Origin of the sequence: Burkholderia arboris (assembly GCF_902499125.1) — a bacterium.
Taxonomy (GTDB): Bacteria; Pseudomonadota; Gammaproteobacteria; order Burkholderiales; family Burkholderiaceae; genus Burkholderia; species Burkholderia arboris.
In genome coordinates this window covers 112,957-168,227 of record NZ_CABVPX010000013.1, presented here as the reverse complement: position 1 = coordinate 168,227, position 55,271 = coordinate 112,957, and the positions used below count along the sequence as shown (strand labels likewise).

Below are 55,271 nucleotides of genomic sequence, written 5' to 3'. Positions count from 1 at the left end.
GCCGGCGGCGGCCGGGGCGGCCTTTTTCGGACGCGCCGGCTTGTCGCCTGCCGGCGGCGTAGCGGGACGCACCGCCTTGCGGGCGACGAGGCTGCCGGAGCGGACAGGGGCGCGGGTCGGCGACGCCGGCTTCGGATTCTTGACGGTTAGTTTGGTGCGCATAAACGCTTGAATTCATTCAGACTGCGATCGCACGCAGCAATTCGGTTTCGAGCTGGATCTGCAGGCGGTTGTCGGACAGGCCGGCACCCGCGAGCAGGAAGATGTCCTCGACGCGTTCGCCGAGCGTGTTGATCCGCGCCGCATGGACGCCGATCTGATGCTCGGCGAGTACGCGCGCGATCGAATAGAGAAGGCCCGGCCGGTCGTTGGCCGACACGGACAGGATGTAGTACTGGCCGCGCTCGTCGGCCCGCAGGTCGACGCGCGGCGTGATCGGAAACGTTCGGGACAGCCTCGACAGGCGGCCCTTGGACGGCTCCGGCAGCGGGGCGGTTTCGGCGAGCCGCGTCGCGAGCTGCTGTTCGACGAGATTCGCGATGTCGCGGTACCGCACGTCGCGTTCGGTCTGCGTGACGATGAAGTTGTCGAGCGCATAGCCGTGCCGCGTCGTGCTGACGCGTGCATCGAGCACCGACAGCCCGTTGCGGTCGAAATATGCGCAGATGCCCGCGAACAGGTCGGGGCGGTCCTTCACGTACACGAGCACCTGCAGCGCGTCACCGATCGGCGACGGCCGCGCGCGGACGATCGCGGTTTCGGCGTTCACGTGCCGGTACAGCACGCGCGTCTGCCATGCAATGTCGGCCGCATCGTGACGCAGGAAGAAGCCGACGTCGAGCTGATCCCACAGCGCGCGGTGCGCATCGTCGGGGACGGTCTCGAGGCGCAGCAGCGCGAGCGCCTGTTCCTGCCGCGACTTCAGCTCCGAATGCGCGTCGGGGTTCGCGCCGCCGAGCACCGCGAGCGTGATGCGGTACAGGTCCTCGAGCAGCTTGCCCTTCCACGTGTTCCACACCTTCGGACTCGTGCCGCGGATATCGGCGACGGTCAGCAGGTACAGCGCGGTGAGGTAGCGTTCGTTGCCGACGACTTCGGCGAAGCGCTTGATGACTTCGGGGTCGCTCGTGTCCTGCTTCTGCGCGACCTGGCTCATCGTCAGGTGATGCTGGACGAGCCATACGATCAGCGACGCGTCGTCGCCGACGATGCCGTGCTCGCGGCAGAAGCGTCGCGCATCGGCCATCCCGAGCGTCGAATGGTCGCCGCCGCGGCCCTTCGCGATGTCGTGGAACAGCGCCGCGACATACAGCACCCACGGGCGCTCGAAGTTGCCGATCAGCTGGCTGCAGAACGGGTATTCGTGCGCATGCTCGGCCACCGCGAAGCGGCGGATGTTGCGCAACACCATCAGGATGTGCTGGTCGACCGTGTACACGTGATACAGGTCGTGCTGCATCTGGCCGACGATGCGGCGGAAGTTCAGCAGATAGCGGCCGAGCACGCTCGTCTGGTTCATCAGCCGGAACGCGTGCGTGATGCCTTCGGGCTGCTGCAGGATCTGCATGAACGTGTCGCGGTTCTGCGGATCGCGACGCCACGCGTTGTTCATGATTTCGCGCGAGTTGTACAGCGCGCGCAGCGTGCGGGCGGACAGGCCCTTCACGCCGCGGGTCGTCTCGTACAACAGGAACGCTTCGAGGATCGCGTCGGGATGGCGCTCGAACACGCCGTCGTCGACGATCTCGAGCATGCCCTGCTTCTCGACGAAGCGGTCGGGCGACAGCACGCGCGTGATGCCGCTCGTCGCGGGGAAGAGTTGCGCCTCGATGTTCTGGATCAGGATCGTCGCGAGCTGCGTGACGGCTTTCGCGGCCCAGTAGTAGCGGCGCATCAGCTGCTCGCTCGCGCGCTTGGCCTGCGTCGGCTGGTAGCCGAAGCTCTCGGCGGCCTGCGTCTGCAGGTCGAACACGAGCATGTCCTGGCGGCGGCCGGCGATCACGTGCAGGCGCGCGCGCAGCGTCTTCAGGAATCCTTCGTTGCGGCGCAGTTCGCGCGCTTCGCGATCGGTGATGAGACCGCGCGTATCGAGTTCGCGCCAGCTGCTGCCGAAGCCCGCCGCGCGTGCGATCCACAGGATCGTCTGCAGGTCGCGCAGCCCGCCGGGGCTTTCCTTCACGTTCGGTTCGAGGCTGTACGGCGTGTCCTGGAACTTCGCGTGGCGCTGGCGCATCTCGAGCACCTTCGCGGTGAAGAACGCGCGGGCGTCGAGCGCCTCGTGGTAGTGCACCGTGAAACGCTCGAACAGCGCGGTGCTGCCGACGATGCGGCGCGCTTCCAGCAGCGAGGTCTGCACCGTGACGTCCTGCGATGCCTCCTCGATGCACTGCGCGACCGTGCGCACGCTGCTGCCGATCTCGAGGCCGAGATCCCACGCCATCCCGATGAAGCGCTCGATGCATGCGTCGAGTGCCGGATCGTGCGCGTCGGGCAGCAGCACGAGGATGTCGACGTCGGAATAGGGCGCGAGCTCGCCGCGCCCGTAGCCGCCGACGGCGACGAGCGCGAGCGTCGCGGGCAGCCCGCAGTCGTCCCACACGCGCTTGAGCGCATCGTCGGTGAGTTTCGACAGCGCGTGCATCAGCGACGCGACGTTCGTCGCGCGGCGAAAGCGCTCGAGCATCTCCGTCTTGGCGGCCTTGAATTCGGCGCGCCGCGACAGCGCGTCGGGCGAGGGGGCGGCGTGAGCGCTCATGGGCGGCCGTTCAGGTGCGGGTGGGGCGGGCTGGCGCGACGGCGCTCAGACGGCGGCGGCCGGTTGCGCGAACACGGGGCGCGCCGGCGTGCCGGCCGACACGGTCAGCACGTCGTAGCCGGTCTCGGTGACGAGCACCGTGTGCTCCCACTGCGCGGACAGGCTGCGGTCGCGCGTCTTGACCGTCCACTGGTCGGGCATCGTGCGGATGTCGCGCTTGCCGGCGTTGATCATCGGCTCGATCGTGAAGATCATCCCGGCCTTCAGCTCGATGCCGGTGCCCGGACGGCCGTAGTGGACGACCTGCGGATCCTCGTGGAACACCGTGCCGATGCCGTGGCCGCAGTATTCGCGCACGACGCTGTAGCCCTGCGCTTCCGCGTGCTTCTGGATCGCGTAGCCGATGTCGCCGAGGTGCGCGCCGGGCTTGACCTGGTCGATGCCGAGCCACATGCATTCGTAGGTGGTCTGCACGAGACGCTTCGCGAGGATCGAGCCTTCGCCGACGATGAACATCCGGCTGGTGTCGCCGAAGTAGCCGTTCTTGATCACGGTGATGTCGATGTTCAGCGCATCGCCGTTCTTGATCACCTTCTCGCCGGGAATGCCGTGGCAGATCACGTCGTTGACCGAAATGCAGGTGGCCTTCGGGTACGGCGGATAGCCGGGCGGCTGGTAGTTCAGCGGCGCCGGGATCGTGCCCTGTTCGTTGAGCATGAATTCATGACAGAGGCGATCGAGTTCGGCGGTCGTGATGCCCGCGACGACGTGCGGCGTGATGAAGTCGAGCACTTCGCTGGCGAGACGGCAGGCGACGCGCATCTCCGCGATATCGTGTTCGTTTTTGAGCGTAATAGCCATCGAGGTATGCCTGGAATGCGGTGAATTGACGGATTATCGCACCTTATGGCGGGCCTCGCAGCCCCTGCCGGCCGCGCGGATGCGGGTTTTCGCGGATTGTCCGGCCGGCTGCCGCACGGCTAGCGAAAGTGGCGAGCGACTTGAGAGCGGACAAATCGGCGTGCTATACTCTTTGGCTAAGTCGATATCCAAATGCCGAATTTGCCCCATCTTGGGGCGGCATGGCGATGAAAGGCTTACGGCACGGGCGTTTTGCACGTGCCGAATCGCAAGCCGGCGCAACCAGGGTGCCGGCCGCGTGGAATCGGTGCCCTTCGGGGCGGGTTCGCGCGGCGGTACGGCGGCCGGCTTAAGACCCAACCCTCGTGGAGAATTTACATGGCAGTTACGATGCGCCAAATGCTGGAAGCAGGTGTCCACTTCGGTCACCAGACGCGCTTCTGGAACCCGAAGATGGCTCCGTTCATTTTCGGTCACCGCAACAAGATTCACATCATCAACCTCGAAAAGACGCTGCCGATGTTCACGGACGCACAGAAGTACGTGCGCCAGCTGGCAGCGAACCGCGGCACGATCCTGTTCGTCGGCACGAAGCGTCAATCGCGTGACACGATCGCCCAGGAAGCGCAGCGCGCAGGCATGCCGTTCGTCAACGCACGCTGGCTCGGCGGCATGATGACCAACTTCAAGACGCTGAAGGTATCGATCAAGCGCCTGAAGGACATGGAAGCGGCAGTCGAGGCAGGCGAGCTCGAGAAGATGAGCAAGAAGGAAGCGCTGCTGTTCGAACGCGAAATCGCCAAGCTGCAGAAGTCGATCGGCGGCGTGAAGGACATGGGCGGCATTCCGGACGCAATCTTCGTCGTCGACGTCGGCTACCACAAGATTGCCGTCACGGAAGCGAACAAGCTGGGCGTGCCGGTCATCGCCGTGGTCGATACGAACCACTCGCCGGAAGGTGTGGATTACGTGATCCCGGGTAACGACGACTCGAGCAAGGCAGTCGCGCTGTACGCCGAAGGCGTGGCCGACGCGATCCTCGAAGGCCGTGCGAATGCGGTCAACGAAGTGGTCCAGGCCGCACGCGGCGACGACGAGTACGTCGAGGAAAACGCGTAACTGGCCCCGAGCCGGCGCAAAAAGGGGGCTCTCAACAGGCCCCCTTTTTTTAAGCTTGTGCGCCGGACCTGATCGCGCCGAATCGGCGCGGGTCCGGAAACGAATCTCGGCCGTTCGCGTCCAAGCGGGCGGCGTTGTGAATACAGACTCAAGGAGCGAATGATGGCGGCAATTACCGCAAGCATGGTGGCAGAACTGCGCGCAAAGACCGACGCACCGATGATGGAGTGCAAGAAGGCGCTGACGGAAGCCGACGGCGATCTGGCCAAGGCTGAAGAGCTGCTGCGCGTCAAGCTCGGCAACAAGGCGAGCAAGGCGGCATCGCGCGTGACGGCTGAAGGCGTCGTCGCATCGTTCGTCGGCGGCAATGCAGGCGCGCTGGTCGAACTGAACTGCGAAACCGACTTCGTCGCGAAGAACGACGACTTCCTCGCATTCTCGAAGACGGTTGCAGAACTCGTCGCGACGCAAAACCCGGCCGACGTGGCTGCGCTGTCGGCGCTGCCGCTCGAAGGCTCGACGGTCGACGCAGTGCGCCTGGCACTGATCGGCAAGATCGGCGAGAACGTCTCGATCCGCCGTTTCGTCCGTTTCGAAACCGCGAACAAGATCGCAACGTACCTGCACGGCGCGCGTATCGGCGTGATCGTCGAGTACACGGGCGCGGAAGAGCAGGTCGGCAAGGACGTCGCGATGCACATCGCGGCAATGAAGCCGGTCGCGCTGTCGTCGGCCGACGTGCCGGCAGAACTGATCGAGACGGAACGCCGCGTGGCCGAGCAGAAGGCTGCGGAATCGGGCAAGCCGGCTGAAATCGTCGCGAAGATGGTCGACGGTAGCGTCCAGAAGTACCTGAAGGAAGTGTCGCTGCTGAACCAGACGTTCGTGAAGAACGACAAGCAGACGATCGAGCAGATGCTGAAGGCGGCGGATTCCGCCGTGCAGAAGTTCTCGCTGTTCGTCGTCGGCGAAGGCATCGAGAAGCGCCAGGACGACTTCGCCGCCGAAGTGGCCGCGCAAGTCGCAGCAGCAAAACAGCAGTAAGCAGTCAGGCAGTATCCGCGGCGGGCGTCCGCTCCGCCGCGGCCGGCGGCGCTGCCGGCCGGCCGGGAACCCCGGTCCGGTCGTCGGCGCTTGCCCGAATCAGTATTTCGCCCCTACAGTTCGTGGTTGTCATCCTCTCGTCGCTCGGAAGCCCCTATGTCCAATGCCTATAAACGCGTCCTTCTCAAACTCTCCGGCGAAGCGCTGATGGGCGACGATGCCTTCGGCATCAATCGCGCGACGATCGAACGGATGGTGGCCGATATTGCCGAAGTCGTGCGTCTCGGTACGCAGCTCGCGGTCGTGATCGGTGGCGGTAATATTTTCCGCGGTGTCGCGGGTGGCGCGGCCGGCATGGACCGCGCGACGGCCGACTACATGGGGATGCTCGCGACGATGATGAACGCGCTGGCGCTGCAGGACGCGATGCGCCACGCCGGCATCGAGGCGCGCGTGCAGTCCGCGCTGCGCATGGACCAGGTCGTCGAGCCGTACATCCGGCCCCGCGCGATCCGCCAGCTCGAGGAAGGCCGCGTCGTGATCTTCGCGGCCGGTACGGGCAACCCGTTCTTCACGACGGACACGGCCGCCGCGCTGCGCGGTTCGGAAGTGGGCGCGGAGGTCGTGCTGAAGGCGACCAAGGTCGATGGCGTATATTCTGCCGATCCGAAGAAGGATCCGTCGGCCACGCGTTACACGACGATCACTTTCGACGAGGCGATCAGCCGCAATCTGCAGGTGATGGACGCGACGGCCTTTGCGCTGTGCCGCGACCAGAAGCTGCCGATTCGCGTGTTTTCGATCAACAAGCCGGGCGCGCTCAAGCGCATCGTGCTGGGCGAGGACGAAGGTACGCTCGTCCACGTGTAAACTCCCGCGGATGCGGGTCGTCGGCCGCGGCGTATGTCCTGCGCCGGGCGGGGCCCGCGTTCTTTGAAGGTTTGAAGGTTCGGAGGTTGAAATGAGTGTCGCTGATACCAAGAAGGGCGTCGAGCAAAAGATGCAGCGCTCGATCGATGCATTCAAGAGCGATCTGGCAAAGATCCGTACGGGCCGTGCGCACACCGGCATGCTCGATCACGTGCAGGTTGACTACTACGGGTCGATGGTGCCGATCTCGCAGGTTGCCAACATGACGCTCGTCGACGCACGGACGATCGGTGTGCAGCCGTGGGAAAAGCCGATGGTCGCAAAGGTCGAGAAGGCCATTCGCGAAGCCGATCTCGGCCTGAACCCGGCAACGTCCGGCGATCTGATCCGCGTGCCGATGCCCGCGCTGACGGAAGAGCGCCGCCGCGAGCTGACCAAGGTCGTGAAGAGCGAAGGCGAAACGGCCAAGGTCGCGATCCGCAACCTGCGCCGCGACGCGAACGAAGCGCTCAAGAAGCTCGTGAAGGACAAGGAAATCTCGGAAGACGACGAGCGCCGTGCGAGCGACGACGTGCAGAAGCTGACCGACAAGCACGTTGCCGAAATCGACAAGCTCGTGCAGAGCAAGGAAGCCGAGATCATGACGGTCTGACGACCGTCCTCGCGCGCCGCCTTCTTCCCGCATTACTGTCTCAACGGCCATGACCTATACCAGCTCTACCGTTCGCGTGCCTGACGTCGGCGTCGTGCCGCGTCACATCGCGATCATCATGGACGGCAACGGCCGTTGGGCGACCGAACGCCGCTTGCCGCGCGTCGCGGGGCACACCCGCGGCGTCGATGCCGTCCGGGCGGTGGTCGAAGGTTGCGCGCGCGCCGGCGTCGAATACCTGACGCTGTTCGCGTTCAGTTCGGAAAACTGGCGCCGGCCGAACGACGAAGTGTCGTTCCTGATGCGGCTGTTCATCACTGCGCTCGAGCGCGAGGTCGGCAAGCTGCATGCAAACGGGATCCGCCTGCGTGTCGTCGGCGATCTCGACCGTTTCGAGCCGCGCATCCGCGAACTGATTCGCCGCGCCGAAACCAAGACGGCGCGCAATACGCGCCTGACGCTCACCATCGCGGCCAACTACGGCGGCCGGTGGGACATCCTGCAGGCGACGAAGAAGCTCGTCGAGCAAGCCGTGCGCGAAGGTCGCGAGGTCGAAGTGACCGAGGACGCATTCGCGCCGCACCTGGCGATGGCCTATGCGCCGGAGCCCGATCTCTTCATCCGTACGGGCGGCGAGCAGCGCGTCAGCAACTTTCTGCTGTGGCAGCTCGCGTACGCCGAGTTCTATTTCACCGACAAATACTGGCCGGACTTCGACGGCGCGGCACTGGCCGACGCGATGGCGTCGTATACCGAGCGCGAGCGCCGTTTCGGGCGCACGAGTGCGCAGCTCGAACCGCAATCGCAAAACGCCGACTCCCTTTCATGCTGAAAACCCGTGTGATCACGGCGATCGTGATGCTGGCAGTGCTGCTGCCGGTGACGCTGTTCGCGCCGCTCACGGCGTTCGGCGCGCTGATCGGCGCCGTGCTCGTGTTCGCCGCGTGGGAGTGGGCGCGCCTGCTGAAGCTCGGCGGCGCCGGCCCGGTCGTCTATGCGGTCGTCGCGGCGCTTGCGCTGGCGGCCACCACGCCGCTCGGCGTCGATGCGGCCGGATCTCGCCCTCTTTTCATGGCGGCCGGCGTGTTCTGGCTGCTGGTCGGTCCGTTCGCGCTGCGGCGCAAGCCCGAACTCGCGGGCGGCGTCTGGCGGCCGTTCCTGCTCGCCGCCGGCCTGATCGTGTTCGCGGCCTGCTGGCATGCGCTCGTCGCGGCGCGTGCGCAGGGCGTGCCGTTCGTGCTGTCGCTGCTACTGGTCGTCTGGCTGGCCGATATCGGTGCATACTTCGCGGGCAAGGCCTTCGGAAAGCGTAAACTGGCCATCACGATCAGCCCCGGCAAGAGCTGGGAAGGCGCGATCGGCGGCTGGCTGGCGGTGATGGTCGTCGCCGGTGCCGCGATGGCCGCGCATGCGTTCGAGCCGACCCTGTTTTCTGCATTTGCCGCCCGCTACGGGATGTCCGGCGCGTGGGCTGCGCTGACGCTGCTGGTTGCGTACAGCGTGATCGGCGACCTGTTCGAGTCGCTGCTGAAGCGGCAGGCGGGCGTCAAGGATTCGAGCGGACTGCTGCCCGGCCACGGCGGCGTGCTCGACCGTGTCGACGCGCTGCTGCCGGTGCTGCCGCTCGCGATGCTGCTGCTTGGTTAAACCATTAATTCTGTTATGCAAAAACGTCTGACATTGCTCGGTTCCACGGGCTCGATCGGAGACAGCACGCTCGACGTGGTCGCCCGCCATCCCGAGCGCTTCTCGGTCTACGCGCTGACTGCGCACCGCAACGGCGACAAGCTCGTCGAGCAGTGTCTGCGCTTCGCGCCCGAAGTGGCGGTGGTCGGCGATGCCGCGACGGCCGCACACGTCGAAGCGAAACTGCGCGGGGCAGGCAGCAAGACGGCCGTGCTGTACGGCCCGCAGGCGCTCGTCGACGTGTCGACGAGCGATGGCTGCGATACGGTGGTCGCGGCGATCGTCGGCGCGGCCGGCCTGGCGCCGAGCCTCGCGGCTGCGCGCGCCGGCAAGCGGATCCTGCTCGCGAACAAGGAAGCGCTCGTGATGTCGGGCGCGATCTTCATGGACGCCGTGCGCGACCACGGCGCGATCCTGCTGCCGGTCGACAGCGAACACAACGCGATCTTCCAGTGCATGCCGCGCGACGCGGCCGAGCACGGCGGGATCTCGAAGATCATCCTGACTGCGTCGGGCGGTCCGTTCCGCACGCGCGAGCCGGCCACGCTCGTCGACGTGACGCCGGACGAAGCGTGCAAGCACCCGAACTGGGTGATGGGCCGCAAGATCTCGGTCGATTCGGCGACGATGATGAACAAGGGCCTCGAGGTGATCGAGGCGCACTGGATCTTCGGGCTGCCGGGCGATCGCATCGACGTGCTGATCCATCCGCAGAGCGTGATCCATTCGCTCGTGTCGTACCGTGACGGCTCGGTGCTCGCGCAGCTCGGCAATCCCGACATGCGCACGCCGATCGCGCATGCGCTCGCATTCCCCGAGCGCGTCGACGCGGGCGTCGACCAGCTCGACCTCGCGCAGATCGCGCAGCTGTCATTCGAGAAGCCCGACTACGCGCGCTTCCCGTGCCTCGCGCTCGCGCTGAAGGCACTCGAGGAAGGCGGCATCGCGAGCGCCGCATTGAACGCGGCGAACGAAGTTGCGGTCGAAGCATTTCTCGAGCGCCGGATCGGCTTCATGGCGATCGCGGCGACGGTCGACTCCGTGCTCAACGCACTGCCGAACCGCGCGCCCGACGGGCTCGACGATGTCCTGGCGGCGGATGCCGAGGCACGCCGCCTCGCCGCCGAGATCATTGCGAAAGCGCCTGCGCCACGCGTGGAGCGTACTGTCTGAATGGGGTGCTCATGAACGTGCTGGTCGAACTGGTCGCGTTTGCGGTGGCGATCGGGGTACTGGTCGTCGTGCATGAGTACGGACACTATCGCGTCGCGCGCTGGTGCGGCGTGAAGGTGCTGCGTTTCTCGATCGGCTTCGGCCAGCCCATTGCGCGCTGGGTCAGCCGCCGGACCGGCACCGAGTGGACGCTGTCCGTGCTGCCGCTCGGCGGCTACGTGAAGATGCTCGACGAGCGCGATCCGGGCCCCGGCATCCAGCCCGAGGAGCTCGGGCAGGCGTTCAACCGGCAATCCGTCTACAAGCGGATCGCGATTGTCGCGGCCGGGCCGATTGCGAACTTCCTGTTGGCAATCGCGCTGTTCTCGATCGTGTTTGCTACCGGCGTGACCGAGCCGGCCGCGATCGTCGCGCCGCCGGCCGCCGGCACGGTGGCGGCCCGCGCGGGCTTCGACGGCAGCGAGACGGTCGTGTCGATCCGCAACGCGCAGGGCGGCGAGTCCGAGCCGGTGCGGTCGTGGTCGGACTTGCGCTGGAAGCTGCTGTCGGCCGCGTTCGACCACCGCGAGATCGTGCTCGGCGCGCGCGACGGCAACGCGACGTTCGATTTCCGCGTCGACCTCCGCAACGTTCCCGATAGCCAGCTCGACGACGATTTCATGGCCCATCTGGGCTTCGAGACCGGCGGCGGCACGCTGTCGGTCGCATCCGTGCAGCCGGGCAGCGCGGCGGAGCAGGCCGGGCTGAAGGCGGGCGACAAGCTGGTGGCGCTCGGCGGCAAGCCGATCGGCGGCGCAACGCGTTTCATCGATTCGGTGAAGCACCACGCGGGCCAGGCGCTCGACCTGCAGATCGAGCGCGACGGCGCCACACAGACGGTGTCGATCGTGCCGCAGACGCAGCGCGACGACGAATCGGGGCAGCAGGTCGGCCGGATCGGCGCGGCGCTGTCGATGCACGCGCCGTCCGTCGACGTGCGCTACGGGCCGATCGAGAGCCTGCGGCTCGGCGCGCACCGCACGTGGGACATTTCCGTGTATTCGCTGAAGATGTTCGGGCGGATGATCACCGGCAACGCATCGCTGAAGAACCTGTCCGGCCCGGTGACGATCGCCGACTACGCAGGCAAGAGCGCGCGGCTCGGTCCGTCGGCGTTCCTGTCGTTCCTCGCCCTTGTCAGCATTAGCCTTGGCGTCCTGAACTTGTTGCCGATTCCCGTTTTGGACGGGGGGCATCTGTTATATTATGCGGTTGAAGCCGCGACCGGGAAAGCCGTCTCGGAGCGCTGGCAGCTGATTCTGCAAAGAGCCGGGTTGATCTGCATCGTCGCATTGTCGGCGATCGCGCTGTTCAACGATCTGGCTCGGTTAATCCATTTCTGAAGCGTCAGGCGGCCGCTGCTCGGCAGTCGCCCGATTTGATGCAGCTAAATATTGGGGATGCATGTTGTTCAAACCTCATCGCTTTGTACCTAAGACAGTTGCAGCGGCCGCGCTCGCCGCTCACGGCCTCGCGGCGCATGCAGCGGCACCGTTCGTGGTGCAAGACATCAAGATCGAGGGGCTGCAGCGCGTCGAAGCGGGTTCGGTGTTCGCCTATCTGCCGATCAAGCAGGGCGATACCTTCACGGACGACAAGGCATCCGAAGCAATCCGCGCGTTGTACGCGACGGGCTTTTTCAACGACGTGCGCATCGCGACGCAAGGCAACGTCGTCATCGTGCAGGTGCAGGAGCGTCCGGCCATCGCGTCGATCGACTTCACCGGCACGAAGGAATTCGACAAGGACAACCTGACGAAGGCGCTGCGCGCCGTCGGCCTCGCCGACGGCCGCTACTACGACAAGGCGCTCGTCGACAAGGCGGAGCAGGAGCTCAAGCGCCAGTACCTGACGCGCGGCTTCTATGCGGCCGAGGTCAAGACGACGATCACGCCGGTCGATGCGAACCGCGTGTCGATCCTGTTCGCGGTGGCCGAAGGCCCGAGCGCGAAGATCCGCCAGATCAACTTCATCGGCAACAAGGCGTTCAGCACGAGTAAGCTGCGCGACGAGATGCAGCTGTCGACGCCGAACTGGTTCTCCTGGTACACGAAGAACGACCTGTACTCGAAGGAAAAGCTCACCGGCGACCTCGAGGCCGTGCGCTCGTACTACCTGAACCGCGGCTACCTCGAGTTCAACATCGAGTCGACCCAGGTGTCGATCTCGCCCGACAAGAAGGACATGTACCTGACGGTCACGCTGCACGAAGGCGAGCCGTACACGGTGTCGGGCATCAAGCTGTCGGGCAACCTGCTCGATCGCGAGGCCGAACTCACCAAGCTGATCAAGATCAAGCCGGGCGACCGCTTCTCGGCCGAAAAGCTCCAGCAGACCACCAAGTCGATCGTCGACAAGCTCGGTGAATACGGCTACGCCTTCGCGACCGTCAACGCGCAGCCGGACATCGACCAGGCGAACCACAAGGTGAACCTGAACCTCGTCGTCGATCCGAGCCGCCGCGTGTACGTGCGCCGCATCAACGTCGTCGGCAACACGCGCACGCGCGACGAGGTGGTGCGCCGCGAAATGCGCCAGCTCGAAAGCTCGTGGTTCGATTCGAACCGCCTCGCGCTGTCGAAAGATCGCGTCAACCGTCTCGGCTACTTCACCAACGTCGACGTGACGACGGTGCCGGTCGAAGGCACGAACGACCAGGTCGACGTGAACGTGAAGGTCGACGAAAAGCCGACCGGCGCCATCACGCTGGGCGCGGGCTTCTCATCGACGGACAAGGTCGTGCTGTCGGCCGGCGTGTCGCAGGACAACGTGTTCGGTTCGGGTACCAGCCTGTCGGTGAACGTCAACACCGCGAAGAGCTACCGTACGCTGACCGTCACGCAGGTCGACCCGTACTTCACGGTCGACGGCATCAAGCGGATCACGGACGTCTACTACCGTACGTACCAGCCGCTGTACTATTCGACGAGCTCGAGCTTCCGGATCATCAGCGCGGGCGGCAACCTGAAGTTCGGTATTCCGTTCTCGGAAGTCGACACCGTCTACTTCGGCGCGGGCTTCGAGCAGAACCGCCTCGACGTCGATTCGAACACGCCGCAGAGCTACCAGGATTATGTGAACCAGTTCGGCCGCGTGTCGAACACGGTGCCGCTGACGGTGGCCTGGTCGCGCGACGCGCGTGACAGCGCGCTGATTCCGAGCCGCGGCTACTTCACGCAGGCGAACATGGAGTACGGCGTGCCGGTCGGCAAGATCCAGTACTACAAGGCCGACCTGCAGGCGCAATACTACTATTCGTTCTCGCGCGGCTTCATCCTGGGCATGAACCTGCAGGGTGGCTACGGCAACGGTATCGGCAACCCGTACCCGATCTTCAAGAACTACTACGCGGGCGGTATCGGCTCCGTGCGTGGCTACGAGCCGAGCTCGCTGGGCCCGCGCGACACGAAGACGAACGACCCGATCGGCGGTTCGAAGATGCTCGTCGGCAACATCGAACTGACGTTCCCGCTGCCGGGCACCGGCTACGACCGCACGCTGCGCGTGTTCACGTTCCTTGACGGCGGTAACGTGTGGGGCAACGCACCGGGCGGCACGAGTACGGGCGCGAACGGCCTGCGCTACGGCTACGGTGTGGGTCTCGCGTGGATCTCGCCGATCGGCCCGCTGAAGCTGAGCCTCGGTTTCCCGCTGCAGAAGCACGAAGGCGACCAGTACCAGAAATTCCAGTTCCAGATCGGGACGGCGTTCTGACCGAACGCATGACAACAGCAACGAGAGGGTAATTTTGCTAACCGGTAAGTTTTCGAAACGAGTGATGTGCGCGCTGACCGTTGCGCTGGCCCTGGGCGCGGCAACGGTGCACGCACAGGACGTCGCCCGCATTGCGGCGGTCAATTCGGATCGGATCCTGCGCGAGTCGGTGCCCGCGAAGGCGGCGCAGACGAAGCTCGAAGCCGAGTTCGCGAAGCGTGACAAGGATCTGCAGGACCTGGGCGCGCGCCTGAAGTCGATGTCCGATTCGCTGGACAAGAACGGCGCGTCGCTGTCGGCTGCCGATCGTGCGCAGAAGCAGCGCGATCTCGCCCAGCTCGATACCGACTTCCAGCGCAAGCAGCGCGAGTTCCGCGAAGACCTGAACCAGCGTCGCAACGAGGAACTGGCGGCCGTGCTGGAGCGGGCGAACAAGGTCATCAAGCAGATCGCCGAGCAGCAGAATTACGACCTGATCGTGCAGGAAGCCGTGTACGTCAGCCCGCGCATCGACATCACCGACAAGGTGCTCAAGGCGCTCGCGTCCGGCTCGACGAACTGAACGGAGCAGACGACGAATGGCATTGACGCTTGAGGAACTCGTAAAGCGGTTCGGCGGCGAGATCGCCGGCGACGCACAGTGCAAGGTGGGCGGGCTCGCACCGCTCGACCAGGCAGGCCCTCAGCAACTCGCGTTCCTCGCGAATCCGAAGTACCTGTCGCAGGTCGAGACGACCCGGGCAGGCGCGGTGCTGATCGCACCGAAGGATCTGGAGAAGCTGGGTGCGGCCGCTAGCGGCCGCAATTTCATCGTCACGCCGAATCCGTACGCGTACTTCGCGCGCGTCGCGCAGATGTTCATCGACCTGGCCACGCCGCAGCGCGCCGCCGGCGTGCATCCGAGCGCGACGATCGATCCGGCCGCGAAGATCGCCGCGAGCGCGGTGATCGGCCCGCACGTGACGGTCGAGGCCGGCGCGGTGATCGAGGACGGCGTGCAGCTCGACGCGAACGTCTTCGTCGGCCGCGGCACGACGATCGGCGCCGGTTCGCACTTCTATCCGAACGCATCGGTGTACCACGGCTGCAAGATCGGCCCGCGCGCGATCGTCCATTCGGGCGCCGTGATCGGCTCCGACGGCTTCGGCTTTGCACCGGATTTCGTCGGCGACGGCGACGCGCGCACCGGCAGCTGGGTCAAGATCCCGCAGGTCGGCGGCGTGACGATCGGCCCGGACGTCGAAATCGGCGCGAACACGACGATCGATCGCGGCGCGATGGCGGATACCGTCATCGAGGAATGCGTGAAGATCGACAACCAGGTCCAGATCGGCCACAACTGCCGGATCGGCGCCTATACGGTGATCGCCGGCAGCGCTGGCATCGCGGGCAGCACGACGATCGGCCGCCACTGCATGATCGGCGGCGCGGCCGGGATCGCCGGCCACGTGACGCTCGGCGACTATGTCATCATCACCGCGAAGTCGGGCGTATCGAAGTCGCTGCCGAAGGCCGGCATCTATACCAGCGCGTTTCCGGCCGTCGACCACGGCGAATGGAACAAGAGCGCCGCGCTCGTGCGCAACCTCGACAAGCTGCGCGAGCGCATCAAGGTGCTCGAAGCCGCGCTCGCCGCCCAGGGCGGCACGGACGCCTGAGCGCATCATGCGAGACCACGAACCGGGCACGGCCAGCGCAACCGGCCCGGTTTGCCAGACTGGGCCGCGCGGCGGCCCGCTTCAGCCTTTGCATCACCACCGCGCAGCCCCTGCGTGAGACGAACCATCATGAGCACTGAAAAAATCAATCTCGACATCCACAAGATCCTCACGCTGCTGCCGCATCGCTACCCGATTCTGCTCGTCGATCGCGTGCTCGAACTCGAGCCGCACAAAGGAATCAAAGCGCTGAAGAACGTGTCGATCAACGAGCCGTTCTTCCAGGGGCATTTCCCGAAGCGGCCGGTGATGCCGGGCGTGCTGATCCTCGAGGCGCTCGCGCAGGCGGCCGCACTGCTGACCTTCGCGGAAGAGCAGCCGAAGGATCCGGAGAACACGCTGTACTACTTCGTCGGCATCGACGGCGCGCGCTTCAAGCGCGTGGTCGAACCGGGCGACCAACTGATTCTGAACGTGACGTTCGAACGCTACATCCGCGGCATCTGGAAGTTCAAGGCGGTGGCGGAAGTGGACGGCAAGGTGGCGGCGGAAGCCGAGCTGATGTGCACGGTCAAGACGGCCGACGCGGCGCCCTGAGCGACGCGGCACGCATGGGCAACGCAACGCGACACATCACATCGAGAGGCAACGGCGCATGACCAGGATTCATCCCACCGCGATTGTCGAGCCGGGCGCGCAAATCGACGAATCGGTCGAGATCGGCCCGTACGCAATCGTCGGTCCGCACGTCACGATCGGCGCGCGCACGACGATCGGCTCGCACAGCGTGATCGAAGGCCATACGACGCTCGGCGAGGACAACCGCATCGGCCATTACGCGTCGGTCGGCGGCCGTCCGCAGGACATGAAGTACAAGGACGAGCCGACGAAGCTCGTGATCGGCAACCGCAACACGATCCGCGAATTCACGACGATCCACACAGGCACCGTGCAGGACGTCGGCGTGACGACGCTCGGCGACGACAACTGGATCATGGCCTACGTGCACATCGGCCATGACTGCCGCGTCGGCAACAACGTGATTCTGTCGAGCAACGCGCAGATGGCCGGCCACGTCGAGATCGGCGACTGGGCGATCGTCGGCGGCATGTCGGGTGTCCACCAGTTCGTGCGGATCGGCGCGCATTCGATGCTGGGCGGCGCGTCGGCGCTCGTGCAGGACATCCCGCCGTTCGTGATCGCGGCCGGCAACAAGGCAGAGCCGCACGGGATCAACGTCGAAGGGCTGCGCCGGCGCGGCTTCTCGGCCGATGCGATCTCGGCGCTGCGCAGCGCGTACCGCGTGCTGTACAAGAACGGCCTGTCGTTCGAGGAAGCGAAGGTGCAGTTGCGCGAGCTGGCGGAGGCGGGCGGCGACGGCGATGCGCCGGTGAAGGCGCTCGTCGATTTCATCGACGCGTCGCAACGCGGCATCATCCGCTAAGCGATGCCGCTTCCGACCAATCAGCTCCGGCTCGCGATGGTAGCCGGCGAGCCGTCGGGCGACCTGCTCGGGGCATCGCTGCTCGGCGGGTTGCGCGAGCGGCTGCCCGAATCGGCCCAGTACTACGGGATCGGCGGGCAGCGGATGATCGCGCAGGGCTTCGACTCGCACTGGCAGATGGACAAGCTGACCGTGCGCGGCTATGTCGAGGCGCTGGGCCAGATTCCCGAGATCCTGCGGATTCGCGGCGAACTGAAGCGCCAGCTGCTCGCAGAGCGGCCGGACGCATTCATCGGCGTCGACGCCCCCGATTTCAACTTCAGCGTCGAACAGGCGGCGCGCGACGCAGGCATCCCGTCGATCCACTTCGTGTGCCCGTCGATCTGGGCGTGGCGCGGCGGCCGGATCAAGAAGATCGCGAAGTCCGTCGATCACATGTTGTGCCTGTTCCCGTTCGAACCGGCGATCCTCGACAAGGCGGGCGTCGCATCGACGTATGTCGGCCATCCGCTGGCCGACGAAATCCCGCTCGAACCCGACACGCACGGCGCGCGCATCGCGCTGGGCCTGCCCGCCGACGGCCCCGTGATTGCGGTGCTGCCGGGCAGCAGGCGCTCGGAGATCGCGCTGATCGGCCCGACGTTCTTTGCGGCGATGGCGCTGATGCAACAGCGCGAGCCCGGCGTGCGGTTCGTGATGCCGGCGGCGACGCCCGCGCTGCGCGAACTGCTGCAGCCGCTCGTCGACGCGCATCCGCAGCTCGCGCTGACGATCACCGACGGCCGCTCGCAGGTCGCGATGACGGCCGCCGACGCGATCCTCGTGAAGAGCGGCACCGTGACGCTGGAAGCCGCGCTGCTGAAGAAGCCGATGGTGATCTCGTACAAGGTGCCCTGGCTGACCGGGCAGATCATGCGCCGGCAGGGCTACCTGCCGTACGTCGGCTTGCCGAACATCCTGGCGGGGCGTTTCGTCGTGCCCGAGCTGCTGCAGCATTTCGCGACGCCCGAGGCGCTCGCCGATGCAACGCTCACGCAGCTGCGCGATGACGCGAACCGCCGCACGCTGACCGAAGTGTTTACCGAAATGCATCTTTCGCTGCGGCAGAATACGGCCGTGAAGGCTGCCGAGGCCGTCGTGCGCGTGCTCGAACACCGCAAGGGGCGCGCATGACCGCGGTACGTGCATCACGCCGCCGCGCGTCGAGCGACGAGCAGGGCGGTTTCGACTTCAGCCGTCCTGACGAAATCGTCTGCGGCGTCGACGAAGCCGGCCGCGGCCCGCTTGCGGGGCCGGTGGTGGCCGCCGCAGTGATTCTCGATCCGGCACAGCCGATCGACGGGCTCGACGATTCGAAGGCGCTGTCCGCGAAGAAGCGTGACGCGCTGTACGACCTGATCGTCGCGCGGTCGCGCGCGTATTGCGTCGCGTCGGCGAGCGTCGACGAGATCGATACGCTGAACATCCTGCACGCGACGATGCTTGCGATGAAGCGGGCCGTCGAGGGCCTGTCGGTGCTGCCGACGCTCGCGCAGATCGACGGCAACCGCTGCCCGACGCTGATGGTGCGGGCCGAGGCGATCGTCAGTGGCGACGCGCTGGTGCCGAGCATCTCGGCCGCGTCGATCCTCGCGAAGGTCACGCGCGACCGGATGCTGGTCGACCTGCACGAGCGCTTCCCGGTGTACGGTTTCAACGTGCACGCGGGCTACGGCACCGCGAAACACCTTGCCGCATTGCGCGAGCACGGCCCGTGCGAAGCGCATCGGCGCACGTTCGCGCCCGTCCGTGCGGCACTCGACCTGATTCGATGAAAAGCATTACTTCCCGCGACAACCCGCTGTACAAGCGCCTGAAGGCGCTCGCGGGTTCGACGCCCCATCAGCGCCGCAGCGGCCAGGCGCTGCTCGAAGGATTCCACCTCGCGAGCGCGTACCTCGAGACGGGTGCGACGCCGGAACTGTGCGTGGCGACCGAGGGCGCACTTGGCCACGCCGAGGCGCAGGCGATCGTCGCGCGCATCGATGCGCAGCGGATCGTCACGCTGCCCGACGCGCTGTTCGGGCAGTTGTCGAATGTCGTTAGCGGCGTCGGTTTCCTGCTGCTCGTCGACCGGCCCGAACAACCGCTGCCTGCTCGCGTCACGCATACGTCGGTCGTGCTCGACGGCGTGCAGGATGCCGGCAACGTCGGCTCGATCCTGCGCAGCGCGGCGGCGGCGGGCGTGCGCCACGTGTTCTGTGCGCCGGGCACCGCCTACGCGTGGTCGTCGAAGGTGCTGCGCTCGGGCATGGGGGCGCATTTCCTGCTGTCGATCCACGAGGATATCGACGCCGTCGCGCTCGCCGAACGGCTCGGCGTGCCGGTCGCGCTGACCGACTCGCATGGCGCGCAGGCGGTCTACGACTGCGACCTGTCGGGGCCGGTTGCCTGGGTGTTCGGCAACGAGGGCGCCGGCGTGTCGGCGTTCTGGCGCGACGCGGCCACGCATCGCGTGACGATTCCACAGCCGGGCGGGATGGAGTCGCTGAACGTCGCGGCGGCGGCAGCGGTATGCCTGTTCGAGCAGGTGCGCCAGCAGCGGCCTGCGTGACGCCGCCCCCGCGCATTCGCCGCACCATGAAAAAAGGCCGCGTCAGACGCGGCCTTTTTGTTTCCGGCGGCGGACACGCGGCCGCCCGTGCTCAGTACGACTGCCGGTCGAGACGGATTTCCTGCAGGATCGTCGTCGCGATTTCCTCGATCGACTTGTGCGTCGACGACAGCCACTTGATCCCTTCGCGGCGCATCATCGCTTCGGCCTCGTTGATCTCGTAGCGGCAGTTCTCGGGCGCCGCATACTTGCTGCCCGGCCGGCGCTCGTTACGGATCTCCGACAGGCGCTGCGGGTCGATCGACAGCCCGAACAGCTTCTCGCGGTGTGCGGACAGCGCCGACGGCAGCTTGCCGCGCTCGAAGTCTTCCGGAATCAGCGGATAGTTTGCTGCCTTCACGCCGTACTGCATCGCGAGGTACAGGCTCGTCGGCGTCTTGCCGCTGCGCGACACGCCGACGAGGATCACGTCGGCTTCCGACAGGTTGCGGTTCGACTGGCCGTCGTCGTGCGCGAGCGAGAAGTTGATCGCCTCGATCCGCGTCTTGTATTCCTCGGTGTCGGCGTTCTGGTGGCCGCGGCCCATCGCGTGGCTGGACTTGAGCTCCAGCTCCTGCTCGAGCGGTTCGACGAAGCGCTGGAACATGTCGAGCACGAGCGCGTTCGAGCGCTTGACGATGTCGTTCGACTCGCTGTCGACGAGCGTCGTGAACACGATCGCGCGGCGGCCGTCGTGCACGGCGGCCTCGTTGATCTTCTCGACGGTCGCATAGGCCTTGTCGAGCGAGTCGACGAACGGCACGCGTACGAGACGGAATTTCTGGTCGAACTGGGAGAGGATCGAGTGCGCGAAGGTTTCGGCAGTGATCCCGGTGCCGTCGGAGACGATGAATACGGTAGGCAGCATGAATCTGGGCGTCGAGCGTGAAGGGCGGTTGCGCGGGCGGCTGGAGGTTCGCCTCCAGACGCAGTGACAAGGTCGCGCCACATCCGGCAGCCGGCACGGTAGAATAGCGGCAACCTGTTGGATAAGCAATTGCGGGGGCAGGGCGCGAACGGCGCCCGCGGCCTGACCACTTGATTCCAAAATTCCCGGCAAGTTTGGCGATTTGTCTGCATATATCGCCCTTCTGCCGGGATTTTTGCAAATCGGGTCGGAATATTTTTCGCCGCTGCGAGTGTTTATCTAACAGGTTGCGCAAGACGCGCCGCGCCTTTTTGCAAGCGCCCGCGTCCGAGCCCACTTGCGCAATCGAGCATTTTTTTCACACTTAGGGGCTTGTATGACTAACGCAGCAAACGTCGCAAAGGACCAGGCGTATGTAATTCCGTTCGAGCAGTTGCGGATGACCGATGTGGAAATCGTGGGCGGCAAGAATGCGTCGCTCGGCGAGATGATCAGCCAGCTTTCCGAAGCAGGCGTTCGCGTACCCACCGGTTTCGCCACGACCGCGCTCGCGTTCCGTGATTTCCTCAAGCACAACGACCTGACCGATCGTATTGCCAAGCGTCTCGAGTCCCTCGACATCGACGACGTGAAGGCGCTCGCCGAAGCCGGTGCCGAAATCCGCAAGTGGATCGTCGACGCGCCGATGCAGGCACGTCTCGAGCAGGAAATCCGCGAGCAGTTCGAAGTCCTGAAGAGCGGCTCGCCGGCCGAGCTGTCGTTCGCCGTGCGTTCGTCCGCGACCGCGGAAGACCTGCCCGACGCATCGTTCGCCGGCCAGCAGGAGTCGTACCTGAACGTCGTCGGCATCGAAGACGTGCTCGACCGCATGAAGCACGTGTTCGCGTCGCTGTACAACGACCGCGCGATCTCGTACCGCGTGCACAAGGGCTTCACGCACGCCGAAGTCGCGCTGTCGGCCGGCGTGCAGCGCATGGTCCGCTCGGACGTCGGCGCCGCCGGCGTGATGTTCACGATCGACACCGAATCGGGCTTCAAGGACGCCGTGTTCATCACGTCGAGCTATGGCCTGGGCGAAACCGTCGTGCAGGGCGCAGTGAACCCGGACGAGTTCTACGTGTTCAAGACGACGCTCGCGCAGGACAAGTACCCGATCATCCGCCGCTCGATCGGCTCGAAGCTGATCAAGATGGAATTCACGCAGCCGGGCGAGCCGGGCCGCGTGAAGACGGTCGACGTGCCGCACGAGCAGCGCAACCGCTACTCGATCACCGACGAGGACGTGATCGAACTGGCGAAGTACGCGGTCATCATCGAGAAGCACTACCAGCGTCCGATGGACATCGAGTGGGGCAAGGACGGCCGCGACGGCAAGATCTTCATCCTGCAGGCACGCCCGGAAACCGTGAAGAGCCAGGCAACCGGCAAGGCCGAGCAGCGCTTCAAGCTGAAGGGTCAGTCGCAGGTGCTGGCGACGGGCCGTGCGATCGGCCAGAAGATCGGCGCGGGCCCCGTGCGCGTGATCCAGGATCCGTCGGAAATGGAACGCGTGCAGCCGGGCGACGTGCTGGTGGCCGACATGACCGACCCGAACTGGGAGCCGGTGATGAAGCGTGCGGCTGCGATCGTCACGAACCGCGGCGGCCGGACCTGCCACGCGGCGATCATCGCGCGTGAGCTCGGCGTGCCGGCAGTCGTCGGTTGCGGCGATGCGACCGACATCCTGAAGGACGGCGCGCTCGTCACCGTGTCGTGCGCGGAAGGCGACGAAGGCAAGATCTACGACGGCCTGCTCGAGACGGAAGTCACGGAAGTGCAGCGCGGCGAACTGCCGGCAATTCCGGTCAAGATCATGATGAACGTCGGTAACCCGCAGCTCGCGTTCGACTTCTCGCAACTGCCGAACGGCGGTGTGGGTCTCGCGCGTCTCGAGTTCATCATCAACAACAACATCGGCGTTCACCCGAAGGCGATTCTCGAGTACCCGAACATCGACCAGGACCTGAAGAAGGCGGTCGAGAGCGTCGCGCGCGGCCACGCGTCGCCGCGTCAGTTCTACGTCGACAAGCTGACGGAAGGCGTCGCGACGATCGGTGCTGCGTTCTATCCGAAGCCCGTGATCGTGCGTCTGTCCGACTTCAAGTCGAACGAGTACAAGAAGCTGATCGGCGGTTCGCGTTACGAGCCGGACGAGGAAAACCCGATGCTGGGCTTCCGTGGCGCGTCGCGTTACATCGCTGAAGACTTCGCGCAGGCGTTCGAGATGGAATGCCGTGCACTGAAGCGCGTGCGCGACGAGATGGGCCTGACCAACGTCGAGATCATGGTGCCGTTCGTGCGGACCGTGAAGCAGGCGGAGCGTGTCGTCGGCCTGCTCGAGAAGTTCGGCCTGAAGCGCGGCGAAAACGGCCTGCGCCTCGTGATGATGTGCGAAGTCCCGACCAACGCGATCCTCGCCGAAGAGTTCCTGCAGTACTTCGACGGTTTCTCGATCGGCTCGAACGACCTCACGCAGCTCACGCTCGGCCTCGACCGCGATTCGGGCATGGAACTGCTGGCCGTCGACTTCGACGAACGCGACCCGGCCGTCAAGTTCCTGCTGAAGCGCGCAATCGATACCTGCCGCAAGATGGGCAAGTACGTCGGTATCTGCGGCCAGGGCCCGTCCGATCACCCGGACTTCGCGCAATGGCTGACCGACGAAGGCATCGAGTCGATCTCGCTGAACCCGGACACGATCATCGATACGTGGCAAGCGCTCGCTGCCAACCGGAAGTAACGGTCGGTAATGCATCTTCGGCGAAGGAGCGGCACGGTCACTCCTTCAATGAAGGCAAAATGCAAGGTTCATGCTATAAACACCCCGGTAAGCACCGGGGTGTTTTTGTTTGTCGGTACGCGCCGGGCCGCCCCAAGCGTATCGATCGCCCCTCGGGGGGCGCGTCGTGCATGAGACCGGAGCAAGCGCTGAAGCGCCAACTCCGGTCGACAGTGAACGAGCGTAAGCGTGGGGGCCGTTTTCCTGGAGACCACAATCATGTCGGGGCATCTGTTCTGGTGGGTCGCGGTGGGCGTGCTGGTCGTCGCCGAATTGCTGACCGGTACGTTCTATCTGTTGATGATCGCGCTCGGCTTTCTCGCGGGCGGGTTGCTGCAACTGGCCGGTTTCGCGCCGCACGTGCAGTTCGGCGCGGCGGCCGCGGTCGCGATCGTCGCGATGATCGTGCTGCGCCGGTCGGGGCTCGGCCGCAAGCAGAAGCGCGACACGTCGACGAATCCCGACGTCAATCTCGATATCGGCTCGACCGTCACGGTCGATGCATGGCGCGACGGACGCGCACGCGTGCAGTATCGTGGTGCTGACTGGGACGTCGAGCTCGCGAACGGCGAGCGCGACGATGTGCACGTCTATCAGGTGAGTGCCGTGCGCGGCAATTGTCTCGTGGTCGTGGCGAAACCCGCGGGCTGACCGTCCGCTGATACAACAAGGAGGGAATACTTCATGGATTCGCTGATCATCTGGGTTGTCCTGCTCGTCATCGCGATCGTGATCGTGTCGAAGACGGTGAAGATCGTGCCGCAGCAGCATGCGTGGGTGCTCGAGCGCTTCGGGCGCTATCACGCGACGCTGTCGCCCGGTCTGAACATCGTGCTGCCGTTCGTCGATCGCATCGCGTACCGGCACATACTGAAGGAAATCCCGCTCGACGTGCCGAGCCAGGTCTGTATCACGCGCGACAACACGCAGTTGCAGGTCGACGGCGTGTTGTACTTCCAGGTGACCGATCCGATGAAGGCGTCGTACGGGTCGAGCAACTTCGTGCTCGCGATCACGCAGCTCGCGCAAACCACGCTGCGCTCGGTGGTCGGCAAGCTCGAACTCGACAAGACGTTCGAGGAGCGCGACTTCATCAACCACAACATCGTGTCGGCGCTCGACCAGGCCGCGGCGAACTGGGGCGTGAAGGTGCTGCGCTACGAGATCAAGGATCTGACGCCGCCGAAGGAAATCCTGCACGCGATGCAGGCGCAGATCACCGCGGAGCGCGAAAAGCGCGCGCTGATCGCGGCGTCCGAAGGCCGCAAGCAGGAGCAGATCAACCTCGCGTCGGGGGCGCGTGAAGCGGCAATCCAGAAGTCCGAGGGCGAGCGGCAGGCCGCGATCAACCAGGCGCAGGGCGAGGCCGCCGCGATTCTGGCGGTGGCCGAGGCGAACGCGCAGGCGATCCAGAAGATCGCGAACGCGATCCAGTCGCAGGGCGGGATGGATGCGGTGAACCTGAAGGTCGCCGAGCAGTATGTGAACGCGTTCTCGAACCTCGCGAAGCAGGGCAACACGCTGATCGTCCCGTCGAACCTGTCGGATCTCGGCACCGCGATCTCGTCGGCGCTGACGATCGTCAAGAACGCTTCGACGCCCGCGAAGGGCTGAGCGGCGCGGATCCGGTGCGCAGGCGGCCGCCGCATGCGATCGATGTGCGGCGAATCGTCGCGCAACCGGGCAACCGGCAAGCGCGATTCAGGTAGTCCAAAGCAACACGGCCCGCTTCGAGCGGGCCGTGTCGTTTGCGATGGGCGTGACGCGCGTCAGGTGCCGGCGCGCATGATGCGGGCCTTTTCGCGTTCCCAGTCGCGCTTCTTCTCGGTTTCGCGCTTGTCGTGCAGCTTCTTGCCCTTCGCGAGCGCGATGTCGCACTTCACGCGACCGCCCTTGTAGTGGAAGTTCAGCGGCACGAGCGTATAGCCACGCTGCTCGACCTTGCCGATCAGTTTCTTGATTTCCTCGCGGTGCAGCAGCAGCTTGCGCGTGCGAACCGGGTCGGGCGTGATGTGCGTCGAGGCTTCGGGCAGCGGGCTGATATGGGTACCGATCAGGAAGATTTCGCCGCTCTTCACGACGACGTAACCTTCCCGGATCTGGCCGCGCCCGGCGCGCAGCGCCTTGACTTCCCAGCCCTCAAGCACGAGCCCCGCCTCGTAGCGTTCCTCGATGTGATAATCGAAGTGCGCTTTCCTGTTGTCGATGATGCTCATGAAAGGATCGGGCCAACTCGTTTAAAATCACGATTTTAGCAAAGCGGGGCGGGAATCGCCCGGCTTGTGTTCCTACCTTAAGCGATGCCGCGCGATTTATGGCAGATGTCCAGAAAACCGTATTGATCCGTCATTCGGCGGAACAGATGTTCGACCTCGTCACCGACGTGGCCGACTACCCCAATTTCCTGCCCTGGTGCGGCGGCGTCGAGATTCGCCGTCAGGACGAGAGCGGGATGGAAGCGCGCATCGATATCAACTTCAAGGGCATCAAGCAGCATTTCGCGACGCGCAACACGCAGCAGCGCCCGACGCGGATCGACATGGAGTTCACGGACGGCCCGTTCAAGAAGTTCACGGGCTCGTGGCGCTTCACGGCGCTGCGTGCCGATGCGTGCAAGATCGAATTCGCGCTGCACTACGAGTTCTCGAGCATCCTGCTCGAGAAGATCATCGGGCCGGTGTTCAGCCACATCGCGAACACGTTCGTCGATTCGTTCGTGAAGCGTGCGGACCAGCGCTACGGGAAGGGGTGACGCGATGCTGTCGATCGAAGTCTGCTACGCGCTGCCGGACCGCCAGACGCTGATCCCGCTGTCGCTGCCAGAAGGGGCGACCGTTCGCTCGGCGATCGACGCGAGCGGCGTGCTCGCGCTGCACCCGGAGATCGATCTCGCGCAAGCGAAGACGGGCGTGTACGGCAAGCTCGCGCCGCTCGATGCGCCGCTCGCCGACCACGATCGCGTCGAGATCTATCGCCCGCTGATCGTCGATCCGAAGCTGGCGCGCCAGCGGCGTGTCGACAAGTCCCGACGTGCCGGCTCGATCGAGGGCCGCAAGTGGATGCACAAGGACGCGCGCTGACGCGTCATTCGTTCCGATTCGTCTGATCAAACGCCGCGGCGCTCCTTCTTAGCGGGCCGCGGCGTTTGCGTTGGGCGGCGCGTGGTCCGGCGTATTGCCACCGGCCGGCGTGTCGCCGTGCTGTCGCACCGCGCCGTACACGCCGGCGAGCAGCAGCACGAGTGCGGCGATTTCGAGCGTGCGCGGCATCCGCTGGTCGTACACGAATGCGTACAGCATCGCGAACACGGTTTCGAACACGATCAACTGGCCCGACAACGTAAGCGGCAGCCGCTTCGACGCGGCATTCCACAGCCCGTTGCCGAGCCACGACGCGCCGATCGCGAGCACGAGGTTCAGCAGCCAGAACAACTGCCAGCGCGACGCCGGGACGGCCGCCTGCACCGTACCCGCGGGCAGCGCGAGGATCGCGATCCAGCAGAGGCCGCCGATCAGGCCCGTCACGACGCCCCACAGTATCGACCACTCGTTGCCGCCGAAACGATGATGGCGCTGCAGGTAGCGCGCGTTCGCCACCGCATACCAGGTCCAGCTGGCCAGCGCACCCGCCGCGCAGGCGATACCCGCGAGCTTCTGGGGGAGCGTGGTTGCGTGCGCGGCTTCCGACGTAAACAAATCGACGTTGATGCAGACGATGCCCGCGATCACCAGCGCAAGCGGGGCGGCGAGCCGCCGCAGCGGCACGGCGCCGTGGTCGCCGAGGCCGGCGAGCGTGACGGTCACGGGCAGCACGCCGACGATCAGCGAGCTGGGCGCGATGCCGATCAGGTGCACGGCGCCGGACAGCAGCATGTAGTACGCGACGTTGCCGACGACGGCGAGCTTCACCAGGGCTGCGAGGTCTTCACGGGTCAGCCGCGCGAGCAGCGAGCGGGCGGCCGGCAGCGCGGCCGCGACCGATACGAGGCCGTACATCGCGTAGCGGCCGGCGCTCAGCAGCAGCGGCGAAAAATCGGTCAGCAGCCGCGGAACGAGAAACACCATGCCCCACAGGGCACCCGCCAGGACACCATAAACCACACCGCGCTGCATCGACTGCTCCGAACGAATGACTGATGTGCGCGCATCTTAGCGACGCCGTCGCGGCGTCGTCTTGTTCATTCCTGCACTCGGGGCGTCGCGAATGCCGGCGTGCGGTGCGCCGGAGCGGCTTCGACGGGCGGCGGATCAGGCGTCAGCGGGATCGGGGGTTGCCTGCGTGCCGTCGCCTGCCGCACGCGTGTGCGCCGGACGCCGCACGGTGCGCAGCTTGCCGCTGTTGCCGCCGCCGCAATAGAAGCGGTCGTGGCCGTCGGATTCGAGCCCCGATACGCCGACACCGGGCGGCATGTCGACCTGCTCGAGCACCTCGCCCGTACGTGGATCGATGCGCCGCAGGTCGCTCTGGTCGGCTTCCCACGTGCCGTGCCACAGCTCGCCGTCGACCCACGTCACGCCGGTGACGAAGCGGTTCGACTCGATCGTGCGCAGCACGGCGCCCGATTGCGGATCCACCTGATGAATCTTGCGTTCACGGTACTGGCCGACCCACAGCGTGCCTTCGGCCCACGCGAGCCCCGAATCGGCGCCGCCCCCGGGCGCCGGGATCGTCGCGAGCACGCGGCCCGATTCGGGGTCGATTGTCTCGATGCGGTCTTCGACGATCTGGAACAGGTGGCGGCCGTCGTACGCGGTGCCCGCGTGCGCGGCGACGTCGAGCGAGCGGACGGTCGTGCCGCGCCCGGGATCGAGCGCATTCAGCTTGTCGCCGGACGCGAACCACACGTGCTGCCCGTCGAACGTGACGCCGTGCACGCCGTCGACACCGGGAAACGGGCCGTATTCGTGAAGGATGTCTGCAGTGGAGCGTTTCATGTTCGTCACCTCGTCGTTCGATGAGGTCATCCTAATCTCCCGGCAGCGCAACAGGGAGTAACAAGGTCGTCGCGAAACCGGGCAGCGGCGGCGTCATCCAGCGGCGTGCGCGGCCTCGGCCAAGCGCCTGCGCCTTGCCGGCTTCGGCGAGCGCGTCGAGCGCACGTTGTACGGTGCGCTGGCTCGCGCCGAGCGCGAGCGCCAGCGCGGAGCTCGACCACGCTTCGCCGTCGGCGAGCAGCGCGAGCACCGCTGCGTGGCGATCGTCGACCGGGCGCGCGAGGACGACGGTCTCGCGCACGCCGAGCGGTTCGAGCGCGAAGCCGCGCGGTGTCGCGATGACGTTCGCGAGCGGGCGCAGCACCGCGCGCAACCGGCCGATCTCGACGCGCAGCCGCGCGCGATGCGATTCGTCCGCCTGTTTCGCGCGGAACGCGGCGGCGACGAGCGCGTTTCTCGACACGTCGCCCGGCCAGGCCTCGCCGAGCGCGCGGGCGAGCACGAACAGCACCGGGCGCCGCGCGAGCGACACGGTCGTGCGCGCGTCGCGCACCGTGTGGCGGCACGCATCGACGACGAGCGCATTCGACTCGAACAGCGTCTCGACTTCGTCGAGCGGGACGAGCCGCGATGAGCCGCGCGCAATGAGTCGCGCGGCCGGTGCGTCGAGCACGCCCGCCGCGGTGTCGACTTCGGCCGTCAGCGCGGCGATGCCGGCGTCGCGGGCGGCGGCCCGCGCACGGGCAAGCGCTGCACGGGCCGCGTGCGTGCGGATGCGGCGCATCGCGATGCCGGCCGCGATCAGTTCATGGGCGGCGCGCGACGCGGGCGGCAGTGGCGCGGGATCGAGCGTCGCGAGCCGCTGCTCGGCGTCGTCGAGGTGACCGATCAGCAACAACCGGCGCACGCCGAGATAGCGGGCATGCGCGGCATTTGCGCGGTCGCCGTGCGCGTCGAGCGTCGCGCAGGCCGCATCGAGCGCGCGCGTCGGCCACTGAAGGTCGCGCGACGCGAGCGCGATCTCGGCTTCCGCGACCACGCAGCGCGCCCGCGCGACGGCTTCCCTTGGACCGAACGCACGGGCGGCGCCGCGCACGAGGGCACGCGCGCGCTCGAAATCGCCGAGCTGCGCCATCGCGATGCCGCGCAGCGCGAGCGCCGGCGCATCGTCGCGCAGTGCAACGCGGTTCAGCGCGCCGAGCGCGTCGCCGGCCGCGAGCGCGCGTGCGGCCGCCGTGATCAGCGAATCCATTCGAATCCCGACACAGTTGTCACTCCCTCCGGCCCGATGTCGGCCACTAATCTAGCACCACGTACACGGCATCGTACGCCGTGCCCGGATACCCACCGAAGGAGGAACCCGCAATGACGACCCATCTCACCGGAACGCGCGACGAATGGCTGGCCGAGCGCCGCGCACTGCTCGACGCCGAAAAGGCGCTGACGCGGCAAAGCGACGAACTCGCGCGGCGGCGCCAGACACTGCCGTGGGTGCGCGTCGACAAGACCTACCGGTTCGACACCGAAGACGGGCAGGCGACGCTCGACGACCTGTTTCGCGGCCGCTCGCAACTGCTCGTCTATCACTTCATGTTCGGCCCCGATTACAAGGCGGGCTGCCCGTCATGCTCGGCGCTCGCCGATGGCTTCGACGGCTTTGCCGTGCATCTCGCGTACCACGACGTCACGCTTGCCGCCGTGTCGCGCGCGCCGCTCGTGAAGTTGCTCGCGTACCGCGAGCGGATGGGATGGACGTTTCCGTGGGCGTCGTCGGTCGGCAGCGAATTCAACTTCGACTTCAACGTGTCGTTCACCGAAACGCAGCAACGCGCGGGCGAGGTCGAATACAACTACGCGCGGGCCGGCCATGCGATGGACATGGATCCGCCGCCGGCGCCCGTCGTGCAGTTTGCGGCCACCTGCGGCACCGACGCGGTTACGTACTCGCTCGACCGGCCGGGGATGAGCGCGTTCGTGCGCGAGGACGGCGCCGTCTATCACACGTATTCGACCTACGCGCGCGGGCTCGACGGGCTGTGGGGGATGTACCAGTGGCTCGATCGCGCGCCGCGCGGGCGCAACGAGGCGGGCCCGTGGTGGCGCCGTCACGACGAGTACGTGCGCGGTTGAGCGCCGGCCGGCGACGGGCGGGGGCGTGATGACACGGCCGGCAACCGGCGGGGCGGGCGCCAATCCACGAGTATTCGGCGCGGCGGTCCTGGCCGTGTTCGCCGTCGCGGTGACGGCGACACTCGTGCAGCACGCGTCGATGGCCGCGATGGGCGGCGAGCCGATGCCCGGCGGCTGGACGGCTTCGGCCGCATGGCTGCAGCCGTGCGGATGGGGCGCCGGGCGCGCACTCACCGCGTTCGCCGGAATGTGGGGCGCGATGACCGTGACGATGATGCTGCCCGTGCTCGCGCCGATGCTCTGGCGCTATCGCCAGAACATCGGTCGGCAGGCGGCGCCGCGTCCGGCCGGGCTCGTCGTCGTCGCGGGAGCCGGGTATTTCGCGGTGTGGATGGCCCTCGGGGCGCTCGTGTTTCCGGCCGGCGCTGCACTGACGGGCGCTGCCATGCGGCTGCCGGCGCTGGCCCGTGCGATGCCGTTCGCGGCCGGCATGGTCGTATTGGCTGCGGGCGGGATGCAATTCTCCGCGTGGAAGGCGCGCCGGCTGTCGTGCTGCCGGCACGCGACGGGCGGCGCGCACCGGTCGCGGGCGGCGACTGCCGGCGCGGCATGGCGGTACGGCGTGCGGGCTGCGATGCATTGCAGCGCCTGCTGCGGAAACCTGATGGCGGTGGCGCTGGCCGTCGGCATGATGGACCTGCGCGTGATGGCGGCCGTGACGGTCGCGATCGCCGCCGAGCGCCTCGCGCCGTCCGGCGGACGAGTGGCGCGGATCGCCGGCTGTGCGGCGGTCGGCGGCGGCATTGCGATGATCGTGCATGCGGCCGGACTGCTATAACACAGGGTAGGCAGGCCGATTCGATGCGTTGCCGGGCCTTGTTTCACCGTGGCCGCGACCGTCGCGTGCCCCGTCCGCAACAGGCGAACGAGCCGTTTTGCCGCCGGTTGCGCGAATGGCTCGATGCAGCGGTGAAACGAAAGGCGATCGAAAACGAACCGAACCGCGATCCGAACGATTCGGCCCCCGAACGGCTGAAACCGGCTAAGCCGTTGTTCGTGTTGTGAAAATTCGCGGCGCTTCGCGTATAATTCGCTTTTGCGCCCATAGGATTTGCCATGCGTCTGATCCAAAAAGCACTCACTTTCGATGACGTGCTCCTCGTTCCCGCCTTTTCCGACGTTCTCCCGCGCGACACCAGCCTCAAGACCAAGCTGACCCGCAACATCTCCCTGAACATGCCGCTCGTGTCCGCCGCGATGGACACGGTCACCGAAGGTCGCCTCGCGATCGCGATGGCGCAGCAGGGTGGCGTCGGTATCGTCCACAAGAACCTCACGCCGGCCGAACAGGCTCGCGAGGTCGCGAAGGTCAAGCGTTTCGAGTCGGGCGTCGTCCGCGACCCGATCACGGTGCCGCCGCAGATGAAGGTGCGCGACGTGATCGCGCTGTCGCGCCAGCATGGCATCTCGGGCTTCCCGGTCGTCGAAGGTCCGCAACTCGTCGGTATCGTCACGAACCGCGACCTGCGTTTCGAAACGCGCCTCGACGAGCCGGTCAAGTCGATCATGACGCCGCGCGAGCGCCTCGTCACGGTCAAGGAAGGCACGCCGCTTGCCGAAGCGAAGGCGCTGATGCACAGCCACCGCCTCGAGCGCGTGCTGGTCGTCAACGACGCGTTCGAACTGCGCGGCCTGATGACCGTCAAGGACATCACGAAGCAGACCGAGCACCCGGACGCGTGCAAGGACGAACACGGCAAGCTGCGCGCAGGCGCGGCGGTCGGCGTCGGCCCGGACAACGAAGAGCGCGTCGAGCTGCTGGTGCAGGCCGGCGTCGACGTGATCGTCGTCGATACCGCGCACGGTCACAGCAAGGGCGTGCTCGAGCGCGTCCGCTGGGTCAAGCAGAACTTCCCGCACGTCGAAGTGATCGGCGGCAACATCGCGACGGCTGCCGCTGCGAAGGCGCTCGTCGAATACGGCGCGGACGCGGTCAAGGTCGGTATCGGCCCGGGCTCGATCTGCACGACGCGGATCGTCGCGGGGGTCGGCGTGCCGCAGATCAGCGCGATCGCGAACGTCGCGGACGCACTGAAGGGCACCGGCGTGCCGTGCATCGCCGACGGTGGCGTGCGCTTCTCGGGTGACGTGTCGAAGGCCCTCGCGGCCGGCGCGAACGCGGTGATGATGGGCAGCATGTTCGCGGGCACCGAAGAGGCGCCGGGCGACGTGTTCCTGTATCAGGGCCGCCAGTACAAGTCGTACCGCGGCATGGGTTCGGTCGGCGCGATGAAGGACGGCGCGGCAGACCGCTACTTCCAGGACAATTCGGCGAACATCGACAAGCTCGTGCCGGAAGGCATCGAAGGCCGCGTCGCATACAAGGGTTCGGTCAACGCGATCCTGTTCCAGCTGGTCGGCGGCGTGCGCGCCAGCATGGGCTACTGCGGCTGCCGCACGATCGACGAGCTGCACGAGAAGGCCGAGTTCGTCCAGATCACGGCAGCGGGCATGCGCGAGTCGCACGTGCACGACGTGCAGATCACGAAGGAAGCACCGAACTATCACGTGGACTGATCGCCGATGAAACCGCTGCTGCGAGCTGTGCTGATCATCGATGCCGTATTGCTGCTGGCGTTCGGCGTGCTGTTCGTGCTGACGCCCTGGCAGTCGCTGTTCAACGCATTGCAGCTGGCGAACATCCAGCCTGCGATGCTCGGCCAGGCGTTCGGCATCGCGTTGCTCGGGCTCGCGTGGCTCGCGTTTCATGCGGCGTTCAACGGCGATCTCACGGCGCCTGTCGCGCGGTCGGTCGGTCACGTGTACTGGCTGACCGGCGTGCTGACGATCGTCTGGTCGCTCGGGGCCGGCAACGGTCCCGCGCTGGCGGCTGCCGGCCGGGTGCTGTCGGTCGCGGCCGGCGTTGTGCTGATCGTGCTCGGTCTCGGCGGCGTGCGGATCGCATCGGCCGTGCGCCGGCGCGAGAAGGCGCAGGCGCTCGAGGCGCGCGCACCGGCGCAGCGTCCGGCCGAGCCGGCGATGGCGCCCGCGTCGTCGCCCGCACCGCAGCGTGCCGAGCCCGTCGTCAGCCGTCCCGCGGCGCCCGCGGCATCGTCGCCGGCTGCATCCGGTTCCAGTCGATCGTCAGGCGGCGTCGCACTCGACGAACGCCCGCCGATGCAGGATTGACCGGCGATGCGTCGCGCGAGCCGCCTGCCGCCCGACGCCGCTGTCCATGCTTTTGACGCAGCGCTTGGTGCGCTGCTTTTCTTATTCTCTTCATCCCGTCCGCAGCCATGCACGACAAAATCCTGATTCTCGACTTCGGTTCGCAAGTCACCCAACTGATTGCGCGGCGTGTGCGTGAAGCGCACGTCTACTGCGAAATCCATCCGAACGATGTGTCCGACGACTTCGTCCGCGAGTTCGCGCCGAAGGCGGTGATCCTGTCGGGCAGCCACGCGAGCACGTACGAAGACCATCAGCTGCGCGCGCCGCAGGCCGTGTGGGATCTCGGCGTGCCGGTGCTCGGCATCTGCTACGGCATGCAGACGATGGCCGTGCAGCTCGGCGGCAAGGTCGAGTGGAGCGACCATCGCGAATTCGGCTACGCGGAAATGCGTGCGCACGGCCATACGCGCCTGCTCGACGGCATCGAGGATTTCACGACGGCCGAAGGCCACGGGATGCTGAAGGTCTGGATGAGCCACGGCGACAAGGTTGCCGAGCTGCCGCCGGGCTTCGCGCTGATGGCGTCGACACCGAGCTGCCCGATCGCCGGCATGGCCGATGAAGCGCGCGGCTACTACGCGGTGCAGTTCCACCCGGAAGTCACGCACACGGTGAAGGGCCGCCAGATCATCGAACGCTTCGTGCTGCAGATCGCCGGCGCGAAGCCCGACTGGATCATGAAGAACCACATCGAGGAAGCCGTCGCGAAGATCCGCGAGCAGGTCGGTGACGAGGAAGTGATTCTCGGCCTGTCGGGCGGCGTCGATTCGAGCGTCGCGGCCGCGCTGATCCATCGCGCGATCGGCGACCAGCTCACGTGCGTGTTCGTCGACCACGGCCTGCTGCGCCTGAACGAAGGCAAGATGGTGCTCGACATGTTCGAGGGCCGCCTGCATGCGAAGGTCGTGCACGTCGATGCGGCTGACCAGTTCCTCGGCCACCTGGCCGGCGTGACCGATCCGGAAGCGAAGCGCAAGATCATCGGCCGCGAATTCGTCGAGGTGTTCCAGGCCGAGGCGAAGAAGCTGTCGAAGGCGAAGTGGCTCGCGCAGGGCACGATCTACCCGGACGTGGTCGAATCGGGCGGCACGAAGACGAAGAAGGCGACGACGATCAAGAGCCACCACAACGTCGGCGGCCTGCCGGAAACGCTCGGCCTGAAGCTGCTCGAGCCGCTGCGCGACCTGTTCAAGGACGAAGTGCGCGAGCTGGGCGTCGCGCTCGGCCTGCCGCCGGAGATGGTGTACCGTCATCCGTTCCCGGGCCCGGGCCTCGGCGTGCGGATCCTCGGCGAAGTGAAGCGCGAATTCGCGGATCTGCTGCGCCGCGCAGACGCGATCTTCATCGAGGAGCTGCGCGGCACGACCGCGACCGCGCAGGATGCAGCTGCCGGCCTGTGCGGTGAAGCCGACGTCGGCAAGAGCTGGTACGACCTGACGAGCCAGGCGTTCGCGGTGTTCCTGCCGGTCAAGTCGGTCGGCGTGATGGGCGATGGCCGGACGTATGACTACGTGACGTCGCTGCGCGCCGTGCAGACGACCGACTTCATGACCGCACACTGGGCGCACCTGCCGTACGCGCTGCTGGGTCGCGCGTCGAACCGGATCATCAACGAGGTGCGCGGGATCAACCGGGTCGTGTACGACATCTCGGGCAAGCCGCCGGCGACGATCGAGTGGGAATAACTGGACGTCCGGCACGTACCGGTACGAACTGACCGCAGAACACATCAAAGCCCGCTTCACAGCGGGCTTTTTTGTTTTTGGCCCGCTTGGCGCATCGCGCGGATTTCGTGCTTCATCGGCCAGAACACACCGAGAACATTCGTGCGCCGTGAGGCGTCGCGGGTGCCTTTAGTTCCGCTGTTCCGTTCTCGTTCGACCAGCGGCTCCGCTCGTCGACTGCACCAAGCCGTACTCAATCGGCGCCTGCACTCAGTTGCGGCGCAAGAGGTGCGGGTTTGAAACGGCGTCCGCGTGCGGAGCGAGACCGCTTGATGGCGAAATCGGAAAACGACGCGCTGCTACCCCCCGTTTCGCCGCGACTGTAATCGAGTGTAATTGATTGCGCCTCGTGCTCAGCCTAACTTCGTCCCCGCAGGGCTCTTGGCGGATGGCTGGCCCAAGCCACCACGGAGAGGGTGATGAACGTTGTCGATGCGTGACTCGCGCAAGTCAGATTCGGCCTATACGACCCTGGGTTTCGGCTTTTTTTCAACTCACTGCAGGAGAAATTGTCATGTCGAACGAAAATTTCAGCGAAATTCAGAAGTTCGCGGAGCAGGCGGACGGCTTGAAGCGCGTCGAGGTGGAGTCAATCCAGCTGGGCTATTGGGACCAGCACGATACCTTTCCGTTCATGCTCAATAACGAGGGGGCGAATTCGTTTGAAGTGGATGCGTCGAACACGGCGTTGCTGATCCAGATCGGCAACGCGCTCACGGCGCTTGGACAGAAGCAGAAGGTCGTGGCCTACCTGGGAGACCTCAGCCACGGAGGTACCCTCAAAGTGCTCCTTATCGGCCTCGCGTAGTAAAAAACAAGTCGCGACTCGGTTGGTCGGCGCGGTGGGCCGGTCACGTCGAAATCGACTGGAAGACTGTTGCGACACGAAAACGGTTTGGCGGGTTGCCAGGCCGTTTTTCATTGACGGATGGCGCAAGTCAGCGCCGTCGCGCCTCGGATGCTCACGCGTGCGTGCCCACGAGCGAACGCAGGTACGTCGGCACTTTCGCCTTCGCCGTGGCCTGGACACGCGTCATGAGCGCGTGATCGATGCGATCCAGTCCGTAAGTCCGCGCAATGTCGTGCTGCAAGCGGCACCACAGGTGACCGGCCATCTCGGCGTCGACCATCGCCCGGTGCGCACGCCCCGATTTCGGCAACCGCAGCATATCCACGAGGCTCGACAGGCGGTGACTCCGGGCATCCGGGTAGATGCGCCTCGCCACCAGCATCGTGCACGCAAAGGCATGCTCGGCCGACATGCCGAGAAGCTCGAGTTCCGCCTGCCAGAACCGTTTGTCGAAACCGGCGTTGTGGGCCACGACCGCATGCTTGCCGACGAACGCCGCGGCTTCCTTCATGACTTTCGACGCCGGCGGAGCCGCTGCGATCATCTCGTTCGTGATGCCGGTCAGCGCGACGACATCGGACGGGATGCGCCTGCCCGCATTCATCAGGCTCTGGAAACGGTCGACGACTTGTCCATCCCGGAGCAGGATGACGGCGATTTCGGTCGCTCGGTCGCCCATATTGGGCGAAAGTCCGGTTGTTTCGAAGTCCAGTACTGCAACGGTTTGCATGGTCGAATCCTGTTGCTTCACGCGGTGTCGTTAGAGTGGCCGAGAGGTTAGCATCTCCAGGCCCGCGACAGGCTCGTTCTGCCCGGGAAACGACCATCCGTGCGGTGAGCGCCGACCCGGTCGATGACCCGGACCGCCCGCGAACTCGCCCCGATCCGCCATTGGCTTGGCGGGACGCACATGGTGCAACAGGGTGCCGGCCGCCGACTATCGGTAGCGCGTTGGCCCGTGCGTCATGCCGCAAGCCCGTTTTCGCCTTCGACCATCCGGATCGTGCCCGTGGCTTGCCCCGCACCCTGCCTGATGCTGAACTCGATCAGGTCTTCATAAATCTCCCGTTGCCCGGCGGGCAGCACGGGTTGCAGGGTCTCGCGGCGCTTGTCCGCATCGAACATCGATTCCACCAGCCATCCTGTCAGATAGACCGACGCAAGGCATCCGCCCGCGGTCGCGACGTTGCGACGGCATACCAGCGGCTGGTTCGGCACGTCCAGCCCGAGTGCCTGCAAGCCTTTCCGCGCGTCGGGATGCGTCGTGGCGCGGCGCTCCGGCAGCAGCCCGAGCCGCTCGAGAATGAAAGCCCCGCCGCAGATCGACCCGACAAGCTGGTGCTCGGTATCGAGATCGAACGACGGCAGGAAATCGGGATGGGCCAGTGCGGCCGGTACGCCTTCCTTGCCGCTCGAAAAGAGGACCGCGTCGGCGTGATTGGCGTCGGCAAGCGGGCCGTGCGTCGGGATGGCCAGACCATGTGCGGAATGCAGCACCGGCTGCGCACCCAGAATCCGGACGCGCCAGTCGCGGCAGTTGCGACCGAGAATGTCCCACATCAGGAACAGGCCGACGTCGGTGAACCGGTCGAATGCGACGAGAGCGATGTCTTTCAAGGTGGACTCCATGCGTAGTGGCGCGCTGCCGGAAGCGGCGGCGGCCGTGATAGAGTTCGCAGCCTATCTGTCCATGCCGCACCATACACAGCCTGTATGGCGATGACGATGAGCACACTGACGCGAAACGACTGGATTGCAGCGGGCTTCGACGCCCTCGACGGGGAAGGGTATGCGGGCATTTCGGCCGAGTGCCTCGCGCGACGGCTGAACGTGACCCGCGGTTCGTTCTATCACCACTTCCGTAATCGCGAGGACTTCGTCAGGACCTTGCTGACCGCATGGGAGGACGACTACGCCGCGCGCATGCTTGCCTACGCGGCGGACGGTCGCGGCGCCGTCGACACGCTGGCGCGCTATCTGCGCATTGCCGCCGAGAAGCGGTCCGGGCGTGAAATCGCGATCCGCGCATGGGCGTTGCATGATCCGCTGGTCGCGGAATTCCAGCAGCGCGTCGATGCGGCCCGGCTCGCGTTTGCGATCGAGACGTCACGCAGGCTCGTGCGTACGCCGGACGAGGCGGAGATCGTCGGGCAGGCCGTGCACATGTGCCTGATCGGTGGTCAACAGGCCGGGCTGCGGCGCGATGCCGTCCGGTTCAACGGTTTCATGCAGCGCGCGGTTGCAATGGTCGAGCGCGTGCTGCCGATACGTCGCGCCTGATGCGTCATGTGGCCGCGTGACGCATGCGTGGAGCCGGCCCGGTATCGGGTAGCGCGTTTGCGTGCCCGGTGCGCATGACGTGGAGGGCGGCGCGATACCCCGCGTCGGCCACGGTCATGCGTGCCGCGGCGAGGGCGACGGTGTTGCTCGATAGCGCAGGTGAATCAGCGGATAGGCGCGCCCCTGCCCGTCGAGCGCCGATCGCCCGGTGCGCTCGAAACCGAGCCGTTCATAGAATCCGGCCGCCGCTTCGTTCTGCTCGTTGACGTCGGTCGACAGGTCGGGATGCCGCTTGAGCGCTGCTTCGACAAGCCGCCGTCCGACGCCCGCGCCGTGGTGGGCGGGATCGACGAAGAGCGCTTCCAAGTGACCGCCGTCGAGCAGCATGAAGCCGATCGCGCGGTCGGTATCGTCGACGGCGAGATCGAGCGGCGCATCGGGCAGGAACGCGACGACGTCGGATTCGATCGCGCGACGGTCGTCGTCGCTCAGGAAGTGGTGCGTGGCATCGACTGCGCTGCGCCAGATGTCCAAAACGCGTGCGCCGTCGGCCTGGGTGGATTTGCGAATTCTGATCATGGTTTGGCCCATCTTTGATTTGTAATTGGAAGTTCGGCGGGTAGCCGGCGCCGTCATGGCCCCGGTCGGGCTGCTCGCAAGGGCTGCGAGAACGACGGCGGTGTTTCAGGTATTCAGGCGTTGGCCGGACGCCGCGCGTTACCCAGAGCCGCCGCACGCTCGAGCGCGCAGCGCGCGACCTCGCGAACGCCTGCGCTCATCGGCAAATCGTTGCGGCCGAGTTCGGCGAGATCGAACCAGCGCGCGTCGAGCGCATCGTCGCCGGCGGCGGGCGTGCCGCGCAACCATCGGCACAGCACCGCGACCATGACGAAATGCTGGCGCACGTCGCCGCCAGCATCGTAATCGAACGCATCGAGCGCAGTAAAGACGTCGAGTGCCTCGACGTCGACGGTGGTTTCTTCGACGATCTCGCGCACGACCGCGTTCGCAATCGATTCCCCCGCTTCGATCTTGCCGCCGGGAAAGCCCCAGCAGCCCGCATCGGGCGGATTGGCGCGGCGTACCAGCAGCACGTCGCGCTCCCGCAGGACGATGCCGATCACGGCGGGAACGGGGCGAACGGAAGCGGTGACGCCGGTCGGGGAGCGGGGCGAGTCGGACATGCGGTTCTACGCGCGGGTGCGTTCGAGTATGTGTGGCGGCCGGCGACGATTCATTGCGCGTCGCCGGTGCGCCGCTCGATCGCGCGGATCACGGCGACCATGTCGTCCGCGCCATGTCCGGCCCGCTCGGTCTCGCCGTAAAGCGCATGGCAGATGTCGAGCAGTGGCGACGCGATGCCGATGCCGCGCGCGGATTCGGCGACGAGGCGCGCATTCTTCAGCACGTCGGTGATCGCGGCCTGCACGGAGAAATCGGCCGCGACGAGTTTGCCGAGCTTCACGCGCGACACGTCGCTCGCCATCGGGCCCGCGTTCAGCACGTCGGCGAAGCGGGCGAGATCGATGCCGTGGCGTTGCGCGAAATGCGTGGCTTCGGTCAGGCCGGTGACCATTGTGATCAGGAACAGGTTCACGGCGAGTTTCATCGTCAGCGCCGACGGTACGTCGCCGCACACGAAGCTGTCGCGGCACAGTGGCTTCACGAGCGCGCGGACGTCGTCGACGTCTTCCGGTGCGCCGGCGAGCATCACGACGAGTTGCCCGGCTTCGGCCGGCTTGCGCGACCCCGACACGGGCGCTTCGACGTAACGGCCCGACGCGGCAGCGATGTCATCGGCCAGCGCACGCGAATACCCGGGTGCGTTGGTGCCCATGTTCACGATCGTGTGGCCGCCGACACGGGCAGCAAAACCGGGTGTGCCGCGCGCGAGGACGGCATCGATCGCCGCGTCGTTCGCGAGCATCAGGATCACGGTGCGGCAGGCAGCGAACACGTCGTCGGCATGCTTGACGACGCGCGCGCCGGCGTCGCGCAGCGCATCGTCGCTGCCGTGCGACCGGCTCCATGCGACGAGCGGCGTGCCGGCCCGCGCGAGATTGAGCGCCATCGGCGTGCCCATCACGCCGAGTCCGATGAATCCGACTGCTGTTTGCATGTGCCTGCTCCCACGGTGGGTGGAGACGATCATGGGCGTCAGTATCGCAGCGTTTTCGTACGCCTGCCATTCCGCCCGTGCGATCCGGGGAAGCCGCGTCACGGACGCTAGGCGATGTCCGCCAGGTACGGCCACGGATAAATGCCGCGCGCATGGCCGTCGCCGAACACGAAGCGGATGCCGTAGCCGAGTGCTTCCACGCCGTCCAGCGTCAGGCCGGGCCGCGCGTCGATCTGGCCGCCGTCGAACCGGATCCGTCGGCATTCCGCGCACGGGCAATCGCTGCGCAACTGCGCATAGCCGATGCGCTGCGTGCCGCCGCCGGGCCAGCGCAGGGTCAGCGCGCGTGCCGGATGATCGAGTGCGATTTCGGTCGGTACGATCATCGCGCCGCCGCGCCGATTTGCTGGATCGCGATCCGCACGGCCTTGCGGACTTCCGGATCTCGATCTTCCAGCGCGTCGTTCAGCGCGGGCAGCGTCGCCCGGTCGTGCAATTCGCCGAGCGCGAGCGCAGCTTCCTTGCGCAGGTTGCTGATCGTATGCGAGAGCAGTGCGGCGACGGCCGGTGCCGCGGCGGCGTCGCGCAATTGCCCGAGCGCACGCGCGGCCCGCAGGCGCACCTGCCAGTAGTCGTCGTCGAGCGCGGCGACGAGCGGGTCGCGCGCAGCCGCGATGCGCAGCTTGCCGAGCGTCGCGGCCGCTTCCTCGCGCACTTGCCATTCGGCGTCGCGCAGCGCCGCGAGCAACGCGGCGGCGACGGCCGCGTCGCCGGCTGGTGCGAAGCCGATCGCGCCGACCGCGGCGCGCCGCACGTCCGCATTGGCGTCCGTCGTTGCAACGCGGGCGAGCGGCGGCAGCGCGCGAGCATCCTTGAGCCAGCCGAGCACGACGACCGCCTCCGCGCGGACGGCAGCGGTGCTCGCGTCGAGGGCACGCAGCGCGGGCGCGAACGCATCGGGGGCGCGCAACTCGCGCAGCCCGCGCAGCACGGCGCCGCGCACGAACGGCTCCGGCCGGTCGGCCCAGCGGCACAGCACGGCGCCCGATGCCGCGTCCTTCAGTTCGGACAGGCTCTGCGCGGCGGTCGCGCGCACGCGGTCGTCCAGATCGAGCAGCGCGTGGCACAGCGCGTCGACGACATCGGGCTGTTCCCATGCGTCGAGCACGCGCGCAGCCTCGCTGCGCACGTCGGCCGACGGGTCGTCGCGCAGCGCCGCGACGAACGACGGCACGAGTTCGGGCGCATCGAGATCGGCGAGTTCGAGCAGCGCAACGCGGCGCACCGACGCATCGGATGCGGCGAGGCGCGCGACAAGCGCGGCGTGGTCGGAGGCCGGCACACCGGGCAGCGGGAAAGCGGAGGAGGAGACGGTCATGGGAGCAAAGTCGGAGCGATGAATGGACGGGGCGCGTGCTCAGGCCGCATCGCGCAGCAGCGCAAGGCAGCGGCGCTTGATGTCGACGAACGCGGGCTCGGTCGTGCTGTCGTCGGTGCGCGGCCGCGCGAGCGGCACGCGGATGTCGGCGACGATGCGCGCGGGCCGCGGCGACAGCATCAGGATGCGGTCGCCGAGAAACAGCGCTTCCTCGATGTCGTGCGTGACGAACAGCACGGTCGTGCCGATCCGCGACCAGATGTCGAGCAACAGCGTCTGCATCATCCGGCGCGTCTGCGCGTCGAGCGCGCCGAACGGTTCGTCCATCAGCAGCACGCGCGGACGGTTGATCAGTACGCGGGCGATCTCGACGCGCTGCTGCATGCCGCCGGACAACTGCGCGGGGTAGTGCGCGCCGAACTCGCCGAGCCCGACGAGTTCGAGCAGCGCGGCGGCTTCGCGGCGGCGCTCGCGCGCCGGCACGCCCTTCATCTTCAGGCCGAACGCGACGTTGTCGATCACGCGCTTCCACGGAAACAGCGTGTGCTGCTGGAACACGAGCCCGCGATCGGGATGCGGGCGATCGACGGTCTCGCCATCGACGACGATCTCGCCCTGCGTGGCCGCGACGTGGCCGGCGAGTGCGCCGAGCAGCGTCGATTTTCCGCAGCCCGACGGGCCGAGCACGCAGACGAATTCGCCGGGCGCGATGTCGACGTCGAGTGCGTCGAGCGCCGCGAAGCGCGCATGCGGCGGCCCCAGCTCGATCGTCAGCGCACGCACGCCGACGCGGCCCGATGCGGGCGGTGCAACGCCTGTTGCGCTCATTGCCGGCCTCCGCGCGGGGCGTACCACGGCGTGAGCGCGGTGCCGATGCGCTTGACGAGCAGGCTGCTGCCCATCCCGAGCAGGCCGATCAGCGCCATGCCGACCACGATGTCCGGGTAGTTCTGCAACGTATAGGACTCCCACGTGAAGTAACCGATGCCGTACTGGCCCGCGATCATCTCAGCCGTGACGAGGCAGAACCATGCGGTGCCCATTCCGATCGACAGGCCCGTGAAGATCGACGGCGCGGCGCCGGGCAGGATCACTTCCGCATACAGCGCGATGCCGCGCGTGCCGAGGCTGCGCGCGGTCGCGACGAGCCGCGGGTCGACGGCTTCGGCGCCATGCACGGTATTGAGCAGGATCGGGAACAGCGCGCCGACGAACGTGATGAACATCATGCTCAGCTCGGACGACGGAAACATCAGGATCGCGAGCGGAATCCACGCGACGGCCGGAATCGGCCGCAGCATCTCGAGCGGCGGCAGCAGCGCGTCTTCGAGCAGGCGATAGCGGCCGATCGCGAGCCCGAGGCCGATACCCGCGACCGCCGCGGCGACGAAGCCGGCCAGCACGCGCGTGACGCTCGCGAACAGGTGCATCGGCAGCTTCGGCGATTGCAGGAACGATGCCAGCGCGGGGCCGACGTCGGCCGGCGCGGGCACGTTCGCGAACGTGACGATGCCGAGCGACAGCCGCCAGTGGACGGCCGCCTGCCACAGCGCGATGCACGCGGCGAGCGACGCGATCCGCCATGCGCGGCGGCGCATGGGCGTCGAATGGCGGCGCGCGGCGCTGTGCGGCAGGCGCGCGTCGCCGGTACGCGGTGCCGCGGTGAAACGGCGTTTGACGAGTTCGAGAGTGGCGGCCATGCGGAGGTCCCGTGTCGACGAATGGAGAGAAGGGGCGCGCGCGGCGTTCAGCGCGCGGCGAGTGCCGGCGCGGTGACGGCCTTCGCGGCCGCGTAGTCGACCACCGCGCCCGCTACCTGCTGCGCATACGCATCGGCGCCCGACTTCAGCAGGAACGCGGTCAGCACGCCGTGCGCGTCCTTCACGTACCACGCCTGGTCGGCGAACAGCTTCAGGCCGCTCGCGTGGTCGTGCACGAACACTGCACGGACCTTCGCGGACGGGCCGAACTTCCCGAGCGCGGCGAAGGCGGCCGCGGGGCTCGCGTAGTGACGCACGGCGTCGTCGCCGGCGAGCCATACTTGCGCGACATCGTTGAAATCGCGGATCGGCTTGCCGGTCGACGCATCGTTCGCGGTCAGCGGCTGCTTGCCGTAGTGCGTCAGCGCGGCGTCGTAGTCGAGCCCGGACGCCTTGAACGCCGCGCGGATATAGCGGTCGTCGACGAATGTCGCGGGGTCGGGCGCCGAGTCGGTTTTCTTCAGCAGCTTCAGCGTATCGATGGCCGTCGCGACGGCTTGCCGGTATTCGGGCTTCCAGGTGAGGTCGCGGGTCTGGATGCCGAGCGGCCCGTGATACAGGTAGTCGACGGGCGCCTCGATACCGGTGACTTTCTCGATCAGCAGGCTGTACTTCTCCGGGTTCTGCGCGAACAGGCGGTTTGCCTCGATCGTGGCGCGCAGATAGGCCACCACGACTTCGGGATAGCGTTGCGCGTAGTCCGCGTCGACGAGCGCGCCGTGGAAGGTCGGCGCATGGGTCTGCGCGCCGTCGTAGATCTTGCGCGCGATGCCGCGGTACGGAAACAGGTCGGCGAACGGCACGAAGTCCGCATGCGCGTCGATCTTGTTGGCCTTCAGCGCGCTGCCGGCTACTTCCGGCGCCTGCGTGACGATGTTCACGTCGGTGTCGGGGTTCCAGCCCTGGGCCTTGATCGCGCGCAGCAGCATGCCGTGCGCGGTCGACGCGAACGGTACCGAGATCGTCTTGGCCTTCAGGTCGGCCAGCGCGCGTACCGTCGAATTCACCGGCACGACGATCCCGTTGCCGCTGCCGTCGATGCTGCCGTCGAGCACGGTGATGAATACGCTCCGGCGGCCGGCCTTGCGGAATGCCGCGCCGTTCAGCGCGCCGGGGAAATCGGCCATCGCGCCGAAGTCGAGCTTGCCGGCGACCATCTCGTTGGTCAGCGGCGCGCCGGACGTGAAATCCTTCCACCGCACGTCGTACTTCACGTCCTGGTACTTGCCGGTGCGCGGCAGGTACTTGTCGAGCAGGTGCAATTCGCGGATCAGCAAGCCGCCGGTCGCGCAGTTGATCGTCGTGTCCTGCGTGCCGATCGCCACGCGGATCGTCTCCGCATGCGCAAAACCGGTGGCCATGACCGCGATCGACGCGGCGAGCAGGCGGAACATCCGTAGCGTTCTTTTCATGTGTCGTGAGTCCGGTAGAGGGGGATCGGTGCGCAGGTCGCGCACCGTGTCAGCGCAGCAGATAAGGGATGTCGACCTTGACCGCGCCGGTCGGGCAGTCGCGCTCGCACGGCATGCAGTACCAGCATTCGTCGAACTGCATGTAGGCCTTGCCCTGGGTGACGTCGATCGCGAGCAGGTCGAGCGGGCACACGTCGACGCAGACGGTGCAGCCCTTGTCGGCGATGCACAGGGCCTCGTCGATCGTGACGGGTGCGCTGCTGCGCTGGAAGATGTCGTGCGGGGTATGGGGCATGGCAGGTTCCTCAAAGGGCGGCCGCGGGCGCGGCCGGTTCGCGGATGCGCAGTTGCGCATAGGCGCCGCGTTCGTCGTCGGCGAGCGGCACGAGGTACGGTTCCACCGGCCGTTTCTCGCTGCGCATCGCGCCGTCGGCGTCCTTGCGCAGCCAGGTGTGGCAGAACCATTCGGCATCGTTGCGGTGCGGGAAGTCGACGCGATGGTGGTACAGCCCCCAACGGCTCTCGGTGCGGAACAGCGACGCGCGCGCAGCCATTTCCGCGCAGTCGCGGATCGCGCGCACTTCGGCCGCGCGCATCAGCTCGTGCGGGTGGTTTGCCTTGATTTCTTCGATATCCTCAATAATTCCGTCAAAACGTTGAAGGCCGATTTCCATCTTGCGCGTCACCTTCGGCGGTTGCAGGTAGTCGTTCACCATGCGGCGCAGCTTGTACTCGACCTGTGCCGGCGCCAGACCGCGCTCGCGCAGCAGCGGGGCGAGCGCGCGGGTGCGCTCGGCATCGACCTGCTGGTCGTCCACCGGTGCGAGTTCGCGGCCGGCCACGTAGTCGGCCGCGTTCTGCCCGGCGAACCAGCCGTACGTAAACGCGCCGAGCATGTAGTTGTGCGGAACGGCCGCCATGTCGCCGGCTGCGTAAAGCCCGGGCACGGTCGTCTCCGCGCGTGCGTTCACGTACACGCCCGATGCGCTGTGACCGCTGCAGAAGCCGATCTCGGAGATGTGCATCTCGACCATCTGGCTGCGGTAGTCGGTGCCGCGCCCTGCATGGAAGCGGCCGCGGCTCGGCCGCTCGTTCGTATGGAGGATTTGCTCGATGGTGCGGATCGTTTCTTCCGCGAGGTGGTCGAGCTTCAGGAACACGGGACCGTTGCCGCTCTGCAGCTCCTGATAGAACTCCCACATCATCTGGCCGCTCCAGTAATCGCATTCGATGAAGCGCTCGCCCTTGCCGTTCGCGGTGAAGCCGCCGAGCGGGCCCGTCACGTACGCGCACGCGGGGCCGTTGTAGTCCTTGATCAGCGGGTTGATCTGGAAGCATTCGAGGTTCGCGAGTGCCGCGCCCGCGTGATAGGCCATCGCGTAGCCGTCGCCCGCGTTGGTCGGGTTCTCGTACGTGCCCATCAGGTAGCCCGACGCCGGCAGCCCGAGGCGGCCGGCCGCGCCGCAGCAGAGGATCACGGCCTTCGCGCGGATCACGTGAAATTCGGCGGTGCGGCAGTCGAAGCCGAGCACGCCGCTCGCGCGGCCCTGCGCGTCGGTCAGCACGCGCGTCGCGACGATCCGGTTCGTGATCGCGATGCGCGCGCGCTTCAGTTGCCGGTACAGCACCTTCTTGATGTCGTGTCCCTCCGGCATCGGCAGCACGTACGAGCCCATGTGATGGACCTTCTTGACCGCGTAGTCACCGGTGCCGTCCTTCTCGAACTTCACGCCCCAGCGATCGAGCTGCTCGATCGTCGCGAAGCTGTGCGTCGCATACGCGTACACGGCTTCCTGGTCGACGATCCCGTCGTTGGCGATCGTGATCTCGCGCGTGTACTGCTCGGGCGTCGCATGACCGGGGATCACCGCATTGTTCAGGCCGTCCATGCCCATCGAGATCGCGCCGCTGCGCTTCACGTTGGCCTTCTCGAGCAGCAGCACGCGCAAGGACGGATCGCGCTCCTTCGCCTTGATGGCCGCCATCGGGCCGGCCGTGCCGCCGCCGACCACGACGATGTCGTATTCGTGCACATGGGTATTCATCGCGGGTTCCTTGCAGGTTTGCGCGCCTTCTGCCGGTCGACGCGCAACCGGTACTGGAAGGCGTCGCCGCGGAAGTAGAGGTATTCGTAGTCGATCGGTGCACCCGACGCGTCGTGCGTGAGGCGCTCGATGCGCAGCACGGGGCTGCTTTCCTCGACGTGCAGCGCGTCGACGATCTCGTCGTCGGCGAGGATCGCGTCGATCGACACGTCGGCATGGCCGAGCGGGACGCCGCAGTCGTTTTCGAGGATCAGGAAGATGTCTCGGGTCGCGAGATCGGCGCCGGCGAGCCGCTTGCCGAGCGCCTCGGGCACCCAGGTCTGTTCGAGCGACACCGGCTCGCGGTTCAGCAGCCGCACGCGGTGGATCTCGACGAGCGGCGCACCTTCCGGCACGTTCAGCTTGGTGGCCAGATGGCGGTCGGCTTTCACGGTGCGCAGGCTGCGCAGCTGGTTGACGATCTCGTAGCCCATCGACGACATCGCCTCGGCGAACCCCTGCAGCGACGTGACGTTCTGGAATGCCTTCGGCTTCGACACGAACGTGCCCTTGCCATGAAGCTTGAACAGCAGGCCTTCCTTCTGCAGGTCGCCGAGCGCCTGACGCACCGTGATGCGGCTGACGTCGAACATCGCGCAAAGCTCGTGCTCGGACGGCATGCGGCTGTGCGGCGCATAGGTGCCGTCGAGAATGCGCGCGCGCAGCGTGTCCTTGATCTGCACGTAGAGCGGGGCCGCCGACAGCGGCACGACGTTGGGTGGGGTCATCGGTCAACTTGTTATGACAAGATGGGGCGAGTGTAGTCAGCGCGATCGCGTGCCCCAACCAACTTTTTCTGATTTCGAATTTCCGGTTGCGGAAAAGCGGGGCGTACGGACGATCCGCCCCTTGCGAGCCGCGTGGAATCGCCGACAATGAAGAAAACCACGCGTCCGTGCGCCGCGCATGTCGATTTCCCGATGCGTCGCCCGTCGTAGTCATGTCGACCGGGTATCGCGCCGCGCACGTGGCCTGCACCGGGTTGCCGAGGACGGTAAGAACGAACCAGGAGACGTCACATGCCGGATTCCCGATACCGCTGGGTGATCGTCGCCGCGGGCGGCCTGATGGGCTGCGTCGCGATCGGCGCGATGTTTTCGTTGCCCGTGTTCCTGCGGGCCATTGCGCGCGACACGGGCTGGTCGATGACCGGCATTTCCGGCGCGATGACGCTCGGCTTCATCGCGATGGCCTTCGCGAGCATGGCGTGGGGCAGCCTGTCGGACCGGATCGGCACGCGGCCGGTCGTCATCGCGGGCGCGGTGCTGCTGTCGGCGAGCCTCGCGCTGGCGAGCCGCGCGCCGTCGCTGCTCGTGTTCCAGCTGACCTTCGGCCTGGCCGTCGGCAGTGCGACGGCCGCGATATTCGCGCCGATGATGGCGTGCGTGACGGGCTGGTTCGACACGCATCGCAGCCTCGCGGTGTCGCTGGTGTCGGCCGGCATGGGGATGGCGCCAATGACGATGGCGCCGCTCGCCGCGTGGCTCGTGTCGGTGCGCGACTGGCGCACGTCGATGCTGCTGATTGCCGCGCTGGCGGCCGTCGTGATGATTCCGGCGTCGCTGCTGGTGCGGCGGGCGCCCGCGCTCGATCATGCTCCCGCGCCCGCGGCGCCTGCGCCTGCAGGCGTACCCGCGGCGATGTCGGTCTCGGACGCGCTGCGCTCGCCGCAGTTCACGATCCTGCTGCTGACCAATTTCTTCTGCTGCGCGACGCACTCGGGCCCGATCTTCCATACGGTCAGCTACGCAGTCACGTGCGGGATCCCGCTGATCGTCGCGGTGTCGATCTACAGCGTCGAAGGGCTCGCGGGCATGGGCGGCCGGATCGCGTTCGGGATTCTCGGCGACCGCCTCGGTGCGAAGCGCATGCTGGTGGCCGGGCTGCTCGCACAGGCGCTCGGCGCGCTCGGCTACTACTTCGTGCGCTCGCTCGACGGGTTCTACGCGGTCGCGACGCTGTTCGGCTTCATCTATGCGGGCGTGATGCCGCTGTATTCGGTGCTCGCGCGCGAGAATTTCCCGCTGCGGATGATGGGCACCGTGATCGGCGGCTGCGCGATGGCCGGCAGCCTCGGGATGGCCACGGGCCCGGTCGCCGGCGGCCTGATCGTCGATACGTTCGGCAGCTACGGCTGGCTGTACCTCGGTTCGTTCGCGATCGGCATCGGTGCGTTCCTGATCGCGACGACGTTCCGGCCGTTCGCGAAAACGCGGCCGGAAACGGTGGCCGCGTAACACGGCGACGGAAGCAGGTCAGCTGCCGTTTCGCCGGACCGGCCCGGCTTGGCCCGCGTCGTTACGAACAAAAAACAGGGCCCGACACCGCTTGCATTTGCGGTGGCCCGGACGGCGCTCAGCCTGCTGCGGCGCAGCAGAGCGGGAAGTGACGGCGATCGGCGTGCATGCGCCGCGATTCGGCCCCTAAAAAACGCAATATCGAGCATATATTCGAAGAGCCTGTCATCGCCGCGTCACCCTGCTAGAATTCGGCCTGCCGCATTGTTCCGATTGACTGATGAGATTGCTTGACGCCCTGGTCGAACAACGTATCGCCGCCGCCGCCGCGCGGGGCGAGTTCGACGATTTGCCGGGTACCGGCGCGCCGCAGGCGCTGGATGACGACCTGCTCGTGCCCGAGGAGGTGCGGGTGGCCAACCGTATCCTGAAGAACGCGGGCTTCGTGCCGCCGGCCGTCGAGCAATTGCGCGCGCTGCGCAACCTGCACGACGAAGTGCAGGCGGTCAGCGACCGTGCCGCGCGCTGCCGGCTGCAGGCCAAGATCCTTGCACTCGACATGGCGCTGGAATCGCTGCGCGGCGGCCCGATGGTGATGCCGCGCGACTACTGCCGGCGCATCGCCGAACGCCTGTGCGAGCGCGGGCTCGACGACGCGCCCGCCGAAGCGGGGACGATGTGACGTCCGACGCGCTGCACGACGCAGCCCGCCCGGCCGCTGACCCCGCTGCCGATTCTCCCGTTCCCGAAGCCGCGCCCGTATCGGCGCGCGACCTGCATTTCATGCGTCTTGCGCAGGCTGCCGCCGAAGAGGCGCGCGCGGCCGGCGAAGTGCCGGTCGGCGCGGTGCTCGTGCGCGGCGACGAAGTGATCGCACGCGGCTTCAACCATCCGATCGGCGGGCACGATCCGTCGGCGCATGCGGAAATGGCCGCGCTGCGCATGGCCGCGCAGCATCTGCAGAATTACCGGATGCCCGGATGCGAGCTGTACGTGACGCTCGAACCGTGCCTGATGTGCGCCGGCGCGATCATGCATGCGCGCATCGCACGGGTGGTCTATGGCGCCGCCGATCCGAAGACGGGCGCCTGCGGCAGCGTGATCGACGCGTTCGCGAATCCGCAGCTCAACCACCATACCGAAGTGACCGGCGGCGTGCTTGCGGACGAATGCGGGGCCGCGCTGAAGTCGTTCTTCGCCGAGCGCCGCCGCGCGCTGCGCGAAGCGCGGCACGCCCGCGACGCCGAATCCGGCGCGTCATAGGCGCCCCGGCCGCGCCCGGCGTTCCGGGCGTGCACGGTTCCGTGAACCGGAGACGGTTCGGACCCTCTAAGCAGGTTTGACGACCCGACACCTTTCGCCATGTCCTTCCAGCCCGCCGCGTCCTACACCATCCGCCTGCTGGCGCCGTCCGGCTATCCGCACGACCCCGATGCGATCAACCGCGCGCTCGAGCGCCTCAGCACCGCGCAGCAACGCATCGAGAACATCGAGGCGACGCAGCGGCGCTTCCAGCGGTTCGGCGGGACCGACGGCGAGCGGGCAGGCGACCTGAACCGCCTCGCCGATCCCGAGCGGCCGCTGCCGGACATCGCGCTCGCGGTGCGCGGCGGTTACGGTGCCGCGCGAATCCTGCACGGGCTCGACTATCGCGGGCTCGAACGCCGGCTGCGCGACCAGCCGGTTGCGCTCGTCGGCCACAGCGACTTCACGGCGATCCAGCTTGCGCTGTACGCGAAGGCGCGCATCAAGACGTTCGGCGGCCCGATGCTGTCGGCCGACTTCGGCGCAGAAGCGCCGAGCGACTTCACGATGCAGCACTTCTGGCAGACGCTGACGCAGCCGAGCACGACGATCGTCACCGAGGCGCCGCAGGTGCAGGCGGTAAACGTGACGGGCACGCTGTGGGGCGGCAACCTCGCGATCCTCACGTCGCTCGTCGGCACGCCGTACATGCCCGATATCGAGGGCGGCATCCTGTTCATCGAGGACGTCAACGAGCAGCCGTTCCGGATCGAGCGGATGATCTATCAACTGCACCTGTCGGGCCTGCTCGCGCGCCAGCAGGCGCTCGTGCTCGGCCAGTTCACCGGTGCGCGGCCGTTCGAGTACGACAACGGCTACGACATGCAGGCAATGATCGACCAGGTGCGGGCGGTGATCGGGATTCCGGTCGTCACGGGGCTCCAGTTCGGCCACGTACCCGACTTGCTGACTTTGCCGTTCGGCGCGCAGGCGCAACTGGTCGCGAATGCTCACGGCTTCCGGCTGACGTTGTCGGACTATCCGCATCTCGGCTGATGCCGGCGCGATCGATCGAAAGGCGGGTTTCCCCGCCTTTTTCTTTATGTAAGCGCGCAACTAACGGTCCGGAATTTTCGTCGACGTAAACCTGTTGTTCACCCGGTTGTGCACCAAATTTGTCAACAAAATGGCTGGAAGGGTATACGACGAGAAGGGCCTCTGTCATGCCTGTCAGCCTTGTCATGCATGGATTTCGTGCGTCTTGCACCGTGCGACGGCACACCGCTGCACGCCGATTGTGCGAAATCTGCCAAAAGAATTGTTGACAATCTTTATGTCCGCCCTAGGATGAGGACCATCACACGATGCAGATCATGAACGAGCCCGATTCCCATCCGTCCGGCGCAGCCGGTCCCGAAGCGATCGCCGAACGGATCCGCACCGCGATCCTCGAGCATCGGCTCGCGCCCGGCGCGAAGCTGACGGAGGCGCAGCTCTGCGACGTGTTCGGCGTGAAGCGCGGGACGATTCGCCAGGCGCTCGCGCAGCTCGCGACCGACAAGCTGGTCGACCTCGAGCCGAACCGCGGCGCGTTCGTCGCGAGCCCGACGCTGCAGGACGTGCACGAGGTGTTCGAGATGCGCCGGATCATCGAGCTTGCGGTGGTCGAGCGGCTCGCAACCGGGCCCGGCGCGAAGCGGCTGAAGGGTGTCGCCACGTTGATCGACAAGGAACGCAGGGCGTTCGAGCGGCACGACGTCGCGGCATGGATCCGGCTGTCGGGCGAATTCCACACGGCGCTCGCGACGCTGATGGGCAATGCGACGCTCAGCGAGTGCCTCGAAGGGCTCGTCGCACGCTCGACGCTGATGTCGGCGCTGTACGAATCGCACGGGCGTAGCCCGTGCTCGTGCGACGACCACGACGAGATCCTCGCCGCGCTGGAGGCGGGCGATCCGAAGCAGGCGGTGACGCTGATGGCGCGCCACCTGCAGCATGTCGAACTGAAGATGCTGGACCGGCCCGCGCAAGGGCAGGTCGATCTGCGCGAAGTGTTCGGCGGCGCCTGAGCGGCGACGCGAACCCGGCCGCGCGCCACAGAACGAGAGCAATGCAGGCCTGCGGCGTTTGCCGCGGGCCGCTGGTCCGACTCCGGGCGTCGATCCGGAGCGATATCGATGACGGTGGAGCGGCCGCCCGGCCGCGTCAAGGAGAAGTCATGGCTCAGTTCAGTGTGGCGCACGACAGCGCCTATCCGGCGGAAGAAGGCGGCGAGGGCGGCGACCCGGCGCTGCCGAATGGTTTCAGCGAACGTCTGTACAACGAAGATTTGGCACCCCTGAAGAATCAGACATGGGGCTCGTACAACATCTTCGCGTTCTGGATGTCGGACGTGCACAGCGTCGGCGGCTACGTGTTCGCAGGCAGCCTGTTCGCGCTCGGGCTGACGAGCTGGCAGGTGCTGATCGCGCTGATCGTCGGGATCGGCCTCGTGAACGTGCTGTGCAACCTGATCGCACGGCCGAGCCAGCAGATCGGCGTGCCGTATCCGGTCGCGTGCCGCGCGACGTTCGGCGTGCTCGGCGCGAACGTGCCGGCCGTGATCCGCGGGCTGATCGCGATCGCGTGGTACGGCATCCAGACCTATCTCGCGTCGAGCGCGCTCGTGATCGTCGTGCTGAAATTTGTCCCGCAATGGCTGCCGTATGCGGACGTCCACCGCTACGGCTTCCTCGGGCTGTCGGCGGTCGGGTGGGCCGGCTTCATGCTGCTGTGGGTGCTGCAGGCATTCGTGTTCTGGAACGGGATGGAGACGATCAAGAAGTTCATCGACTTCGCGGGCCCGGCCGTCTACGTCGTGATGTTCATCCTCGCCGGCTACATGGTGTGGCGCGCGGGCTGGCGCAACATCGGCATCAACCTCGGCGGCGTCAAGTATCACGGCGCGGAAGTGATCCCGGTGATGATCACGGCCGTATCGCTGGTCGTGTCGTATTTCTCCGGGCCGATGCTGAACTTCGGCGATTTCTCGCGCTACTGCCGCTCGTTCGGCGAAGTGAAGCGCGGCAATTTCTGGGGGCTGCCGGTCAACTTCCTCGCGTTCTCGCTCGTCACGGTGATCACGACGGCAGCGACCTTGCCGGTGTTCGGCGAACTCATCACCGACCCGGTCGAGACAGTCGGCCGCATCGACCATCCGACCGCGGTGATCCTCGGCGCGCTGACGTTCACGATCGCGACGATCGGCATCAACATCGTCGCGAACTTCGTGTCGCCCGCGTTCGATTTCTCGAACGTCGCACCGCGGCTGATCAGCTGGCGCGCGGGCGGGATGCTCGCGGCCGTCGCGTCGATCTTCATCACGCCGTGGAACCTGTTCAACAACCCGGCCGTGATCCACTACACGCTCGACGTGCTCGGCGCGTTCATCGGCCCGCTGTACGGCGTGCTGATCGCCGACTTCTACCTCGTCAAGCGCGGCCGGCTCGTGCGCGACGACCTGTACACGATGTCGGAGAGCGGCGCGTACTGGTACACGGGCGGCGTGAACCGCCGCGCGCTCGCCGCGCTGCTGCCGGCCGCGGTGATCGCTGTCGTCTGCGTGATGGTGCCCGGCTGGCAAGGCGTCGCGAACTTCTCGTGGTTCATCGGCGCGGGGCTCGGCTTCGTGTTCTACCGGCTGCTCGTGAGCACGAAGGCGTGAGGAGCGAGCGATGAAGATTCGACTGATCAATCCGAATACGACGCAGCGGATGACCGACGCGATGGGCCGCTGCGCACGCGAGGTCGCGGCCGCGGGCACGGAGATCGTTGCGGTGAGCCCGCCGATGGGGCCGCCGTCGATCGAAGGCTATTACGACGAGGCGCTCGCGACGCCGGGGCTGCTCGCCGAGATCGCGCAGGGCGAGCGCGACGGCTGCGATGCGTACGTGATCGCATGCTTCGGCGACCCGGGCCTGTATGCGGCGCGCGAGCTCGCACGCGGGCCGGTGATCGGTATCGCCGAGGCCGCGATGCATGCGGCGAGCGTGCTCGCGCCGGGCTTCTCGGTCGTCACGACGCTCGCCCGCACCTGCGGGATGGCGTGGCACCTCGCGGAGCGCTACGGGATGAAGCGGTTCTGCCGCAACGTGCGCGCGACCGACGTCGCGGTGCTCGAACTCGACCGGCCGGGCTCGGCCGCGCGCCGGATCATCGTCGACGAATGCCGGCGCGCGCTCGACGAGGACGGCGCCGACGCGATCGTGCTCGGCTGCGCGGGAATGGCCGAGTTCGCGCACGAGATCGAGCAGCAGATCGGCGCGCCGGTGGTCGAGGGCGTCACGGCGGCGGTCAAATGGGCCGAGGCGCTCGTCGCGCTGCGTCTCGCGACCGCGAAACGCGGCGATTTCGCGCGGCCGCTGCCGAAGCGCTACGACGGCGCATTCGCCCGCTTCAGCCCGCCGGACGGGGATGCGGCGGAACCGGTCGGGAATTTGCCGCAACCGCACATACACACCGTCTGACACGCACTATCTGCGTCGCTGTATGGGCGCGTATGAACGTTTTCGCTAC

The 55,271-nt window shown here is 66.7% G+C and carries 56 protein-coding genes (1 of these 56 running past the window's edge); 35 read left to right on the top strand and 21 right to left on the bottom strand.

Translation table 11 applies throughout. The annotated features are described in order from the left end of the window. The 3 genes in view from BLA15945_RS17935 to map are tightly spaced (at most 45 nt apart) and all read right to left on the bottom strand, a layout consistent with a single transcriptional unit that may run on beyond the window. Positions 1–162, bottom strand: partial view of a pseudouridine synthase gene (locus tag BLA15945_RS17935; RefSeq protein WP_174993037.1) — the start only. The gene continues 1,971 nt to the left of window position 1, outside the view; 162 of the gene's 2,133 nt are visible here — the first part of the coding sequence; its start codon is at positions 160–162; its stop codon lies off the left edge, out of view. Positions 163–178: 16 nt separating this feature from the next. Further along, positions 179–2,755 (bottom strand): [protein-PII] uridylyltransferase, encoded by a 2,577-nt coding sequence (locus BLA15945_RS17930; RefSeq protein WP_059233850.1) that lies wholly within the window; start codon positions 2,753–2,755, stop codon positions 179–181. 45 nt (positions 2,756–2,800) lie between these two features. After that, positions 2,801–3,616, bottom strand: coding sequence for a type I methionyl aminopeptidase (gene map / locus BLA15945_RS17925; protein WP_059233851.1), 816 nt, complete (start codon positions 3,614–3,616; stop codon positions 2,801–2,803). A gap of 378 nt (positions 3,617–3,994) precedes the next feature. Between map and rpsB the strand changes: the two genes are divergently transcribed. The 16 genes from rpsB to BLA15945_RS17845 all read left to right on the top strand — a co-directional run bounded on the left by rpsB (position 3,995) and on the right by BLA15945_RS17845 (position 19,608). Continuing rightward, entirely contained in the window at positions 3,995–4,735 is a 741-nt protein-coding gene (gene rpsB, locus BLA15945_RS17920; RefSeq protein WP_006752149.1) for a 30S ribosomal protein S2, read from the top strand. A gap of 162 nt (positions 4,736–4,897) precedes the next feature. Next, a complete protein-coding gene (tsf, locus tag BLA15945_RS17915; protein ID WP_043190814.1) occupies positions 4,898–5,779 on the top strand; it encodes a translation elongation factor Ts in 882 nt (293 codons plus the stop codon). A 156-nt stretch (positions 5,780–5,935) separates the two neighbouring features. After that, positions 5,936–6,649 carry a UMP kinase gene (pyrH, locus tag BLA15945_RS17910; RefSeq protein WP_011352459.1) on the top strand — a complete coding sequence of 238 codons (714 nt, stop codon included), beginning with the start codon at positions 5,936–5,938 and terminating at the stop codon, positions 6,647–6,649. 91 nt (positions 6,650–6,740) lie between these two features. Beyond that, the gene (gene frr, locus BLA15945_RS17905) at positions 6,741–7,301 is read left to right on the top strand and encodes a ribosome recycling factor (RefSeq protein ID WP_048248629.1); all 561 of its coding nucleotides are present in this window, start codon (positions 6,741–6,743) and stop codon (positions 7,299–7,301) included. A gap of 49 nt (positions 7,302–7,350) precedes the next feature. Beyond that, the gene (gene uppS / locus BLA15945_RS17900; protein ID WP_006478494.1) at positions 7,351–8,133 is read left to right on the top strand and encodes a polyprenyl diphosphate synthase; all 783 of its coding nucleotides are present in this window, start codon (positions 7,351–7,353) and stop codon (positions 8,131–8,133) included. Beyond that, entirely contained in the window at positions 8,127–8,948 is an 822-nt protein-coding gene (locus BLA15945_RS17895) for a phosphatidate cytidylyltransferase (protein ID WP_059233852.1), read from the top strand. The genes uppS and BLA15945_RS17895 overlap by 7 nt, the downstream gene beginning before the upstream one ends. A 15-nt stretch (positions 8,949–8,963) precedes the next feature. Then, entirely contained in the window at positions 8,964–10,160 is a 1,197-nt protein-coding gene (locus tag BLA15945_RS17890; protein WP_174993036.1) for a 1-deoxy-D-xylulose-5-phosphate reductoisomerase, read from the top strand. 11 nt (positions 10,161–10,171) lie between these two features. Beyond that, positions 10,172–11,542, top strand: coding sequence for an RIP metalloprotease RseP (rseP, locus tag BLA15945_RS17885; RefSeq protein ID WP_174993035.1), 1,371 nt, complete (start codon positions 10,172–10,174; stop codon positions 11,540–11,542). 61 nt (positions 11,543–11,603) lie between these two features. Next, the gene (gene bamA / locus BLA15945_RS17880; protein ID WP_059233855.1) at positions 11,604–13,913 is read left to right on the top strand and encodes an outer membrane protein assembly factor BamA; all 2,310 of its coding nucleotides are present in this window, start codon (positions 11,604–11,606) and stop codon (positions 13,911–13,913) included. Between the two features lie 64 nt (positions 13,914–13,977). Next, on the top strand, positions 13,978–14,475 hold the full coding sequence (locus BLA15945_RS17875; protein WP_059233856.1) for an OmpH family outer membrane protein: 498 nt from the start codon (positions 13,978–13,980) through the stop codon (positions 14,473–14,475). A gap of 16 nt (positions 14,476–14,491) precedes the next feature. Beyond that, positions 14,492–15,571, top strand: coding sequence for a UDP-3-O-(3-hydroxymyristoyl)glucosamine N-acyltransferase (gene lpxD, locus BLA15945_RS17870; protein ID WP_174993034.1), 1,080 nt, complete (start codon positions 14,492–14,494; stop codon positions 15,569–15,571). A gap of 129 nt (positions 15,572–15,700) precedes the next feature. Then, positions 15,701–16,168 carry a 3-hydroxyacyl-ACP dehydratase FabZ gene (fabZ, locus tag BLA15945_RS17865; protein WP_006495559.1) on the top strand — a complete coding sequence of 156 codons (468 nt, stop codon included), beginning with the start codon at positions 15,701–15,703 and terminating at the stop codon, positions 16,166–16,168. Positions 16,169–16,226: 58 nt separating this feature from the next. Beyond that, complete coding sequence (gene lpxA / locus BLA15945_RS17860; protein WP_059233858.1) at positions 16,227–17,015, top strand: acyl-ACP--UDP-N-acetylglucosamine O-acyltransferase; 789 nt, start codon at positions 16,227–16,229, stop codon at positions 17,013–17,015. A gap of 3 nt (positions 17,016–17,018) precedes the next feature. Next, on the top strand, positions 17,019–18,188 hold the full coding sequence (lpxB, locus tag BLA15945_RS17855; RefSeq protein ID WP_059233859.1) for a lipid-A-disaccharide synthase: 1,170 nt from the start codon (positions 17,019–17,021) through the stop codon (positions 18,186–18,188). Next, complete coding sequence (gene rnhB, locus BLA15945_RS17850) at positions 18,185–18,829, top strand: ribonuclease HII (RefSeq protein WP_059233860.1); 645 nt, start codon at positions 18,185–18,187, stop codon at positions 18,827–18,829. The genes lpxB and rnhB overlap by 4 nt, the downstream gene beginning before the upstream one ends. Continuing rightward, the gene (locus BLA15945_RS17845; RefSeq protein ID WP_059233861.1) at positions 18,826–19,608 is read left to right on the top strand and encodes a TrmH family RNA methyltransferase; all 783 of its coding nucleotides are present in this window, start codon (positions 18,826–18,828) and stop codon (positions 19,606–19,608) included. The genes rnhB and BLA15945_RS17845 overlap by 4 nt, the downstream gene beginning before the upstream one ends. Before the next feature lie 91 nt (positions 19,609–19,699). Here BLA15945_RS17845 and ppsR read toward each other — a convergent pair whose 3' ends face one another. Further along, entirely contained in the window at positions 19,700–20,515 is an 816-nt protein-coding gene (gene ppsR / locus BLA15945_RS17840; RefSeq protein WP_047900996.1) for a posphoenolpyruvate synthetase regulatory kinase/phosphorylase PpsR, read from the bottom strand. 376 nt (positions 20,516–20,891) lie between these two features. Between ppsR and ppsA the strand changes: the two genes are divergently transcribed. The 3 genes from ppsA (at position 20,892) to BLA15945_RS17825 (ending at position 24,947) form a co-directional block, all read left to right on the top strand. Next, complete coding sequence (ppsA, locus tag BLA15945_RS17835) at positions 20,892–23,294, top strand: phosphoenolpyruvate synthase (protein ID WP_059233862.1); 2,403 nt, start codon at positions 20,892–20,894, stop codon at positions 23,292–23,294. Positions 23,295–23,549: 255 nt separating this feature from the next. Further along, positions 23,550–23,984 carry an NfeD family protein gene (locus tag BLA15945_RS17830; protein ID WP_059236712.1) on the top strand — a complete coding sequence of 145 codons (435 nt, stop codon included), beginning with the start codon at positions 23,550–23,552 and terminating at the stop codon, positions 23,982–23,984. A gap of 33 nt (positions 23,985–24,017) precedes the next feature. Beyond that, positions 24,018–24,947 (top strand): SPFH domain-containing protein, encoded by a 930-nt coding sequence (locus BLA15945_RS17825; protein ID WP_059233863.1) that lies wholly within the window; start codon positions 24,018–24,020, stop codon positions 24,945–24,947. Between the two features lie 155 nt (positions 24,948–25,102). On the opposite strand, the gene smpB is transcribed toward BLA15945_RS17825, so the two are convergent. Beyond that, the gene (gene smpB, locus BLA15945_RS17820; protein WP_014896751.1) at positions 25,103–25,549 is read right to left on the bottom strand and encodes an SsrA-binding protein SmpB; all 447 of its coding nucleotides are present in this window, start codon (positions 25,547–25,549) and stop codon (positions 25,103–25,105) included. 98 nt (positions 25,550–25,647) lie between these two features. On the opposite strand from smpB, the gene BLA15945_RS17815 reads away from it, so the two are divergent. Both BLA15945_RS17815 and BLA15945_RS17810 read left to right on the top strand, forming a co-directional pair. Continuing rightward, positions 25,648–26,085 carry a type II toxin-antitoxin system RatA family toxin gene (locus BLA15945_RS17815; protein ID WP_034188832.1) on the top strand — a complete coding sequence of 146 codons (438 nt, stop codon included), beginning with the start codon at positions 25,648–25,650 and terminating at the stop codon, positions 26,083–26,085. A 4-nt stretch (positions 26,086–26,089) separates the two neighbouring features. Further along, positions 26,090–26,413 (top strand): RnfH family protein, encoded by a 324-nt coding sequence (locus BLA15945_RS17810; RefSeq protein WP_059233864.1) that lies wholly within the window; start codon positions 26,090–26,092, stop codon positions 26,411–26,413. A 48-nt stretch (positions 26,414–26,461) separates the two neighbouring features. Here the strand turns inward: BLA15945_RS17810 and BLA15945_RS17805 are convergent, their stop codons facing one another. The 3 genes from BLA15945_RS17805 to BLA15945_RS17795 form a co-directional block, all read right to left on the bottom strand. After that, positions 26,462–27,445 carry a DMT family transporter gene (locus tag BLA15945_RS17805; RefSeq protein ID WP_059233865.1) on the bottom strand — a complete coding sequence of 328 codons (984 nt, stop codon included), beginning with the start codon at positions 27,443–27,445 and terminating at the stop codon, positions 26,462–26,464. A 135-nt stretch (positions 27,446–27,580) separates the two neighbouring features. Continuing rightward, the gene (locus BLA15945_RS17800) at positions 27,581–28,267 is read right to left on the bottom strand and encodes a Vgb family protein (RefSeq protein ID WP_059236714.1); all 687 of its coding nucleotides are present in this window, start codon (positions 28,265–28,267) and stop codon (positions 27,581–27,583) included. Between the two features lie 31 nt (positions 28,268–28,298). Next, positions 28,299–29,519 carry a hypothetical protein gene (locus BLA15945_RS17795; RefSeq protein WP_059233866.1) on the bottom strand — a complete coding sequence of 407 codons (1,221 nt, stop codon included), beginning with the start codon at positions 29,517–29,519 and terminating at the stop codon, positions 28,299–28,301. A 113-nt stretch (positions 29,520–29,632) separates the two neighbouring features. Here BLA15945_RS17795 and BLA15945_RS17790 point away from each other — a divergent pair, with 113 nt between their 5' ends. The 6 genes from BLA15945_RS17790 (at position 29,633) to BLA15945_RS17765 (ending at position 36,160) form a co-directional block, all read left to right on the top strand. Next, on the top strand, positions 29,633–30,397 hold the full coding sequence (locus BLA15945_RS17790; RefSeq protein WP_174993033.1) for a DUF899 domain-containing protein: 765 nt from the start codon (positions 29,633–29,635) through the stop codon (positions 30,395–30,397). A 28-nt stretch (positions 30,398–30,425) separates the two neighbouring features. Continuing rightward, positions 30,426–31,235, top strand: a complete 810-nt coding sequence (locus BLA15945_RS17785; RefSeq protein WP_174993032.1) for a DUF2182 domain-containing protein — start codon at positions 30,426–30,428, stop codon at positions 31,233–31,235. A gap of 278 nt (positions 31,236–31,513) precedes the next feature. Next, a complete protein-coding gene (guaB, locus tag BLA15945_RS17780; protein ID WP_174993031.1) occupies positions 31,514–32,974 on the top strand; it encodes an IMP dehydrogenase in 1,461 nt (486 codons plus the stop codon). Positions 32,975–32,980: 6 nt separating this feature from the next. Beyond that, positions 32,981–33,586: an Asp23/Gls24 family envelope stress response protein gene (locus tag BLA15945_RS17775; RefSeq protein WP_059233869.1), complete on the top strand. Its 606-nt coding sequence runs from the start codon at positions 32,981–32,983 to the stop codon at positions 33,584–33,586. Between the two features lie 107 nt (positions 33,587–33,693). Next, on the top strand, positions 33,694–35,313 hold the full coding sequence (guaA, locus tag BLA15945_RS17770; RefSeq protein ID WP_059233870.1) for a glutamine-hydrolyzing GMP synthase: 1,620 nt from the start codon (positions 33,694–33,696) through the stop codon (positions 35,311–35,313). Positions 35,314–35,866: 553 nt separating this feature from the next. Next, positions 35,867–36,160, top strand: a complete 294-nt coding sequence (locus BLA15945_RS17765) for a hypothetical protein (protein ID WP_059233871.1) — start codon at positions 35,867–35,869, stop codon at positions 36,158–36,160. Between the two features lie 154 nt (positions 36,161–36,314). Here BLA15945_RS17765 and BLA15945_RS17760 read toward each other — a convergent pair whose 3' ends face one another. After that, the gene (locus tag BLA15945_RS17760; RefSeq protein ID WP_059233872.1) at positions 36,315–36,932 is read right to left on the bottom strand and encodes a 3'-5' exonuclease; all 618 of its coding nucleotides are present in this window, start codon (positions 36,930–36,932) and stop codon (positions 36,315–36,317) included. Between the two features lie 233 nt (positions 36,933–37,165). Continuing rightward, entirely contained in the window at positions 37,166–37,831 is a 666-nt protein-coding gene (locus BLA15945_RS17755) for a DJ-1/PfpI family protein (protein WP_174993030.1), read from the bottom strand. Between the two features lie 96 nt (positions 37,832–37,927). Here BLA15945_RS17755 and BLA15945_RS17750 point away from each other — a divergent pair, with 96 nt between their 5' ends. Next, positions 37,928–38,482 (top strand): TetR/AcrR family transcriptional regulator, encoded by a 555-nt coding sequence (locus tag BLA15945_RS17750; RefSeq protein ID WP_174993029.1) that lies wholly within the window; start codon positions 37,928–37,930, stop codon positions 38,480–38,482. A gap of 114 nt (positions 38,483–38,596) precedes the next feature. Here the strand turns inward: BLA15945_RS17750 and BLA15945_RS17745 are convergent, their stop codons facing one another. The 11 genes from BLA15945_RS17745 to BLA15945_RS17695 form a co-directional block, all read right to left on the bottom strand. After that, entirely contained in the window at positions 38,597–39,061 is a 465-nt protein-coding gene (locus BLA15945_RS17745) for an acetyltransferase (protein WP_174993055.1), read from the bottom strand. A 113-nt stretch (positions 39,062–39,174) separates the two neighbouring features. Further along, positions 39,175–39,666: an NUDIX hydrolase gene (locus BLA15945_RS17740; protein WP_174993028.1), complete on the bottom strand. Its 492-nt coding sequence runs from the start codon at positions 39,664–39,666 to the stop codon at positions 39,175–39,177. A 50-nt stretch (positions 39,667–39,716) separates the two neighbouring features. Beyond that, complete coding sequence (locus BLA15945_RS17735; protein ID WP_174993027.1) at positions 39,717–40,601, bottom strand: NAD(P)-dependent oxidoreductase; 885 nt, start codon at positions 40,599–40,601, stop codon at positions 39,717–39,719. 107 nt (positions 40,602–40,708) lie between these two features. Next, entirely contained in the window at positions 40,709–40,987 is a 279-nt protein-coding gene (locus BLA15945_RS17730) for a gamma-butyrobetaine hydroxylase-like domain-containing protein (RefSeq protein ID WP_059233877.1), read from the bottom strand. Beyond that, a complete protein-coding gene (locus tag BLA15945_RS17725; RefSeq protein WP_174993026.1) occupies positions 40,984–41,979 on the bottom strand; it encodes a HEAT repeat domain-containing protein in 996 nt (331 codons plus the stop codon). The genes BLA15945_RS17730 and BLA15945_RS17725 overlap by 4 nt, the downstream gene beginning before the upstream one ends. Positions 41,980–42,018: 39 nt before the next feature. Continuing rightward, complete coding sequence (locus BLA15945_RS17720) at positions 42,019–42,807, bottom strand: ABC transporter ATP-binding protein (RefSeq protein ID WP_059233879.1); 789 nt, start codon at positions 42,805–42,807, stop codon at positions 42,019–42,021. Then, positions 42,804–43,679, bottom strand: coding sequence for an ABC transporter permease (locus BLA15945_RS17715; RefSeq protein WP_059233880.1), 876 nt, complete (start codon positions 43,677–43,679; stop codon positions 42,804–42,806). Before BLA15945_RS17715 ends, BLA15945_RS17720 begins: the two co-directional genes overlap by 4 nt. A 47-nt stretch (positions 43,680–43,726) precedes the next feature. Beyond that, positions 43,727–45,151: an ABC transporter substrate-binding protein gene (locus tag BLA15945_RS17710; RefSeq protein WP_174993025.1), complete on the bottom strand. Its 1,425-nt coding sequence runs from the start codon at positions 45,149–45,151 to the stop codon at positions 43,727–43,729. A 49-nt stretch (positions 45,152–45,200) separates the two neighbouring features. Further along, complete coding sequence (locus BLA15945_RS17705; RefSeq protein ID WP_059233882.1) at positions 45,201–45,446, bottom strand: 4Fe-4S dicluster domain-containing protein; 246 nt, start codon at positions 45,444–45,446, stop codon at positions 45,201–45,203. A 10-nt stretch (positions 45,447–45,456) separates the two neighbouring features. Continuing rightward, on the bottom strand, positions 45,457–47,196 hold the full coding sequence (locus BLA15945_RS17700) for a fumarate reductase/succinate dehydrogenase flavoprotein subunit (protein ID WP_174993024.1): 1,740 nt from the start codon (positions 47,194–47,196) through the stop codon (positions 45,457–45,459). Next, a complete protein-coding gene (locus BLA15945_RS17695; protein ID WP_059233884.1) occupies positions 47,193–47,963 on the bottom strand; it encodes a GntR family transcriptional regulator in 771 nt (256 codons plus the stop codon). Before BLA15945_RS17695 ends, BLA15945_RS17700 begins: the two co-directional genes overlap by 4 nt. Before the next feature lie 291 nt (positions 47,964–48,254). Here BLA15945_RS17695 and BLA15945_RS17690 point away from each other — a divergent pair, with 291 nt between their 5' ends. The 7 genes from BLA15945_RS17690 (at position 48,255) to BLA15945_RS17660 (ending at position 55,222) form a co-directional block, all read left to right on the top strand. After that, complete coding sequence (locus tag BLA15945_RS17690; protein WP_174993023.1) at positions 48,255–49,472, top strand: MFS transporter; 1,218 nt, start codon at positions 48,255–48,257, stop codon at positions 49,470–49,472. A gap of 280 nt (positions 49,473–49,752) precedes the next feature. Further along, the gene (locus BLA15945_RS17685; RefSeq protein WP_027784729.1) at positions 49,753–50,154 is read left to right on the top strand and encodes a DnaJ family domain-containing protein; all 402 of its coding nucleotides are present in this window, start codon (positions 49,753–49,755) and stop codon (positions 50,152–50,154) included. Beyond that, positions 50,151–50,735 (top strand): tRNA adenosine(34) deaminase TadA, encoded by a 585-nt coding sequence (gene tadA, locus BLA15945_RS17680; RefSeq protein WP_059233886.1) that lies wholly within the window; start codon positions 50,151–50,153, stop codon positions 50,733–50,735. Before BLA15945_RS17685 ends, tadA begins: the two co-directional genes overlap by 4 nt. A 99-nt stretch (positions 50,736–50,834) precedes the next feature. Next, positions 50,835–51,773: a muramoyltetrapeptide carboxypeptidase gene (ldcA, locus tag BLA15945_RS17675; RefSeq protein ID WP_174993022.1), complete on the top strand. Its 939-nt coding sequence runs from the start codon at positions 50,835–50,837 to the stop codon at positions 51,771–51,773. Between the two features lie 308 nt (positions 51,774–52,081). Beyond that, the gene (locus tag BLA15945_RS17670) at positions 52,082–52,786 is read left to right on the top strand and encodes a GntR family transcriptional regulator (protein ID WP_059233888.1); all 705 of its coding nucleotides are present in this window, start codon (positions 52,082–52,084) and stop codon (positions 52,784–52,786) included. 149 nt (positions 52,787–52,935) lie between these two features. After that, positions 52,936–54,420, top strand: coding sequence for an NCS1 family nucleobase:cation symporter-1 (locus tag BLA15945_RS17665; protein WP_059233889.1), 1,485 nt, complete (start codon positions 52,936–52,938; stop codon positions 54,418–54,420). Positions 54,421–54,430: 10 nt separating this feature from the next. Further along, positions 54,431–55,222, top strand: coding sequence for an aspartate/glutamate racemase family protein (locus BLA15945_RS17660; protein ID WP_059233890.1), 792 nt, complete (start codon positions 54,431–54,433; stop codon positions 55,220–55,222). The last annotated feature ends 49 nt before the right edge of the window (positions 55,223–55,271 follow it).

What these genes read in the sequence shown, in the direction of transcription:
- BLA15945_RS17700 (WP_174993024.1), bottom strand. Translation starts at nt 47,196, where the DNA reads ATGAATACCCATGTGCACGAATACGACATCGTCGTGGTCGGCGGCGGC.
- BLA15945_RS17740 (WP_174993028.1), bottom strand. Translation starts at nt 39,666, where the DNA reads ATGTCCGACTCGCCCCGCTCCCCGACCGGCGTCACCGCTTCCGTTCGC.
- BLA15945_RS17765 (WP_059233871.1), top strand. Translation starts at nt 35,867, where the DNA reads ATGTCGAACGAAAATTTCAGCGAAATTCAGAAGTTCGCGGAGCAGGCG.
- BLA15945_RS17705 (WP_059233882.1), bottom strand. Translation starts at nt 45,446, where the DNA reads ATGCCCCATACCCCGCACGACATCTTCCAGCGCAGCAGCGCACCCGTC.
- tsf (WP_043190814.1), top strand. Translation starts at nt 4,898, where the DNA reads ATGGCGGCAATTACCGCAAGCATGGTGGCAGAACTGCGCGCAAAGACC.
- map (WP_059233851.1), bottom strand. Translation starts at nt 3,616, where the DNA reads ATGGCTATTACGCTCAAAAACGAACACGATATCGCGGAGATGCGCGTC.
- rseP (WP_174993035.1), top strand. Translation starts at nt 10,172, where the DNA reads ATGAACGTGCTGGTCGAACTGGTCGCGTTTGCGGTGGCGATCGGGGTA.
- BLA15945_RS17810 (WP_059233864.1), top strand. Translation starts at nt 26,090, where the DNA reads ATGCTGTCGATCGAAGTCTGCTACGCGCTGCCGGACCGCCAGACGCTG.
- BLA15945_RS17750 (WP_174993029.1), top strand. Translation starts at nt 37,928, where the DNA reads ATGAGCACACTGACGCGAAACGACTGGATTGCAGCGGGCTTCGACGCC.
- uppS (WP_006478494.1), top strand. Translation starts at nt 7,351, where the DNA reads ATGACCTATACCAGCTCTACCGTTCGCGTGCCTGACGTCGGCGTCGTG.
- bamA (WP_059233855.1), top strand. Translation starts at nt 11,604, where the DNA reads ATGTTGTTCAAACCTCATCGCTTTGTACCTAAGACAGTTGCAGCGGCC.
- BLA15945_RS17760 (WP_059233872.1), bottom strand. Translation starts at nt 36,932, where the DNA reads ATGCAAACCGTTGCAGTACTGGACTTCGAAACAACCGGACTTTCGCCC.
- rnhB (WP_059233860.1), top strand. Translation starts at nt 18,185, where the DNA reads ATGACCGCGGTACGTGCATCACGCCGCCGCGCGTCGAGCGACGAGCAG.
- BLA15945_RS17665 (WP_059233889.1), top strand. Translation starts at nt 52,936, where the DNA reads ATGGCTCAGTTCAGTGTGGCGCACGACAGCGCCTATCCGGCGGAAGAA.
- BLA15945_RS17815 (WP_034188832.1), top strand. Translation starts at nt 25,648, where the DNA reads ATGGCAGATGTCCAGAAAACCGTATTGATCCGTCATTCGGCGGAACAG.
- BLA15945_RS17720 (WP_059233879.1), bottom strand. Translation starts at nt 42,807, where the DNA reads ATGAGCGCAACAGGCGTTGCACCGCCCGCATCGGGCCGCGTCGGCGTG.
- BLA15945_RS17725 (WP_174993026.1), bottom strand. Translation starts at nt 41,979, where the DNA reads ATGACCGTCTCCTCCTCCGCTTTCCCGCTGCCCGGTGTGCCGGCCTCC.
- BLA15945_RS17670 (WP_059233888.1), top strand. Translation starts at nt 52,082, where the DNA reads ATGCAGATCATGAACGAGCCCGATTCCCATCCGTCCGGCGCAGCCGGT.
- lpxA (WP_059233858.1), top strand. Translation starts at nt 16,227, where the DNA reads ATGACCAGGATTCATCCCACCGCGATTGTCGAGCCGGGCGCGCAAATC.
- BLA15945_RS17735 (WP_174993027.1), bottom strand. Translation starts at nt 40,601, where the DNA reads ATGCAAACAGCAGTCGGATTCATCGGACTCGGCGTGATGGGCACGCCG.
- ppsR (WP_047900996.1), bottom strand. Translation starts at nt 20,515, where the DNA reads ATGCTGCCTACCGTATTCATCGTCTCCGACGGCACCGGGATCACTGCC.
- BLA15945_RS17685 (WP_027784729.1), top strand. Translation starts at nt 49,753, where the DNA reads ATGAGATTGCTTGACGCCCTGGTCGAACAACGTATCGCCGCCGCCGCC.
- BLA15945_RS17690 (WP_174993023.1), top strand. Translation starts at nt 48,255, where the DNA reads ATGCCGGATTCCCGATACCGCTGGGTGATCGTCGCCGCGGGCGGCCTG.
- lpxB (WP_059233859.1), top strand. Translation starts at nt 17,019, where the DNA reads ATGCCGCTTCCGACCAATCAGCTCCGGCTCGCGATGGTAGCCGGCGAG.
- BLA15945_RS17825 (WP_059233863.1), top strand. Translation starts at nt 24,018, where the DNA reads ATGGATTCGCTGATCATCTGGGTTGTCCTGCTCGTCATCGCGATCGTG.
- BLA15945_RS17710 (WP_174993025.1), bottom strand. Translation starts at nt 45,151, where the DNA reads ATGAAAAGAACGCTACGGATGTTCCGCCTGCTCGCCGCGTCGATCGCG.
- rpsB (WP_006752149.1), top strand. Translation starts at nt 3,995, where the DNA reads ATGGCAGTTACGATGCGCCAAATGCTGGAAGCAGGTGTCCACTTCGGT.
- guaA (WP_059233870.1), top strand. Translation starts at nt 33,694, where the DNA reads ATGCACGACAAAATCCTGATTCTCGACTTCGGTTCGCAAGTCACCCAA.
- BLA15945_RS17790 (WP_174993033.1), top strand. Translation starts at nt 29,633, where the DNA reads ATGACGACCCATCTCACCGGAACGCGCGACGAATGGCTGGCCGAGCGC.
- smpB (WP_014896751.1), bottom strand. Translation starts at nt 25,549, where the DNA reads ATGAGCATCATCGACAACAGGAAAGCGCACTTCGATTATCACATCGAG.
- BLA15945_RS17795 (WP_059233866.1), bottom strand. Translation starts at nt 29,519, where the DNA reads ATGGATTCGCTGATCACGGCGGCCGCACGCGCGCTCGCGGCCGGCGAC.
- fabZ (WP_006495559.1), top strand. Translation starts at nt 15,701, where the DNA reads ATGAGCACTGAAAAAATCAATCTCGACATCCACAAGATCCTCACGCTG.
- BLA15945_RS17805 (WP_059233865.1), bottom strand. Translation starts at nt 27,445, where the DNA reads ATGCAGCGCGGTGTGGTTTATGGTGTCCTGGCGGGTGCCCTGTGGGGC.
- BLA15945_RS17730 (WP_059233877.1), bottom strand. Translation starts at nt 40,987, where the DNA reads ATGATCGTACCGACCGAAATCGCACTCGATCATCCGGCACGCGCGCTG.
- BLA15945_RS17800 (WP_059236714.1), bottom strand. Translation starts at nt 28,267, where the DNA reads ATGAAACGCTCCACTGCAGACATCCTTCACGAATACGGCCCGTTTCCC.
- BLA15945_RS17845 (WP_059233861.1), top strand. Translation starts at nt 18,826, where the DNA reads ATGAAAAGCATTACTTCCCGCGACAACCCGCTGTACAAGCGCCTGAAG.
- pyrH (WP_011352459.1), top strand. Translation starts at nt 5,936, where the DNA reads ATGTCCAATGCCTATAAACGCGTCCTTCTCAAACTCTCCGGCGAAGCG.
- frr (WP_048248629.1), top strand. Translation starts at nt 6,741, where the DNA reads ATGAGTGTCGCTGATACCAAGAAGGGCGTCGAGCAAAAGATGCAGCGC.
- BLA15945_RS17875 (WP_059233856.1), top strand. Translation starts at nt 13,978, where the DNA reads ATGTGCGCGCTGACCGTTGCGCTGGCCCTGGGCGCGGCAACGGTGCAC.
- BLA15945_RS17695 (WP_059233884.1), bottom strand. Translation starts at nt 47,963, where the DNA reads ATGACCCCACCCAACGTCGTGCCGCTGTCGGCGGCCCCGCTCTACGTG.
- BLA15945_RS17715 (WP_059233880.1), bottom strand. Translation starts at nt 43,679, where the DNA reads ATGGCCGCCACTCTCGAACTCGTCAAACGCCGTTTCACCGCGGCACCG.
- BLA15945_RS17895 (WP_059233852.1), top strand. Translation starts at nt 8,127, where the DNA reads ATGCTGAAAACCCGTGTGATCACGGCGATCGTGATGCTGGCAGTGCTG.
- BLA15945_RS17890 (WP_174993036.1), top strand. Translation starts at nt 8,964, where the DNA reads ATGCAAAAACGTCTGACATTGCTCGGTTCCACGGGCTCGATCGGAGAC.
- BLA15945_RS17755 (WP_174993030.1), bottom strand. Translation starts at nt 37,831, where the DNA reads ATGGAGTCCACCTTGAAAGACATCGCTCTCGTCGCATTCGACCGGTTC.
- ldcA (WP_174993022.1), top strand. Translation starts at nt 50,835, where the DNA reads ATGTCCTTCCAGCCCGCCGCGTCCTACACCATCCGCCTGCTGGCGCCG.
- guaB (WP_174993031.1), top strand. Translation starts at nt 31,514, where the DNA reads ATGCGTCTGATCCAAAAAGCACTCACTTTCGATGACGTGCTCCTCGTT.
- BLA15945_RS17660 (WP_059233890.1), top strand. Translation starts at nt 54,431, where the DNA reads ATGAAGATTCGACTGATCAATCCGAATACGACGCAGCGGATGACCGAC.
- lpxD (WP_174993034.1), top strand. Translation starts at nt 14,492, where the DNA reads ATGGCATTGACGCTTGAGGAACTCGTAAAGCGGTTCGGCGGCGAGATC.
- BLA15945_RS17745 (WP_174993055.1), bottom strand. Translation starts at nt 39,061, where the DNA reads ATGATCAGAATTCGCAAATCCACCCAGGCCGACGGCGCACGCGTTTTG.
- ppsA (WP_059233862.1), top strand. Translation starts at nt 20,892, where the DNA reads ATGACTAACGCAGCAAACGTCGCAAAGGACCAGGCGTATGTAATTCCG.
- BLA15945_RS17785 (WP_174993032.1), top strand. Translation starts at nt 30,426, where the DNA reads ATGACACGGCCGGCAACCGGCGGGGCGGGCGCCAATCCACGAGTATTC.
- BLA15945_RS17930 (WP_059233850.1), bottom strand. Translation starts at nt 2,755, where the DNA reads ATGAGCGCTCACGCCGCCCCCTCGCCCGACGCGCTGTCGCGGCGCGCC.
- BLA15945_RS17775 (WP_059233869.1), top strand. Translation starts at nt 32,981, where the DNA reads ATGAAACCGCTGCTGCGAGCTGTGCTGATCATCGATGCCGTATTGCTG.